Origin of the sequence: Bradyrhizobium sp. CCBAU 45321, assembly GCF_028128975.1 — a bacterium.
Taxonomy (GTDB): domain Bacteria; phylum Pseudomonadota; class Alphaproteobacteria; order Rhizobiales; family Xanthobacteraceae; genus Bradyrhizobium; species Bradyrhizobium yuanmingense.
Map to the genome: position 1 here is coordinate 1 of NZ_LFKZ01000014.1, position 56,456 is coordinate 56,456.

General features: G+C 64.5%; 51 protein-coding genes and 2 pseudogenes. 23 read left to right on the forward strand and 30 right to left on the reverse strand.

Annotated elements, in window-relative coordinates; all coding sequences use genetic code 11:
* Nucleotides 1-345: 345 nt before the first annotated feature.
* The 11 genes from ACM43_RS01675 to fabZ all read left to right on the forward strand — a co-directional run bounded on the left by ACM43_RS01675 (nt 346) and on the right by fabZ (nt 12,194).
* Nucleotides 346-1,341 carry a 30S ribosomal protein S2 gene (locus tag ACM43_RS01675; protein ID WP_157283591.1) on the forward strand — a complete coding sequence of 332 codons (996 nt, stop codon included), beginning with the start codon at nt 346-348 and terminating at the stop codon, nt 1,339-1,341.
* 133 nt (nt 1,342-1,474) lie between these two features.
* Entirely contained in the window at nt 1,475-2,398 is a 924-nt protein-coding gene (gene tsf / locus ACM43_RS01680; RefSeq protein WP_157283592.1) for a translation elongation factor Ts, read from the forward strand.
* 59 nt (nt 2,399-2,457) lie between these two features.
* On the forward strand, nt 2,458-3,174 hold the full coding sequence (gene pyrH / locus ACM43_RS01685; protein ID WP_271537663.1) for a UMP kinase: 717 nt from the start codon (nt 2,458-2,460) through the stop codon (nt 3,172-3,174).
* A 65-nt stretch (nt 3,175-3,239) separates the two neighbouring features.
* Nucleotides 3,240-3,803: a ribosome recycling factor gene (gene frr, locus ACM43_RS01690; RefSeq protein ID WP_025036556.1), complete on the forward strand. Its 564-nt coding sequence runs from the start codon at nt 3,240-3,242 to the stop codon at nt 3,801-3,803.
* A 12-nt stretch (nt 3,804-3,815) separates the two neighbouring features.
* Nucleotides 3,816-4,574, forward strand: a complete 759-nt coding sequence (locus ACM43_RS01695; RefSeq protein WP_036010029.1) for an isoprenyl transferase — start codon at nt 3,816-3,818, stop codon at nt 4,572-4,574.
* Complete coding sequence (locus ACM43_RS01700) at nt 4,571-5,413, forward strand: phosphatidate cytidylyltransferase (protein ID WP_271537667.1); 843 nt, start codon at nt 4,571-4,573, stop codon at nt 5,411-5,413. Before ACM43_RS01695 ends, ACM43_RS01700 begins: the two co-directional genes overlap by 4 nt.
* Before the next feature lie 4 nt (nt 5,414-5,417).
* On the forward strand, nt 5,418-6,641 hold the full coding sequence (gene dxr, locus ACM43_RS01705; protein WP_271537669.1) for a 1-deoxy-D-xylulose-5-phosphate reductoisomerase: 1,224 nt from the start codon (nt 5,418-5,420) through the stop codon (nt 6,639-6,641).
* Nucleotides 6,642-6,685: 44 nt separating this feature from the next.
* Complete coding sequence (gene rseP / locus ACM43_RS01710) at nt 6,686-7,837, forward strand: RIP metalloprotease RseP (RefSeq protein WP_157283596.1); 1,152 nt, start codon at nt 6,686-6,688, stop codon at nt 7,835-7,837.
* A gap of 176 nt (nt 7,838-8,013) precedes the next feature.
* Nucleotides 8,014-10,542 carry an outer membrane protein assembly factor BamA gene (bamA, locus tag ACM43_RS01715; protein WP_271537672.1) on the forward strand — a complete coding sequence of 843 codons (2,529 nt, stop codon included), beginning with the start codon at nt 8,014-8,016 and terminating at the stop codon, nt 10,540-10,542.
* 126 nt (nt 10,543-10,668) lie between these two features.
* Entirely contained in the window at nt 10,669-11,736 is a 1,068-nt protein-coding gene (gene lpxD / locus ACM43_RS01720; RefSeq protein ID WP_271537674.1) for a UDP-3-O-(3-hydroxymyristoyl)glucosamine N-acyltransferase, read from the forward strand.
* Entirely contained in the window at nt 11,733-12,194 is a 462-nt protein-coding gene (gene fabZ, locus ACM43_RS01725) for a 3-hydroxyacyl-ACP dehydratase FabZ (RefSeq protein ID WP_100230768.1), read from the forward strand. The genes lpxD and fabZ overlap by 4 nt, the downstream gene beginning before the upstream one ends.
* Before the next feature lie 12 nt (nt 12,195-12,206).
* Here fabZ and ACM43_RS01730 read toward each other — a convergent pair whose 3' ends face one another.
* Complete coding sequence (locus ACM43_RS01730) at nt 12,207-12,527, reverse strand: KTSC domain-containing protein (protein WP_225147142.1); 321 nt, start codon at nt 12,525-12,527, stop codon at nt 12,207-12,209.
* Between the two features lie 176 nt (nt 12,528-12,703).
* On the opposite strand from ACM43_RS01730, the gene lpxA reads away from it, so the two are divergent.
* From lpxA to lpxB, 3 genes are read left to right on the forward strand one after another with little or no spacing between them, the layout of a single operon-like run.
* Nucleotides 12,704-13,495 carry an acyl-ACP--UDP-N-acetylglucosamine O-acyltransferase gene (gene lpxA, locus ACM43_RS01735; RefSeq protein ID WP_271537679.1) on the forward strand — a complete coding sequence of 264 codons (792 nt, stop codon included), beginning with the start codon at nt 12,704-12,706 and terminating at the stop codon, nt 13,493-13,495.
* 18 nt (nt 13,496-13,513) lie between these two features.
* On the forward strand, nt 13,514-14,383 hold the full coding sequence (locus ACM43_RS01740) for an LpxI family protein (RefSeq protein WP_157283600.1): 870 nt from the start codon (nt 13,514-13,516) through the stop codon (nt 14,381-14,383).
* Nucleotides 14,383-15,561, forward strand: coding sequence for a lipid-A-disaccharide synthase (lpxB, locus tag ACM43_RS01745; RefSeq protein WP_271537682.1), 1,179 nt, complete (start codon nt 14,383-14,385; stop codon nt 15,559-15,561). The genes ACM43_RS01740 and lpxB overlap by 1 nt, the downstream gene beginning before the upstream one ends.
* A 114-nt stretch (nt 15,562-15,675) precedes the next feature.
* Here lpxB and ACM43_RS01750 read toward each other — a convergent pair whose 3' ends face one another.
* The 6 genes from ACM43_RS01750 to ACM43_RS01775 form a co-directional block, all read right to left on the reverse strand.
* Nucleotides 15,676-16,893 carry a PAS domain-containing sensor histidine kinase gene (locus tag ACM43_RS01750; RefSeq protein WP_271537684.1) on the reverse strand — a complete coding sequence of 406 codons (1,218 nt, stop codon included), beginning with the start codon at nt 16,891-16,893 and terminating at the stop codon, nt 15,676-15,678.
* A complete protein-coding gene (locus ACM43_RS01755; RefSeq protein ID WP_271537686.1) occupies nt 16,841-17,206 on the reverse strand; it encodes a hypothetical protein in 366 nt (121 codons plus the stop codon). Before ACM43_RS01755 ends, ACM43_RS01750 begins: the two co-directional genes overlap by 53 nt.
* Nucleotides 17,207-17,537: 331 nt before the next feature.
* On the reverse strand, nt 17,538-17,864 hold the full coding sequence (locus ACM43_RS01760; protein ID WP_271537688.1) for a GcrA family cell cycle regulator: 327 nt from the start codon (nt 17,862-17,864) through the stop codon (nt 17,538-17,540).
* Between the two features lie 39 nt (nt 17,865-17,903).
* Nucleotides 17,904-18,074: a hypothetical protein gene (locus tag ACM43_RS01765; RefSeq protein ID WP_193760664.1), complete on the reverse strand. Its 171-nt coding sequence runs from the start codon at nt 18,072-18,074 to the stop codon at nt 17,904-17,906.
* A gap of 150 nt (nt 18,075-18,224) precedes the next feature.
* Nucleotides 18,225-18,536: a hypothetical protein gene (locus ACM43_RS01770; RefSeq protein WP_036009997.1), complete on the reverse strand. Its 312-nt coding sequence runs from the start codon at nt 18,534-18,536 to the stop codon at nt 18,225-18,227.
* Nucleotides 18,537-18,692: 156 nt separating this feature from the next.
* Nucleotides 18,693-18,908 carry a dodecin family protein gene (locus ACM43_RS01775; RefSeq protein WP_036010047.1) on the reverse strand — a complete coding sequence of 72 codons (216 nt, stop codon included), beginning with the start codon at nt 18,906-18,908 and terminating at the stop codon, nt 18,693-18,695.
* A 249-nt stretch (nt 18,909-19,157) separates the two neighbouring features.
* Between ACM43_RS01775 and ACM43_RS01780 the strand changes: the two genes are divergently transcribed.
* Nucleotides 19,158-19,820, forward strand: coding sequence for a phytochelatin synthase family protein (locus ACM43_RS01780; RefSeq protein WP_271537693.1), 663 nt, complete (start codon nt 19,158-19,160; stop codon nt 19,818-19,820).
* Nucleotides 19,821-20,118: 298 nt separating this feature from the next.
* Here the strand turns inward: ACM43_RS01780 and ACM43_RS01785 are convergent, their stop codons facing one another.
* Together ACM43_RS01785 and ACM43_RS01790 are read right to left on the reverse strand one after the other, a co-directional pair.
* Nucleotides 20,119-20,436 carry a hypothetical protein gene (locus ACM43_RS01785; RefSeq protein WP_157785238.1) on the reverse strand — a complete coding sequence of 106 codons (318 nt, stop codon included), beginning with the start codon at nt 20,434-20,436 and terminating at the stop codon, nt 20,119-20,121.
* 131 nt (nt 20,437-20,567) lie between these two features.
* A pseudogene (locus tag ACM43_RS01790) lies at nt 20,568-21,074 on the reverse strand (SDR family NAD(P)-dependent oxidoreductase); the annotation flags it as partial.
* Between the two features lie 184 nt (nt 21,075-21,258).
* Between ACM43_RS01790 and ACM43_RS01795 the strand changes: the two are divergent.
* The 3 genes from ACM43_RS01795 to ACM43_RS01805 are packed head-to-tail and all read left to right on the forward strand — an operon-like array spanning nt 21,259 to nt 24,806.
* Nucleotides 21,259-22,437, forward strand: a complete 1,179-nt coding sequence (locus tag ACM43_RS01795) for a cell surface protein (protein ID WP_157283605.1) — start codon at nt 21,259-21,261, stop codon at nt 22,435-22,437.
* Nucleotides 22,430-23,410 (forward strand): DUF6384 family protein, encoded by a 981-nt coding sequence (locus tag ACM43_RS01800; RefSeq protein WP_271537696.1) that lies wholly within the window; start codon nt 22,430-22,432, stop codon nt 23,408-23,410. The genes ACM43_RS01795 and ACM43_RS01800 overlap by 8 nt, the downstream gene beginning before the upstream one ends.
* 4 nt (nt 23,411-23,414) lie before the next feature.
* On the forward strand, nt 23,415-24,806 hold the full coding sequence (locus ACM43_RS01805) for a hypothetical protein (RefSeq protein ID WP_271537698.1): 1,392 nt from the start codon (nt 23,415-23,417) through the stop codon (nt 24,804-24,806).
* 30 nt (nt 24,807-24,836) lie between these two features.
* Here the strand turns inward: ACM43_RS01805 and ACM43_RS01810 are convergent, their stop codons facing one another.
* The 10 genes from ACM43_RS01810 to gltX form a co-directional block, all read right to left on the reverse strand.
* Nucleotides 24,837-25,604 carry an SDR family NAD(P)-dependent oxidoreductase gene (locus tag ACM43_RS01810; RefSeq protein ID WP_271537700.1) on the reverse strand — a complete coding sequence of 256 codons (768 nt, stop codon included), beginning with the start codon at nt 25,602-25,604 and terminating at the stop codon, nt 24,837-24,839.
* A complete protein-coding gene (locus ACM43_RS01815; protein ID WP_271537702.1) occupies nt 25,601-26,710 on the reverse strand; it encodes an ABC transporter ATP-binding protein in 1,110 nt (369 codons plus the stop codon). The genes ACM43_RS01810 and ACM43_RS01815 overlap by 4 nt, the downstream gene beginning before the upstream one ends.
* Nucleotides 26,711-26,720: 10 nt before the next feature.
* The gene (locus ACM43_RS01820; protein WP_198399728.1) at nt 26,721-27,578 is read right to left on the reverse strand and encodes a carbohydrate ABC transporter permease; all 858 of its coding nucleotides are present in this window, start codon (nt 27,576-27,578) and stop codon (nt 26,721-26,723) included.
* Nucleotides 27,571-28,491, reverse strand: coding sequence for a carbohydrate ABC transporter permease (locus tag ACM43_RS01825; RefSeq protein WP_271537704.1), 921 nt, complete (start codon nt 28,489-28,491; stop codon nt 27,571-27,573). Before ACM43_RS01825 ends, ACM43_RS01820 begins: the two co-directional genes overlap by 8 nt.
* On the reverse strand, nt 28,488-29,774 hold the full coding sequence (locus ACM43_RS01830; protein ID WP_157283611.1) for an ABC transporter substrate-binding protein: 1,287 nt from the start codon (nt 29,772-29,774) through the stop codon (nt 28,488-28,490). The genes ACM43_RS01825 and ACM43_RS01830 overlap by 4 nt, the downstream gene beginning before the upstream one ends.
* Before the next feature lie 59 nt (nt 29,775-29,833).
* The gene (locus ACM43_RS01835) at nt 29,834-31,012 is read right to left on the reverse strand and encodes an ROK family transcriptional regulator (RefSeq protein ID WP_271537986.1); all 1,179 of its coding nucleotides are present in this window, start codon (nt 31,010-31,012) and stop codon (nt 29,834-29,836) included.
* A gap of 211 nt (nt 31,013-31,223) precedes the next feature.
* Nucleotides 31,224-32,405 carry an esterase/lipase family protein gene (locus tag ACM43_RS01840; RefSeq protein ID WP_271537707.1) on the reverse strand — a complete coding sequence of 394 codons (1,182 nt, stop codon included), beginning with the start codon at nt 32,403-32,405 and terminating at the stop codon, nt 31,224-31,226.
* A 207-nt stretch (nt 32,406-32,612) separates the two neighbouring features.
* Nucleotides 32,613-35,087, reverse strand: a complete 2,475-nt coding sequence (locus ACM43_RS01845) for a CHAT domain-containing protein (protein WP_271537708.1) — start codon at nt 35,085-35,087, stop codon at nt 32,613-32,615.
* Nucleotides 35,088-35,239: 152 nt separating this feature from the next.
* Nucleotides 35,240-36,544 (reverse strand): citrate synthase, encoded by a 1,305-nt coding sequence (gene gltA, locus ACM43_RS01850; protein ID WP_271537710.1) that lies wholly within the window; start codon nt 36,542-36,544, stop codon nt 35,240-35,242.
* A gap of 144 nt (nt 36,545-36,688) precedes the next feature.
* Complete coding sequence (gene gltX, locus ACM43_RS01855; RefSeq protein WP_271537712.1) at nt 36,689-38,116, reverse strand: glutamate--tRNA ligase; 1,428 nt, start codon at nt 38,114-38,116, stop codon at nt 36,689-36,691.
* 155 nt (nt 38,117-38,271) lie between these two features.
* Between gltX and ACM43_RS01860 the strand changes: the two genes are divergently transcribed.
* From ACM43_RS01860 to ACM43_RS01875, 4 genes and pseudogenes are all read left to right on the forward strand, one after another.
* Nucleotides 38,272-39,948, forward strand: a complete 1,677-nt coding sequence (locus ACM43_RS01860; protein ID WP_271537714.1) for a glutamine--tRNA ligase/YqeY domain fusion protein — start codon at nt 38,272-38,274, stop codon at nt 39,946-39,948.
* Nucleotides 39,949-39,965: 17 nt separating this feature from the next.
* Complete coding sequence (locus ACM43_RS01865; protein ID WP_157283616.1) at nt 39,966-40,352, forward strand: nuclear transport factor 2 family protein; 387 nt, start codon at nt 39,966-39,968, stop codon at nt 40,350-40,352.
* Nucleotides 40,353-40,510: 158 nt separating this feature from the next.
* Nucleotides 40,511-40,630: pseudogene (locus ACM43_RS01870) on the forward strand (DUF2171 domain-containing protein); the annotation flags it as partial.
* A gap of 95 nt (nt 40,631-40,725) precedes the next feature.
* Complete coding sequence (locus tag ACM43_RS01875) at nt 40,726-43,005, forward strand: ComEC/Rec2 family competence protein (RefSeq protein WP_271537719.1); 2,280 nt, start codon at nt 40,726-40,728, stop codon at nt 43,003-43,005.
* Between the two features lie 6 nt (nt 43,006-43,011).
* Here ACM43_RS01875 and ACM43_RS01880 read toward each other — a convergent pair whose 3' ends face one another.
* The 7 genes from ACM43_RS01880 to ACM43_RS01910 all read right to left on the reverse strand — a co-directional run bounded on the left by ACM43_RS01880 (nt 43,012) and on the right by ACM43_RS01910 (nt 49,442).
* A complete protein-coding gene (locus ACM43_RS01880; RefSeq protein WP_271537721.1) occupies nt 43,012-43,953 on the reverse strand; it encodes a GAF domain-containing protein in 942 nt (313 codons plus the stop codon).
* 217 nt (nt 43,954-44,170) lie between these two features.
* Nucleotides 44,171-44,605, reverse strand: a complete 435-nt coding sequence (locus ACM43_RS01885; protein WP_271537723.1) for a hypothetical protein — start codon at nt 44,603-44,605, stop codon at nt 44,171-44,173.
* 385 nt (nt 44,606-44,990) lie between these two features.
* Nucleotides 44,991-45,692, reverse strand: a complete 702-nt coding sequence (gene lexA / locus ACM43_RS01890) for a transcriptional repressor LexA (RefSeq protein WP_036009965.1) — start codon at nt 45,690-45,692, stop codon at nt 44,991-44,993.
* A gap of 176 nt (nt 45,693-45,868) precedes the next feature.
* Nucleotides 45,869-47,077 (reverse strand): molybdopterin molybdotransferase MoeA, encoded by a 1,209-nt coding sequence (locus tag ACM43_RS01895; RefSeq protein WP_271537726.1) that lies wholly within the window; start codon nt 47,075-47,077, stop codon nt 45,869-45,871.
* Between the two features lie 219 nt (nt 47,078-47,296).
* Nucleotides 47,297-47,500: a hypothetical protein gene (locus ACM43_RS01900; protein ID WP_128265692.1), complete on the reverse strand. Its 204-nt coding sequence runs from the start codon at nt 47,498-47,500 to the stop codon at nt 47,297-47,299.
* A gap of 158 nt (nt 47,501-47,658) precedes the next feature.
* Entirely contained in the window at nt 47,659-48,282 is a 624-nt protein-coding gene (locus ACM43_RS01905) for an HAD family hydrolase (RefSeq protein WP_036025208.1), read from the reverse strand.
* Between the two features lie 26 nt (nt 48,283-48,308).
* Complete coding sequence (locus tag ACM43_RS01910; protein WP_271537729.1) at nt 48,309-49,442, reverse strand: alpha-hydroxy acid oxidase; 1,134 nt, start codon at nt 49,440-49,442, stop codon at nt 48,309-48,311.
* A 302-nt stretch (nt 49,443-49,744) separates the two neighbouring features.
* Here ACM43_RS01910 and ACM43_RS01915 point away from each other — a divergent pair, with 302 nt between their 5' ends.
* Nucleotides 49,745-51,079, forward strand: a complete 1,335-nt coding sequence (locus ACM43_RS01915) for a S41 family peptidase (protein WP_271537732.1) — start codon at nt 49,745-49,747, stop codon at nt 51,077-51,079.
* 81 nt (nt 51,080-51,160) lie between these two features.
* Here the strand turns inward: ACM43_RS01915 and ACM43_RS01920 are convergent, their stop codons facing one another.
* The 4 genes from ACM43_RS01920 to trpD all read right to left on the reverse strand — a co-directional run bounded on the left by ACM43_RS01920 (nt 51,161) and on the right by trpD (nt 56,446).
* The gene (locus ACM43_RS01920; RefSeq protein ID WP_271537734.1) at nt 51,161-53,893 is read right to left on the reverse strand and encodes a bifunctional diguanylate cyclase/phosphodiesterase; all 2,733 of its coding nucleotides are present in this window, start codon (nt 53,891-53,893) and stop codon (nt 51,161-51,163) included.
* A gap of 177 nt (nt 53,894-54,070) precedes the next feature.
* Nucleotides 54,071-54,601 carry a cyclic pyranopterin monophosphate synthase MoaC gene (moaC, locus tag ACM43_RS01925; RefSeq protein ID WP_271537736.1) on the reverse strand — a complete coding sequence of 177 codons (531 nt, stop codon included), beginning with the start codon at nt 54,599-54,601 and terminating at the stop codon, nt 54,071-54,073.
* Between the two features lies 1 nt (nt 54,602).
* Nucleotides 54,603-55,424, reverse strand: a complete 822-nt coding sequence (gene trpC, locus ACM43_RS01930) for an indole-3-glycerol phosphate synthase TrpC (RefSeq protein ID WP_271537738.1) — start codon at nt 55,422-55,424, stop codon at nt 54,603-54,605.
* A gap of 8 nt (nt 55,425-55,432) precedes the next feature.
* Nucleotides 55,433-56,446 (reverse strand): anthranilate phosphoribosyltransferase, encoded by a 1,014-nt coding sequence (gene trpD, locus ACM43_RS01935; protein ID WP_271537740.1) that lies wholly within the window; start codon nt 56,444-56,446, stop codon nt 55,433-55,435.
* Between the last annotated feature and the right edge of the window lie 10 nt (nt 56,447-56,456).

Below are 56,456 nucleotides of genomic sequence, written 5' to 3' on the forward strand. Positions count from 1 at the left end.
GCCGCCGCCACCACCTCCGGTCGCCCGACCGGCGCCGCCGCCGATGGCCGCCGCGCCGCATCCGGCGCCGCATGCTCCTCCGCGGCCGGCCGGCCCGCCACCGAAGAGCTGCCCCCCGGGCCAGCCCAGGTGTTAGGAGGCGCAAGGGGCAGGGATGCGGGATGCGACAGCAGCCTAGAGGCGTCCCCGAAGGCCGTTATTTCCTTGCTTCTGGCCGAAATGGCGCTATATAGCGCGCCATCTCACACGGAAACATGGCTCACAAGGCCGTCCGGTGGCAACCGGGGCGAGAACGCTCCGTTTTGCTCACACGTTTCCGGAGGAACCAACCGGAGAATTAGAACCATGGCACTGCCCGATTTCACTATGCGTCAGCTGCTCGAAGCTGGCGTGCACTTTGGTCACCAGTCTCACCGCTGGAATCCGAAAATGGCTCCGTTCATTTTCGGCACCCGCAACAACATCCACATCGTCGACCTCGCCCAGACCGTGCCGATGCTGCACCAGGCCCTCCAGGCCGTCAGCGACACGGTGGCCAAGGGCGGCCGCATCCTGTTCGTCGGCACCAAGCGCCAGGCGCAGGACGGCGTTGCCGACGCGGCCAAGCGCTGCGCGCAGTATTTCGTCAATTCGCGCTGGCTCGGCGGCACGCTGACCAACTGGAAGACGATCTCGGCCTCGATCAAGCGCCTGCGTCACCTCGACGACGTGCTCTCGGGCGGCGAAGCCAATTCCTACACGAAGAAGGAGCGCCTGACGCTGCAGCGCGAGCGCGACAAGCTCGACCGCTCGCTCGGCGGCATCAAGGACATGGGCGGTCTGCCCGACCTGATCTTCGTGATCGACACCAACAAGGAAGACATCGCGATCCAGGAAGCCCAGCGGCTCAACATCCCGGTCGCTGCGATCGTCGACACCAATTCGGACCCGAAGGGCATCACCTATGTGGTGCCGGGCAATGACGACGCCGGCCGCGCCATCTCGCTGTACTGCGATCTCGTCGCGCGTGCGGCGATCGACGGCATCTCGCGCGCGCAGGGCGATTCGGGCATCGACATCGGCGCCTCGGCCCAGCCGGTCGCCGAAGAGCTGCCGGCGGCGTCCTCGAGCGGCTTCCAGGGCCTTGCGGGTCCTCGCGGCACTGCCGACGACCTCAAGAAGCTCCCGGGCGTGTCGGGTGCGATCGAGAAGAAGTTCAACGATCTCGGCATCTTCCACTATTGGCAGCTCGCCGAGCTCGACCACGACACCGCGCACACGATCGGCGAGGAAGTCGGTCTGCCGAGCCGCGCGGATGCCTGGGTGGCCAAGGCCAAGGCGCTGACCGCGGAAGCGGAATAGTCAAAAAGAGCGATGGGTTGGCCGGATAGGGTCCGGCCACCATTTCAGTTGACGCGAATTCCTGAGATGGACCGCGGCGGGGCGATTCGATGCCGCGCCGCGGCAAACCGGCAGGCACAAAGGATTTTCAACGATGGCAACGATCACAGCTGCGATGGTCAAGGACCTGCGCGAATCGACCGGCGCGGGCATGATGGACTGCAAGGCCGCGCTCACCGAAAACGACGGCAACATGGAAGCGGCGCAGGACTGGCTGCGCAAGAAGGGCCTGTCCAAGGCCGCCAAGAAGTCGGGCCGCGTCGCGGCCGAGGGTCTGATCGGCGCGCTCACCAAGGGCACCAAGGGCGTCGTGGTCGAGGTCAACTCCGAGACCGACTTCGTTGCGCGCAACGGCCAGTTCCAGGGCCTCGTCAAGATGATCGCCCAGGTCGCGTTCGACGTCGGTGCCGACGTCGAGAAGATCAAGGCCGCCAAGGTCGGCGACGTCACGATCGAAACCGCCATCAATGATGCGATCGCCACCATCGGCGAGAACATGACGCTGCGCCGCGCCGCCCAGCTCGAGGTGAGCCAGGGCGTAGTCTCGCACTACGTCCACGGTGCCGTCATTGACGGCGCCGGCAAGATGGGCGTGATCGTGGCGCTGGAATCGCCGGGCAAGGCCGATGAGCTCGCAGCGCTCGGCCGTCAGATCGCGATGCACGTTGCGGCCGCCAACCCGCTGGCGCTCGATCCGTCCGGCCTCGATCCGGCCGTGGTCAAGCGCGAGAAGGACGTGCTGGCCGACAAGTACCGTCAGCAGGGCAAGCCCGAGAACGTGATCGAGAAGATCGTCGAGTCCGGCCTCAAGACCTACTACAAGGAAGTCTGCCTGCTCGAGCAGGCCTTCATCCACGACAGCGGCAAGTCGGTGGCGCAGGCGGTGAAGGAGGCCGAGGGCAAGGTCGGCGGCGCTGTGAAAATCGCGGGCTTTGTGCGCTATGCTCTCGGCGAGGGAATCGAGAAGCAGGAAAGCGACTTCGCGGCCGAGGTCGCCGCGGCCAGCGGCAAGAAGTAAGCGCCGGAAGTTCCTTCCGGCGTGCCGCCGGAAGCGGCGCCCGGACAAGGAAAGTGCTCATGACTGATCCGGTCTATCGTCGCGTCGTGATCAAGCTGTCCGGCGAGTATCTCGCGGGACAGCAAGGCTTTGGCATCGATCAGCCGACCATCGACCGGGTTGCGGACGATCTGATCGCCGCCCGCAAGCTCGGTACCGAGGTCGCGGTCGTGATCGGCGGCGGCAACATGGTCCGCGGCGTCGAGGTCTCCTCCCGCGGGGTGTCGCGCACCACCGGCGACACCATGGGCATGCTCGCCACCATGATGAATTGCCTCGCGCTGGAAGCGGCGATCGAGCGCAAGGGAACGCCGGCCCGGACGCTGTCGGCCTTCGTCATGCCCGAGATTTCCGAGCTGTTCACCCGCACCGCGGCACACAAATACCTGGCCGAAGGCCGGATCGTGCTGCTCGGCGGCGGGACCGGCAACCCGTTCTTCACCACCGACACGACCGCGGTGCTGCGGGCCGCCGAGATCGGCGCGCAGGCGGTCCTGAAGGCGACGAATGTCGACGGGGTCTACTCGGCCGATCCGAAGAAGGATCCGTCCGCGACGCGGTTCGACCGCCTGACGCATTCGCAGGCGATCGAGGGCGGTTACAAGGTGATGGATGCGACCGCCTTCGCGCTTGCCCGCGAGACGTCGCTGCCTATCATCGTATTCTCGATCGCGGAGCCGGGCTCGATCGGCGCGATTCTGCGTGGCGTCGGCCACGGAACCATCGTCGCCGGCTGACGGCTCAGCTGACGCGCCGAAAGGACGGTGCGGAGCGGTCGCCGGGATTTTGAAGGAGAAACGTGATGGCCACGGGTAATTTCGATCTCAACGAAGTGAAGCGCCGCATGCAGGGCGCCGTCGCCTCGCTCAAGCACGAGCTCGGCGGCCTGCGCACGGGACGCGCCTCCGCCTCGATGCTCGATCCGGTGCAGGTCGAGGCTTATGGCAGTCACATGCCGCTCAATCAGCTCGCCACCGTCAGCGTGCCGGAGCCGCGGCTGATCTCGGTGCAGGTCTGGGACAAGTCGATGGTCAAGGCCGTCGAGAAGGCGATCGTCGATTCCAATCTCGGCCTGTCGCCCGCGACCGAGGGCCAGGTGCTGCGCCTGCGCATTCCCGAGCTCAACGAGGAGCGCCGCAAGGAGCTGGTGAAGGTCGCGCACAAATATGCCGAAGCCGCCAAGGTCGCCGCGCGCCATGTCCGCCGCGACGGGCTCGACGTGCTCAAGAAGCTCGAGAAGAATCACGAGATGTCGGAGGACGACCAGAAGCGTCACGCCGACGAGGTGCAGAAGGCGACCGACGGCACCATCGCCGAGATCGACCAGTTGCTGGCCGCCAAGGAAAAAGAAATCCTCACCGTTTAAGGCACCGCCTTCATGTCCAACGCCGCCGCGCCCGCAACGGAAGGACCCGACAGGTCCGAGGCGCCTGCACATGTCGCCATCATCATGGACGGCAACGGGCGTTGGGCGGCCGCGCGCGGTCTGCCGCGTGCGGAAGGGCATCGCCGCGGCGTCGACGCGCTGCGCCGCGTGGTACGTGCCTCGCACGAGCTCGGCATCCGCTATCTCACCATCTTCTCGTTCTCTTCGGAGAACTGGTCGCGCCCGGCGAGCGAGATCGGCGACCTGTTCGGCTTGCTGCGGCGCTTCATCCGCAACGACCTGGCGAGCCTGCATCGCGACGGCGTCAAGGTCCGCATCATCGGCGAGCGCGAGGGGCTTGAGAGCGACATCTGCGCCTTGCTGAACGAGGCCGAGGAGCTGACGCGCGACAACACGCGCCTGACGCTGGTCGTCGCCTTCAACTACGGTTCGCGGCAGGAGATCGCGAAGGCGGCGCAGAAGCTGGCCCGCGAGGTCGCGGAGGGCAGGCGGGATCCTGCCACGATCGACGCCGAGACGCTTGGCGCGCATCTCGACGCGCCCGACATTCCGGACCCCGATCTCATCATCCGCACCAGCGGCGAGCAGCGCCTGTCCAACTTTCTGATGTGGCAGGCCGCCTATAGCGAGCTCGTGTTCGTGCCGATCCATTGGCCCGACTTCGACAAGGCGGCGTTGGAAAGCGCGATCGCCGAATTTGCCAGGCGCGAGCGTCGTTTCGGCGGCCTGGTTGCGAAGACCGCCTCGTGAACGAACCCGATCCTGCATCGGCGGGCGCCAAGCCTGCCCCGAGCAATCTGGTGATGCGGGTCCTCGCAGCGCTGGTGCTGGCGCCGCTGGCCATCGCGATCGCCTATGCCGGCGGCTGGTTGTGGGCGCTTCTCGTCACCCTGGTCTCGATCGGGCTGTTCGCGGAATGGCTGATGGTCGTGGGCGCAGCATCGGCCGCGCTGACCGGGGCAGGGACGGTCGTGATCGCCATGATGGGAGCCTCCGTCGCTTTCGGCGCGCTCAAGACCTCCGTCGTCACCGGCCTCATCGGCGGTGCCATCGTGACGCTGATCGCCCGGGGCAAGTTCTTGTGGGCGGCGAGCGGGTTTGCCTATGCGGCGGCGGCGCTACTGGCCTCGATCCTGGTGCGCAAGGATCTCGTCAACGGCTTCTCCGCGCTGATGTTCGTGCTGCTCGTGGTGTGGGCGACCGACATCGGCGGCTATTTCGCCGGACGCAGCATCGGCGGCCCGAAATTATGGCCGCGTGTGAGCCCGAAAAAGACCTGGGCCGGCGCGCTCGGCGGCTTTGCGGCGAGCCTTGCGGTCGCGGCCGGCTTCGCCGCCTGCGGGATCGGAAAGCTGGTTCCGCTGCTGCTCGTCAGCGCCGTCCTGTCGGTGGTGTCGCAGCTCGGCGATCTCTTCGAATCCGCCGTGAAGCGGCGCTTCGGTGTCAAGGATTCCAGTCACTTAATTCCCGGCCATGGCGGGCTTATGGACCGCCTGGACGGTTTTGTCGCCGCCATCCTGGCGGCCTGGTTTATCGGCTTTTTCCGCCATGGTGTGCATAGCGCCGGAAGCGGTCTTATGGTTTGGTGAGGATATGAGCGCCGTTCCCTTGCGTAACAACAGGCTTGCTGCGTCCGACATTCGCAGCGTCACGGTCCTCGGTGCCACCGGCTCGATCGGCGACAGCACGATGGATCTCTTGCGCGCCTCGCCCGAGCGCTACCGTGTCGAGGCGCTGACGGCGAACGGCAATGTCGCAGCGCTCGCCAAGCTCGCCAGGGAATTCAACGCACGCTATGTCGCGATCGCCGACACCTCCAAGCTCGCCGAGCTCAAGGCTGCGCTCGCGGGCACCAGCACCGAATGCGGCGCCGGCGAAAGCGCGGTGATCGAAGCCGGCGCGCGTCCGGCCGACTGGGTGATGGCGGCGGTGAGCGGCGCTGCCGGGCTGAAGCCGGCGCTGGCCGCGGTCGATCGCGGCGCGCATGTCGCGCTCGCCAACAAAGAGTGCCTGGTCTGCGCCGGCGACTTCTTCATGCAGCGCGCGGCAAAAGCCGGCGCCTGCATCCTGCCGGCCGATTCCGAGCACAACGCGCTGTTTCAGGCGCTGAGCTCAGGCAATCGCGACGAGCTCGTCCGCGTCATCATCACCGCCTCCGGCGGCCCGTTCCGGACCTGGAAGCCCTCAGACATCGAGCAGGCGACGCTCGAGCAGGCCCTGAAGCATCCGAACTGGAGCATGGGCCAGAAGATCACGATCGATTCAGCCTCGATGATGAACAAGGGGCTCGAGGTGATCGAGGCGTCCTATCTGTTCGCGCTCTCGCCGGACGAGATCGACGTGCTGGTTCATCCGCAGTCGATCATCCACGGCATGGTCGAGTTTTCCGACCGCTCGGTGGTGGCCCAGCTCGGTGCGCCCGACATGAGGACGCCGATCGCCCATTGCCTCGGCTGGCCCGATCGAATCAAGGGCCCGGCGGCGAAGCTCGACCTTGCCAAGATCGGCCAGCTGACCTTCGAAGCGCCGGACTTCGAGCGCTTCCCCGGACTGCGGCTGGCCTACGAATCGCTCCGGACCGGGAAGGGCGCGACCACGGTCTACAATGCCGCCAACGAGGTCGCCGTCGCCGCCTTCATCGGCGGCAAGATCCGGTTCGGTGCGATTGCCCGGCTGGTCGAGGCGACCCTCGAGGATTGGATCAAAGGCGGCAACCAGGCGCCCCTGACCTCCGCAGACGATGCAATCTCTGTTGACCATGTTGCGCGAAATAGGGCTGCCGCCCTATTGCCTCAAATTGCCTTAAAGGCATCCTAGTTGGTTCGGGACCAGGGCCTTGCGGCGCTGGGTGAGGGAATTCGATGATCGACTTTTTCGTCCATAGTTTCAATACGTTGAGCCATGGGCTCCTCGGCTACGCGGTTCCCTTCCTGTTCGTCCTGACCATTGTCGTGTTCTTCCACGAGCTCGGCCATTTCCTGGTCGCGCGCTGGGCGGGCGTACGCGTGTTAACCTTTTCGCTCGGCTTCGGCCCCGAGCTGGTCGGCTTCAACGACCGCCGTGGCACCCGCTGGAAGATCTCGGCGATCCCGCTCGGCGGCTACGTCAAGTTCTTCGGCGACGAGAGCGAGGCCTCGACCCCGTCGGCCCAGACGCTGGCGGCTATGTCGGCCGAGGAGCGCGCCGGCAGCTTCCACCACAAGAAGGTCGGTCCCCGGGCGGCGATCGTCGCGGCCGGACCAATCGCCAATTTCATCCTGGGCGCGCTGATCTTCGCCGGAATGGCGCTCTATTACGGCAAGCCGAGCACGATCGCCCGGGTCGACGGCGTCGTCGCCAACGGCGCGGCCGCTGCCGCCGGCTTCAAGGTGGGCGACGTCGTCATCCAGATCGACGGCAAGCCGATCGAGAGCTTTGCCGACATGCAGCGAATCGTTGCGATGAACGCCGGTTCGGCTCTTACCTTCCAAGTGAAGCGCGACGGCGCCGTCGTCTCACTGACCGCGACCCCGGCGCTGCTGGAGCGCAAGGACCCCTTCGGCAACAGCCACCGTCTCGGCGTTCTCGGCATCGAGCACAAGTCGCAGGCCGGGGAGGCCTCGACCACCCCGGTCGGCGTCGGTGAAGCGCTCAAGATCGGCGTCGAGCAGGTCTGGTTCATCATCACCAGCACCTTCAAGTTCCTGGGCTCGCTGTTCGCCGGCCAGGGCAATCCGAACGAGGTCAGCGGCGTCCTGGGAATCGCGAAAATGTCGGGGCAGGCGGCCAGCGCCGGGTTCCAGTTCGTGATCAATCTCTGCGCGGTGCTGTCGGTGTCGATCGGCCTTTTGAACCTGTTCCCGATCCCGCTGCTCGATGGCGGCCACCTGATGTTCTATGCGGCCGAGGTGGTCCGGGGCCGGCCTTTGTCCGAGCGGACCCAGGAAATGGGGTTCCGAATCGGGCTTGGCCTAGTGCTGATGTTGATGGTGTTTGCGACCTACAACGACATCCTGCGGATGGCAGCTTCCTGATAGGGGCTTTTTTGTGGCGTTGCTGTTGAGCAACGTCTTGGAATGAAATTGAAATTACGGCGCTTTCGGCCGTTTGCGGCGTCGGCGAAATTGGCTACAAGCGGCCTGAACTTGGGGAATCTCCGGACCGGCGTTGGGGTTGGGTCTGGCAGGGAATGATAAGGGCGCGTTGCGCGATGAAGTTTGGACTGCGACTCCGGGGGGGCTTGCTCGCGACCCTGATCTTGTTCGGCGCGCCGGTGGTTGCCCCGGTTGGGGCTGTTTTCGTGTCTTCGTCTGCGCTCGCTCAGACCGTTCAGTCGATTTCCGTCGAAGGGAATCGCCGCGTCGAGGTGGAAACGATCCGCTCCTATTTCAAGCCGGGTCCCGGCGGCCGGCTGGATCAGGCCGCCATCGACGACGGCCTCAAGGCGTTGATCGAGACCGGCCTGTTCCAGGACGTCAGGATCAACCGCGGTTCCGGCGGCCAGCTCATCGTCTCCGTGGTGGAAAACCCGGTGATCGGCCGCATCGCCTTCGAGGGCAACAAGAAGATCAAGGACGAGCAGCTCACCGCTGAAGTCCAGTCCAAGGCCCGCGGCACCTTCTCCCGCGCCATGGTGCAGTCGGACACGCTCCGTATCGCCGAAATTTATCGCCGCTCCGGCCGCTACGACGTGCGCGTCACGCCCGAGATCATCGAGCAGCCCAACAACCGCGTCGACCTCATCTTCACGGTCGAGGAGGGCGTCAAGACCGGCGTCCGGTCGATCGAGTTCGTCGGCAACAATGCCTTCTCGTCCTACCGCCTCCGCGACGTGATCAAGACGCGCGAGACGAATCTGCTGAGCTTCCTCGGCAGCGGTGACGTCTACGATCCCGACCGCGTCGAAGCCGATCGCGACCTGATCCGCCGATTCTACCTCAAGAACGGCTTCGCCGACGTGCAGGTCGTCGCGGCGCTCACCGAGTACGATCCGGAGAAGAAGGGCTTCAACGTCACCTTCAAGATCGAGGAAGGTCAGCAATACCGTGTCGGCGCGGTGGATTTCCGCAGCAGCATTCCGAACTTCGATCCGAGCTCGATGCGCGCCTATTCGCGTCTCAATGTCGGCTCGCTCTACAACGTCGAATTGGTCGAGAAGTCGGTCGAGGAGATGCAGATCGAAGCCTCTCGCCGCGGCTATGCCTTCGCCGTGGTCCGGCCCGGCGGCGACCGCAACTTCGAAGCGCACACCGTGTCCGTCGTGTTCAACATCGACGAGGGCCCGCGCACCTATATCGAGCGCATCAACCTGCGCGGCAACACCCGCACGCGCGACTACGTGATCCGCCGCGAGTTCGACATCTCGGAAGGCGACGCCTACAACCGCGCGCTGGTCGACCGTGCCGAGCGGCGCCTGAAGAACCTCGACTATTTCAAGAGCGTGAAGATCACGACCGAGCCGGGCTCGTCGAGCGACCGCGTCATCCTGATCGTCGACATGGAAGAAAAGTCGACCGGCGACTTCTCGGTCTCGGGCGGTTACTCCACCACCGACGGCGCGCTGGCCGAAGTCTCGATCTCCGAGCGCAACCTGCTCGGTCGCGGCCTGTTCGCCAAGGCTGCGGTGACCTATGGCCAGTATGCGCGCGGCTACTCGCTGTCGTTCGTCGAGCCGTACCTGCTCGACTACCGCGTCGCGCTCGGCCTCGACCTCTATCAGCGTGAGCAGAAGTCCAACAGCTACATCTCCTACGGCACCAAGACGCTCGGCTTCTCGCCGCGCCTCGGCTTCTCCTTGCGTGAAGATCTCTCGCTGCAGGTGCGCTACTCGATCTATCAGCAGGAAATCACCCTGCCGTCGTATCTGGCGAACTGTAACAACGTCCTTGGTTCGTCTGCCTTCAACCCCAGCCCAGCCTTCGCCGCGTCTCAGACGCCGCCGATTGATCTGTCATCGACCAATGGCCTCGGCTGCTACAACGATGGCGAAGCCTCGCTGCCGGTGCGCAAGGAGCTCGCCGGCGGCAAGACGCTGACCTCGGCGCTCGGCTACACGCTGACCTACAACACGCTGGACAACAACAAGAACCCGACCGACGGTCTGCTCGTCGACTTCCGGCAGGACTTCGCCGGCGTCGGCGGCGACGTCTCCTACCTGAAGTCGGTCGTCGACGCGAAGTACTACACTCCGCTGGTGTCCGACATCGTCGGCCTCGTCCGCCTGCAAGGCGGCATGCTGAACAAGATCGGCACCGATTTGCGCATGCTCGACCACTTCCAGATGGGCCCGAACCTCGTCCGCGGCTTTTCCCCGAACGGCATCGGTCCGCGCGACTTGAATCCGTTCGGTACGCAGGATGCGCTCGGCGGCACCAAGTATTGGGGTGCTTCGTTCGAATTGCAGATGCCGTTCTGGTTCCTGCCGAAGGAAGTGGGTCTGAAGGGCGCGGTCTATGCCGACGCCGGGGGCCTCTACGACTACAGGGGGCCGACGAGCTGGACCACCACCAACGAAGTCAACGCGCCGGGCTGTATCCCGTCGACCATCAATCCCTCGAGCACGGGGACCTGCACCGGTCTCGTCTATGACGACAGCAAGGTCGTCCGCTCGTCGGTCGGTGTCGGCGTGATCTGGCAGTCGCCGTTCGGACCGCTGCGCTTCGACTACGCTGTGCCGCTCAGCAAGGGCAGGTATGACCGCACGCAGGAATTCCGGTTCGGCGGCGGCACCACGTTCTAATTCGATCAGCACGGCACGATCCGGATCACCCGGAGCCGGTTTCCGAAAGGGATCGTGCCGATCCAAGACATGAGGCATGATGCGGCCTGACCGCTTCATGCCGAAGCCGGACCGCGACGGGGTGGAATGGCGCAGCCGACCTTCTTCACAAAGCCGCCTGCCGCAGCGTTGGCCGACATTGCCACGCTGACCAAGGCGCAGCTGGTCGATCCCGCGAGGGGCGGCCACGTCATCACGGGCCTTGCTTCGCTCGACGAAGCGGGCCCGATGCATCTGGCGTTCTTCGACAACCTCAAATACGCCGATCAGCTCAGGGCGACCAAGGCGGGGGCCTGTCTAGTCAGTCCGCGCTTCGAGGCCGAGGTGCCCGAACATGTGGCCGTGCTGCGGGTGGCGCAGCCATTCCGCGCCTTCGTCCGGATCGCGCGGGAATGGCACCCCGACGCGCTGCGGCCGCAATCCTGGGTCGGCAACGACGGTATCGCGCCATCGGCCATCATCGATCCCACGGCCCGGCTCGAGGACGGTGTGGTCGTCGACCCTCTGGCTGTGATCGGCCCGGACGTCGAGATCGGCAGCGGCACCGTGATCGGCGTCGGGGCGGTGATCGGTCCCGGCGTCAAGATCGGCCGGGATTGCAATGTCGGCGCCCGGACCGCGATCCAGTGCGCCCTGATCGGCAACAACGTGCTGATCCATCCCGGCTGCTCGATCGGCCAGGACGGCTACGGCTTCATCTTCTTCGGCCCGGAGGGCCATCTGAAGGTGCCGCAGACCGGGCGTGTGCTGATCCAGAACGACGTCGAGGTCGGGGCCAACACCACGATCGACCGGGGGTCCTTGCGTGACACCGTGATCGGCGAGGGGACCAAAATCGACAATCAGGTCCAGATCGGCCACAATGTGACGATCGGCCGGCACTGCCTGCTCGCGGCGCAGATCGGCCTCGCCGGCAGCCTGACCATCGGCGACAACGTGGCGCTCGGAGCGAAGGTTGGCATCAACAATCACCTCAAGATCGGCGACGGGGCGCAGGTGACGGCGATGAGCGCGGTCAAGGACGACATCCCGCCGGGCGGCCGCTGGGGCGGGCACTTCGCCAAGCCGACCAAGCAATGGTTCAAGGAGATCATCGCAGTGGAGCGGCTGGTACGCGACAGCAAGGCCGATCCGAAGGACGAGGGACGGGAATGACGGCGGAATCACCTGTTAAGTTCGAGCTGGTGGACATCAACGCGATCCTCCAGACGCTGCCGCACCGCTTTCCGATGCTGCTGATCGACCGCGTGATCAACATCCGCGCCGATTACAGCGGCATCGGCATCAAGAACGTCACCTTCAACGAGCCGGCGTTCCAGGGGCATTTCCCCGAGCGTCCGGTCTATCCCGGCGTCATGATGATCGAGGCGATGGCGCAGACCGCGGGCGTGATCGGCATCAAGTCGGTCGAGGGCACCGAGAAGCCGCGGGCGGTCTATTTCCTCACCATCGACAAGTGCAAGTTTCGCAAGCCGGTGCTGCCGGGCGATACGATCGAGTATCACATGCGCTCGCTCGGCCGCCGCAAGTCTATGTGGTGGTTTCACGGCGATGCAAAGGTCAACGGTCAGGTCGTCGCCGAAGCCGACGTCGGCGCCATGCTGACCGATTGAGCGGCACTGGGCTCAGGTGCAATCGTAGCGGCTGCCGGCCGCCTCCCGCCTGATAGTCCGGTTGAAGAACTGGCCCATGGAGGGCGCGCCGAGGAGGCGCTCGACGGTGTCGGCCGTCACGCCGCAATAGCGGTGATAGGCGCCGTTGCTCGCGACGATCAGGTCCTGCTGCGCGCGATCGTAACAGACCCGCTGAAGCACCGTGCTGCGGGTGATGTCCCGGCACTCGAATGTCCGGAGATCGACCAGGCGGTGTTCGCCGGTCTCGACCGCCTCCGACACGATCGGAGTATCCGCGAGCTGCGCCAGCAGAAGGATCAGGGCCCTGACCACGATCGTTGAAGCTCCACATGAACCTGACGACGGGACGGGAAGGCCGCCTCATCCGGCACTTGAAACACGGCGAGATGATACGTCACTGGACAGATCGGGCATAGTCGCGCTAACCAGCCGAAAACCGAGCGACTTCAATACATAACCCGACCTTCTTGACGAGTAAGATTGGCTTGATGAGCAAGATTGATCCCACCGCGCGGATCGCGGACGGCGCCGTGATCGGCGAGGGCACCGAGATCGGACCCTATTGCATCATCGGCCCGAACGTCGTCATCGGCGTGAACTGCAAGCTGATCGGGCACGTGCACATCACGGCGCAAACCACGATCGGCGATGGCTGCACCATCTATCCGTTCGCTTCGCTGGGCACGCCGCCGCAATCGCTCAGCTATCGTGGCGAGCTGACACAGCTCAGGATCGGCTCGGGCTGCACCATCCGCGAATCCGTCACCATGAACGCGGGTACCGTCGCTGGCGGGGGCGTCACCTCGGTTGGCGACCGCGGCTATTTCATGAACTGCAGCCACGTCGGCCACGACTGCCATGTCGGCAACGACGTGATCTTCGCGACCTCGGCAACGCTCGGCGGCCATTGTGAGATCGGCGACTTCGTCTTCATCGGCGGGCTGTCCGCCGTGCATCAGTTCACCCGCATCGGACCGCAGGTCATGGTCGGCGGCGTGTGTGGCGTGCGCGACGACATCATTCCGTTCGGTCTCGTCAACGGCCAATATGCCGTGCTCGAAGGCCTCAACCTGATCGGCATGAAGCGTCGCAAGTTCACCAAGCAGCGGCTTGCCATCGTGCGTGCGTTCTACCAGAAGCTATTCCATGGCGCCGGCACCTTCGCCGAGCGGCTGGAGGCGGCGCGGCCGCTCGCGGGCGAGGACCCCGCGATCGCCGAAATCCTCGACTTCATCGGCAAGGGCAAGCGCCCGCTCTGTCTTCCCGCCATCGCGAAGTGATCTTGGAGTGACCTTGGGATGGCCGCGGGCACGACATCGGCGGCTTTGCAGGTTTCGTCACCGGTCGGCATCGTCGCCGGCGGCGGCGCCATGCCGTTCGCGGTCGCCGAGTCGCTCGCCGCGCACGGCATCACGCCGGTGCTGTTTCCGCTGCGCGGGGCCTGCGATCCCCAGCGGGTGGAGAAGTACCGGCATCGCTGGATCTCGGTCGGCCAGCTCGGACGCGCGATGCGGCTGTTCCGCGAGGAGGGCTGCCGCGACCTGATCTTCATCGGCACGTTGGTGCGGCCTTCGCTGTCCGAGATCCGGTTCGACTTCACGACGCTGCGCCTGCTCGGCAACGTCATTCGCGCCTTCCGCGGCGGCGACGATCATCTGCTGTCGGGTGTCGGCCGCATCCTCGAGCAGGACGGCTTCCGGATGGTCGGCATCAAGGACGTCGCGCCGGATCTCTTGATGCCGGAGGGCTGCATCAGCCGCGCCTGGCCGAGCGATGCCAGCAAGGCCGACATCGCGCGCGGCCGGGCCGTGCTGACCGCACTCGGCCCGTTCGACATCGGCCAGGCCGTGGTCGTGATCGATGGCCACGTGGTGGCGGTCGAGGATATCGAGGGCACCGACGCGCTGCTCGCCCGCGTCGCGCGGCTGCGCGAGGAGGGCCGCATCCGCGCCGCTACCGGACGCGGCGTGCTGGTGAAGGCGCCGAAGAGCGGCCAGGACCTGCGCTTCGACCTGCCGACGATCGGCCCGCGTACCATCGAGGGCGTCGCGGCCGCCGGCCTTGCCGGCATCGCCGTCATCGCGGGCAACACCATCGCCGCCGAGCCGCAGGCGATGATCGCGCTTGCCGATGCCAAATATCTCTTCGTCATCGGCCTGCCCGCGTGATGTCGCGTGATCCCAAGCGCAAGATCTTCCTGATCGCGACGGAGGAATCCGGCGACAGGCTCGGCAGCGCCTTGATGAAGGTGCTGCGCCAGCGCCTCGGCGACGGCGTGCAGTTCGTTGGCGTCGGCGGCCGCACCATGGCGCGCGAGGGCCTGGAATCGCTGTTTCCGATCGAGGAGCTCTCGATCGTCGGGTTTGCCGCGGTGGTGCAGCAATTGCCGAAGATCCTGCGGCTGATCCGGCAGACCGCCGACGCAGTGACCGAGGCCGCGCCCGACGTGCTCGTCATCATCGACAGCCCCGACTTCACCCACCGCGTCGCCCGCCGCGTTCGCGCGCGCAATCCCGCGATCCCGATCGTCGATTACGTCTCGCCGCAGCTCTGGGCATGGCGGCCGGGACGGGCGCGGACCATGCTCGGTTATGTCGACCACGTGCTCGGCCTGCTGCCGTTCGAGCCCGAGGAATACCGCAAGCTCGGCGGGCCGCCCTGCAGCTATGTCGGCCATCCCCTGATCGAGCAATTGGGCTCGCTGCGGCCGAGTGCGGAGGAGCAGACGCGCCGCGACAGTGAGCCGCCGGTGCTGCTGGTGCTGCCCGGCAGCCGCCGCAGCGAGGTCAGGCATCATCTCGACGTGTTCGGCGCAACGCTCGGTCGCTTAAGGGGTGAGGGCTGTGCGTTCGAACTGATGCTGCCGACCATGCCGCATCTCGAAGCCACCATCCGCGAAGGCATCGCGAGCTGGCCGGTCAAGCCTCAGATCGTGATCGGCGAGAACGAGCGGCGTGCGGCTTTCCGCATCGCTCACGCCGCGCTGGCGAAATCCGGCACGGTGACGCTCGAGCTCGCTCTGGCGGGCATTCCGATGGTGACGGCCTATCGCGTCGGCGCGATCGAGGCGTTCATCCTGCGACGCGCGATCCGTGTCTCCTCGGTGATCCTTGCCAATCTCGTGATCGGCAAGGATGTCATTCCCGAGTATTTGCAGGAGGAATGCACGCCGGGGAAGCTGGCGCCGGCGCTTCGGGACGTGCTGACGGAGTCTCCGCTGCGCCGGCAGCAGGTCGAGGCCTTCGCCAGGCTCGATCAGATCATGTCGACCGGCAACAAATCGCCGAGCGTGCTCGCCGCCGACATCGTGCTCGCAACGATGCGCCAGGGCCGGCGAACGAGCTAGGGTGTTTCATAAAAGTCTGCTTGAGCCGCCCCGTCCAAAGCGTGAGCGGCCCTTCAAAGACCGACGCCAGGAAACGCAACGGCGAAGGCGTGAGTTACGCTAAAGCGACGTGGATCACCCCTGTTGCGAAGGCAGACTAAAGTGAAACACGGCCCCCCGTGGTTCATTCGCACCAGTCCAAAGTCGTCCTCCGTGCGCCTCGATGATCGATTGGCAAATCGACAAGCCCATGCCGGTCCCGTCCGGCTTGGTGGTGTAGAAGGGCTCGAACAGGCGGTCAACGATTGCGACGTCAAGCCCAGGTCCGGTATCCCGTACGGCGACAACAACGCGATTTGAAGCATCTGCAGCCGTGCTGATCCGCAGCTCTCGTCCGCCAAGGTCGACACAGTTCATTGCGTCGATCGCATTGAGGATCAAATTGAGAACCACCTGTTGCAGCTGAACGCGATAGCCCTTCACGAGCGGCAAGCCCGGAGCGAGATCGGTCTGGATCGAGACATCATGTTTGAGCAGCTCGCTACGGGCTATGGTGATCACGTCCAGGATTGCACCATTGACATCGACGCTCTCCTTCGGCGCCGGAGCTTTCTTGATCAAGGAACGGATCCAACTGATGATCTCGCCGCCTCGCTTGGCTTCTGCGACAATGGATGCGAGCGCCTGCTGTGCCTTTTCGAAATTCGGAGATTGTGTTCCTAGCCAGTTCAGTGCGGCCTCTGCGTTGCAGAGCACCGCGGTGATTGGTTGGCTTAATTCGTGTGTCACCGACGCCGTGACCTGGCCCATTGCCGCCGCGCGATTGGCGTGTGTTAGTTCAGCCTGCATCTCTCGGAACGTCTCGGCGGTTCGCTTGCGTTCGGTGATGTCGCGGCTCAGACAAATGATTCGTGACTGGCCGTGTTCGCAGAATTCCCGCATACGAACTTCGACGGGAAACACAGTGCCATCCTTTCGGCAATAGCGCCTCTCGAGCGTAGCGATGCCGCCGGCCTTGAGACGCTCGCGGTTGCGACGCCAAGTCGCCTCATCCATCTCCAGATCGAACAAGGCCGCAGTTGCCCCAACCAGTTCGGTCCGGCTGTAGCCGAGACTTTCGCAGGCATTCCGATTCACATCGAGAACGCGACCATCTTCACTGTGCAGCATGAACGTATCGGTCGCGTGGTCCACGAAGGTACGGAAGCGGGCCTCGCTCTCGATCAGCGCCTGTTCGGCGCGCTTGCGCTCCGTGATGTGGCGCCCCACACCTCGGTAACCTACGAAGTTCCCTGTCTTGTCAAAGATGGGCAGCCCAGAGACGGAAATATAGCGCTTGCCGCCGTCGGGCATCGGCCGCGCGAGCTCGAAATCGCGAAACGGGAGGTGAGCGTCGAGTATCTCCCGGTGCTTGCGCCAGAGGCTCTAGATACGGGACCTCCCATCGAGTCCTGCCGATCTCGGAGACCGGCGGCTCGAGAAGCGTCTCGGCGAACTCCTGGCGGATGAAGCGATGCTCCGCGTCCGTTTCCCAGTACACGTCGAAGGAGAATTGCACCAGCGTGCGAAAGCGCTCCTCGCTCTCGCGCAGCGCCTCCTCGGGGCGCTTGCATTCATTCGAGTCGAGCGCGACCGAGGGCACTTCAATCGCATGTTGCATGATCATCTCTTGCTTACGCGTGATGGATCAATCGACAGATTTCTCGTGCCGGATCGCATCCCCCCGGAGTCGGTCAAGATCGATCGGGAATATGCCTTTGGCGACTATACTTCCGTATACAGGGCTTCTCTATAGCGACGTGGCTGTGACGACCCCGAGCCGAAACAACGCGAGCTAAAACCCGGTTCCCTCAACGCATGCGTGTGAGGTGGGCCCTGTTTTCTTGTCTCGCGGGCGGAAGAGCGGGCGAACGAGCTAAGGCGCGTACTCATGAACCTCCGAACCGTCGAGGCGGGCCTGACATGGACGGGAGGGCAAGGAGGTTCGTGGCGAGCTCTTAACCAGTGTTTCTGACCGCCTCAGCCAGAATGGCGTAAAGCTGCTGCCGGCTGAATTCCTTTGGCAGCTCCCTCTCTGCTGTACTCGGCGACACCCTCCGCGCGATGGGACGGGCGCAGGAGGCCGACGACGGCCTCAGCTTCGGGGCCGGCCTTATCTGGGGCTGCGCTGTGGGCGGCTTGTGGCCGCGCTTCAGGCCCAGACGGTTCAGCATACCGCATACCGCGTTACGACTGCAGCCGAGATGGCGCGCAATCTGCGCCGCGCTCTGTCCCGCGGACCAGAGCCTTTTGAGAAGCGCTATGTCTTTCGCATCCCAGCCCATGAGAGATAGTATAACGCCGCCTGCCAGACACCGGCTAGTCTAGTCTTCGTCCGGCTCGCGCACGACCGCCGGTTCGTCGGCATCATCTTCCTCATCCTCGTCTTCGTCCTCCTCGTCTTCATCGGGATCCCTGGGTGGCATCACGATGCGCATCCGTATGAGCAGTTTCCTGGCTGTGGTGGAAAATGCTTCGGAGGTGTGTTGCTTCATGGCATTGTGCTCCTCGAAAAATGGGCGCAGTCGCCAGATTCTTGGCCGGCATATGCCGGTGCCGGGGCGCGACCGCCGCAAACGCGATGCGGGTTGGGTAGACTGCATGATCAGCGGGCGGCAGGCCCCTGCAACAGGCAGCACTCTAGACTACTTGATCCCCGAGGATCCATTAGGCTCTATGTTTACCAAAACCTCGCCGGCAGCGATTTCAGGAACTCCAAGTTCGAGGTCGGGTAGACTGGCTTGAACAAATGCCAGTATCTTGGCGTTCGCTGCGTTGGCGCTTTCGCGGTCGTCAAATATCATCACCGCGATACCGACACCGTCGCCCGCATCCAGCACATGGTAAGATTTGAATCCCTGCGATTGTCTTAGGATCTCACCAACGCCGCTCTTGGCGCGACGAGCGGCGTCCGCGACCGAACGAACCTTGCTGTACTTGCGAATGACCATGTACATGGGGGCACCACGCGCCATACGCTCCTGCGCATCAAAGCACTTCGGTCCCGCTCGGACTAGTGCCAACTTCCGGGATGGGCCACAGCGTCCGGCTGGCGGACCGCAACGCGCCTGTCCAATGAGCCGTCCTCGCCCGAAGGGGCGAGGTGCTGAGGCTCAGGAGCCCTCGAACTTGAACGATACGTTGAGCTTGGCGCGATAGGCCTCAACTTTTCCCTGGTCATCCAGTTGCATGTCGAGCTTGACGACCTCTGCAATGCGAAGATCTCGGAGAGATTTAGCAGCTTGCTCGACTGCGTTAGCGGCCGCCTTCTCCCACGAGTCGCTGCTGGTACCGACCAGTTCAATGACCTTGTAGACGCTATCGGGCATGTTCGTCCTCCTAATCGGTAGGAGCAGGAAGTCTAGCACTGGGATCTCGACGCTGATACGTCTCGGGGGTGCCGCGGAAAGGGTCCGATTGGCTGTCGCTTTTCTCTTCGATCCAAAGAAGAACTCGGGTCGTCCTGTCGGAGATTACGCTCGCATTTTCAGCCCGGACGAACGCGGACCTTCGCGCTCTCCGGCTTCCCAGTATAATTTTGCGCGCCTAAGTCGTCATTGCCGCCAAGGTTCCGATCCATGAAGCGATGGCACCGCGTAAGCATCAGCAGCTTGGTGATTGCCCTGAGTCTGGTGTGTGCCGGGGCCCTGGTGGTCAATCAATCGCACGTGCCATCAGAGGCCATAGCGTCATCGGTCACACGTACTCCGGAGCTTATTGAGCGTGCGTGGCACCTGCCCGTGGCAGCAACATTTGAACGACACGTTGATTGGCAGTCAAATGGCTCTCGCTGCGGACCCGCCGCTGTTGCAAATGCGTATCGGTCCCTTGGCGAGGCGGCAAGGACGGAAGGCAAGGTGCTGGCCGGGACGTGGAGTTGCTGGACAGGCGTATGCATCATGGGGCTCACGCTTGATGAACTGGCCAACGTCGCCCAGTCCAACACCAGCCGGAAAGTTACGGTCTTGCGCGATCTCAGCGAAAACCAGTTTCTGGAGCATCTCCGTCGCTCCAACGATCCGCGACGACGCTACATCGTGAATTTCGATCGCGCGCATATTTTTGGTGCTGGTAGTGGACACCATTCCCCAATCGGGGGCTATTTCGAAGCCGAAGACCTCGTTTTCGTGCTCGATGTCAATTTCGATTTCCAGCCGTGGCTAGTCGAACGGAAGCGGCTGTTCGACGCTGTAAATACGTTTGACGGCGGTAAGAAGAGGGGACTGCTGTTCATAGAGTAACATCCCGCTCCATGTCGCCTCGTGACCCTTAGCCCGATCATTTGAGGCAGTTGGGATGTCGTCTATCGGCGGTGGACAGAACGCGGGGGACCGTCTTGGCCTCAACCGGCGCTTGTGTGCCCTATGACGGCCGCCACTTGCCGCCGGGGTCTCGCTGAGCGCGACATACTGACCCCGGGAGGACATTTGGGCGGCAACCAAGCGGACGACACGCTAACCCAGGACCGCATGCGGCCCGTGAACTGGCCACTTCCGGTGTCCGCGCAACTCGCCGTAGACGCAGCGAACGCCGAGTGTTCTATTTCGGAGTTCCGGTCTGGCCACCCGAACCGGTGGTCTGCTCACTTCCCGGCCGGCCCGGAGGATGCGCCGAAGCGGCCGGCTTGTCTTGATCGGCCACGTATCCGGACTCTCCGGAGTTGCGGGTCTTGATCCCTTTGTCCGCATCGCGCTGCATCTGCTCGTTGGGCTGGCCGGCCTTGAGCTCCCGGTCCACGTCGCGCTTCATCTCCTCCTTGGTTTGCTCACTGGGTGCGGCCTTTTGCTGTTGGGCCGTTGCTTGGAAGGTCATTGCGCTTCCGGCAACTACAATCAATGCGAGAATTGCTGTTCGCATGCTTCTCCTCCACGGCTTGCTCCGGCCCCTAAACGCGCGAACCTCCCAAGGTTTCCTAGTTCCAACCACTATTGTCGAACGTCACGTAGGACTAAGCAAAGGGCACTCGAACGGTCTTATGCGCACCAAGCCTAGGCGAGTCCGCCATCGACCCTGAAACACTGGCTGGTGATGCGCTGGCTTTCGTCGGAGGCGAGGAACAGTGCCATATTGGCAATGTCTTCGGGCGTTACCGCATCGGGCACCGCCTGGCGCGAGCGTATCTCGGCGATGACCCGATCGTCCGGATACCATAGCCGGCGCTGGCGCTCGGTGATGACCATGCCCGGCGCGATCGCGTTGACGCGAATGCGGTCGGGACCGACCGACCGCGCCAGCGAGTTGGTGAAGCCGACGATCGCCACGTTCGCCGCGGCGTAGACCGGCAGCGCCGGCGCGCCGCGCATCCAGGCGATCGACGACATGTTGATGATCGAGCCGCCGCCGTGCGCCTGCATCTGCGGCACCACCGCTTGCGCCGCGAAGAAGACGTGCTTGAGATTGACGCCGATCATCCAGTCGAACTCGGCCGGCGTCACCTCGGCGAGAACCTGACGCTGATCGTTGGCGGCGTTGTTGACGAGTGAGCCACGAGAGCCTTCGTGGGGCGCGGCGAACGCATCGTTCCACGATGGCGCCACAGCTGTCAGGCGGCCCATTGGAACCAAGACGACCGGCACGCAATTGGGATGCAATTCTTCAGGGAGGCGCTTTCCGTGCCGTAAGCGTCGATTCCAGGAGAGCGTTCAGGAACCCTATCAAAGAACTCCAAGCGAGGCGCCAATGTCTGACGTCGTAGCAACGTCGCCCATGCAGTACCTTGACAGAGCGACCCGGGCTTTGCAGGCAATCGGAATTGCGCCGCCCCAGGCCATAGAGGCTCCAATTGCCGGGTTGCTGGAGAAAATTACCACTCTCGATGAGGATCGGATCGTCATCATCGCTCGCACTCTGGGCCAGACCAGCGTCTTCAACGAGGTCGTCCGCGAGCAGGTTCAGGCGATGGAGATCGGCGAACGTTACCGTCAGATCACCGAATCCTTCAACTCCATTCGCGACGACACCAAGAAAATGGTCGACCAGCTGGAAGACCAGAAGATCGATCTTTTCGAACGCATCAACAACGTCTGGATGAAGCTGTCTCGCGGAGATGTGGCCGATCGCTTCGATGAGATCAGGCAAGTTTATCTGGACGTCACACGCTCAACGAAGGACCAGATCCAGCGCGAGCAAGTCATCCTCGACGCCTACCGCGACTTCCGCGGCGCGCTCAAACATGCCGAGGTCATGGCGTTGGAGGTGCTCAAGATCGCCGAGCAGAGACTGGAGGGCGCTCAAGCCGAGTTGCAGAAGGCGTCCGATGCCGTGGCCAACTTCACAGGACAGGAGGTCTCTGAACGCGCGCGGCTCGAACTTGCCCGGGACGAGCAACTTCGGCGCACCCAGGACGAGGAGAAACGCTACCAGATCGCCAAGGACCTCTCGGACAACCTGACGATTGGCTACAACACCTCTGAGGTCGTCATGGCGCGGCTGATGCAGATGACCAACGCCAAGGAGCGCGTCTACGCGCAAGCCGTAACCTTCTTCTCGACCAACGATTCCGTCTTCACGGCTCTGAAAGCCTCGTTCACGGGCATGTTCGGCCTCAATGAGTCGACACAGACCCTGAATGAAATGAAGGAGGGCGTGTCCCGCAGTCTCGAAGTGCTCGCCGAAATTGGCGATCAGGTCGGAGAAGCGGCGATCAGGGCGGGCTATGGCCCGACGATCCGCGCAGATGCGGTCAAGAAGCTCGTCGACTCCGTGATCACATTTCAGGAGCGCTCCCAGGAAATCATTGGGGAAATGCGACAACTTGCGACCCGGAACTCGGCTGAGATCCGTGACGCTGTCGAGGAGGGCAAGCGCCGCATCGCTCGTCTCGTAGCGGAAGGACAGGCATTGCCGGCCAATGGCTGATCAAGCTGCATCGATCGGGCAGGAGCCATCGAAGGCTCCGTCGAGCCTCAATGACGTGATGCTCGCGATGGACGTCGTCGACACGCTGCGCCACCAGGAGAATCTCGTCAGTCGAGAGCTGGGCGAAGAGCAGCGGGACGCCCAGCTCCTTAAGCGATTGCGCGAGATCTATCGCGGACAAGGTATCGAAGTGCCTGACCGGATCCTGGTCGAGGGGGTGCAGGCCCTCAAGGAACAGCGCTTCGTCTACACTCCGCCTCCTGCCAGCTTCGCCCGCACGATCGCGCACGCCTGGGTCAATCGTGGTAGCATCGGTCGCCGTGTACTGTCTTTGCTGGCGCTGCTGGCGTTCGGCTGGGGCGCCTACCATTTCGGCGTAGTCGAGCCCGCACAACGACGGGCAGCGCAGGAGCAGGCCCAAGCGGAGCGGACCAGGGTCGATCTGGCCGAGAAGCTGCCGGCGGCCTTGGAGCAGAAGTATGAGGACCTTCTGCGGGAGGCGAAGGTGCCAGCAGCGCGGGAGAGGGCCGATAGCCTTCTTGCGGACGGAAAGGCCGCCATTGCCCGCGGCGATGCCGACGGCGCACGGCAGGCTGTCAACGATCTCGACGTGCTGCGCACGGAGCTGCGCCGCGAATATGTTCTGCGCATCGTTTCACGACCAGGCGAGGCGACTGGTGTCTGGCGCATCCCGCAACGCAATCCGACCAGCCGCAACTATTATTTGATCGTTGAACCGGTCACGCCCGACGGGCGTGTTCTGAAGCTGCCCGTGACGAGCGAAGAGGACGGCCGCACCGTAGAGGTCTCGAAATGGGGCGTGCGTGTGAGCGAGGCGACGGCCATGCAAGTGCAGCGAGACAAGAACGACGACGGGATCGTGCAGCAAAGCAGTCTCGGCGAGAAGCACCGCGGCCAGCTCGAGGTGGATTACAAGTTGCCGGTTCTTGGCGGGGCGATCACGCAATGGTAAGGCCATGATATCCGGAAGACAGGCGCTTGCCGAGATCGAACGGTTCATTCAGAAGGCTCGCCAGCAGGAGGCGCAGGTTGAGCGAGCCTATACGAAGGCCACTGAAGAAGTGGGCCGCCTCCGCCTGCAACGCACGGAAGCGTTCCGCGAGCTCGCACGGCTGAAGCTCGACGCAATCAGACAGAACCAAGTCGTCGGCGAACTGGATAGCGCGGAGCGCGAGGCCATCAGCCTGCTACAAAGCCGTCAGCAAGCCTTGCAGCAATTGACCGAGCGGCGGCACGAAGCCGAGCAACAGGTGCGGCAAGCGGAGGCCGAGCGGCAAGCCGCCTTGGATGATCTGCAACGGGCCTTGGCTGACGCGGAGACGATTCGTAAGAGCGTCGAGGCCAAGATCAGCACCAACGCCGAGTGGATTTCTGTGCGGGCGCGAGTTGACGAGATCGCCGGACAAGCCCAGCAAGCCGAGAAGAAGGCCATACAGGCGGAAGCCGACCGCGAGGAGAAGCGCCGTCCCTACGAAGCCGATCCTCTGTTCATGTACCTGTGGCGTCGGAAGTTCGGGACCGCCGCCTACCGAGCGAACCCGTTCACCCGCTACATGGACCGGCTGGTGAGCGGCGTAGTCCGGTTTGACCAGGCTCGGGCCAATTACGCCCTTCTCAACGAAATCCCTGAGCGGCTGCGGGACCACTCCAGGACGATTATCGCGAAGCTGCAGGAGGAACGATCCAACCTGAAGGTCTTGGAACGCAAGGCGCTCGTGGAGGCAGGTTCCGAGGCCGCTGAAGCTGAAGTCGCAAAGGCACGCGATGTCGTCACGCACCGCGAAGCCCAGCTCGCCAAGGCGCGCGAGGCTCTCGCTGCTCAGGACCGAACTTATGACGCATCGATCCTCGAGGGGGACGCCCCCTACCGTGATGCGGTCGAGCTGCTGGCAGCCGCCGACCAGCGCGAAGACCTGCACAGACTCTACGAGGAGGCTACTCGCACGCCTACCCTCAAGGACGAGGAGATCGTGCGCCGCATTCAGTCTACAGATAAGTTGATGAATTCAGCGCTTCGCCAGGCAGTCGAGACTCACAAGAAGCTCAAGGAGCTTGCTCAGCGCCGCGCGACAGTCGAACAACAATGGGAGCAACTAAGGCATCAAGGCTACGACACGCCTTACGGGACGTTCGGCAATGAGGCATCGCTCGGAAACGTGCTTGGAGGTATCCTGACCGGCGCTGTTGGAGGTGCGATACTGGGGCAGGTTTTACGTGATGGCTTCCACCATGGGCCCAGCCCATGGGACTCGGGCTTTGGCGGAGGGTTGCCGATCCCGCCCCCGGATGGTTTCGGGACCGGAGGGTCGTTTGGGGACGGCGACTTCAGGACGGGCGGATCATTCTGATCATCTTTCAAGGCGCGAAACGGGCACCTCTTAGCCGAGTCCCGCGTCAACCCGAAAACACTGGCTGGTGATGCGCTGGCTTTCGTCCGATGCGAGGAACAGTGCCATATTGGCAATGTCTTCGGGCGTTACCGCATCGGGCACCGCCTGGCGCGAACGTATCTCGGCGATGACCCGATCGTCCGGATACCACAGCCTGCGCTGGCGCTCGGTGATCACCATGCCCGGCGCGATCGCGTTGACGCGAATGCGGTCGGGGCCGACGGAGCGCGCCAGCGAGTTGGTGAAGCCGACGATCGCCGCTTTCGCCGCGGCGTAGACCGGCAGTGCCGGCGCGCCGCGCATCCAGGCGATCGACGACATGTTGATGATCGAGCCGCCGCCGCGCGCCTGCATCTGCGGAACCACCGCTTGCGCCGCGAAGAAGACGTGCTTGAGATTGACGCCGATCATCCAGTCGAACTCGGCCGGCGTGACCTCGGCGAGAGCCTGGCGCTGATCGTTGGCGGCGTTGTTGACGAGAACGGCGGCGTCGCCAAGCGAGCGGCGGGCCTCTGCCATCGCGCTGCGCAGGGCATCGATGTCGAGGAGATCGCAGGGCACGAACAGCGGCGCGGGCCCGGACGGGGCCGCGATCTCCCGCACCAGGGCTTCGCCGGCGTCCTTATCGATGTCGAAGAAGGCGACCCGCGCGCCTTGGCCCGCGAAGGCCCGGACGAAGGCGGCGCCGATGCCGCTGGCGCCTCCGGTGATCAGCACCACGCGGCCGGCAAGGCTGGAATAGGTCGTCTTCGTCATGCGATTAGGCGCTCCGTCTCGGGGTCGAACAGGCAAATGCGGCGAGTGTCGAGCGCGAAGGCGGCGGACGTGCCGGGCGCGGGGCGGATATCCGGCGAGACTCGCGCCATCGCGGGCTCGCCGCCGAGCCGCAGGAGCACCATGGTCTCGGCACCGGTCGGCTCGACCAGCTCCACCGGCGCCTCGACGAGGACAGGCGCTTCGCTGGAAAACGTGCGGCTGCCCTCGGCAATGCATTCCGGCCTGATTCCGAACAGCACCTTGCGCCCGACAAAGGGTGCTGCGGCGTCATATCCCCTGAGGCGCAGACGAAGCTCGTCGGGCCGTCCTGCGCCGATCACGACGACCGGCCCGTCATTTTCGGCCTCGAGCCGCGCCGGCATGGTGTTCATCGGCGGCGAGCCCATGAAGCGTGCGACGAACAGATTGGCGGGATAGCGGTACACGGTGTCGGGATCGGCGAATTGCTGCACGCTGCCCTGATGCATCACGGCGATCCGCGTCGCCATCGTCATCGCCTCGATCTGGTCGTGGGTGACATAGACGATGGTGGCGCCGATGCGCTGATGCAGGCGCTTGATCTCCATCCGCATCTCGACTCGCAGCTTGGCATCGAGATTGGAGAGCGGCTCGTCGAACAGGAAGAGCAGGGGATTGCGCACCAGCGCGCGCCCCATCGCCACCCGCTGGCGCTGGCCGCCGGACAATTGCGAGGGCTTGCGGCCGAGCAGCGGCTCGATCTGGAGCAGTTTTGCGACATTGGCGACCGCAGCGTCCTGCTCGGTCTTGGGAATGTGGCGGCATTCCATGCCGAAGGTGATGTTCTGGCGCACGGTCATCGAGGGATAGAGCGCGTAGGATTGGAACACCATGGCGATGTCGCGGTCCTTCGGCGCGACGTCGTTGACGACGCGGCCGCCGATTTCGATCGTTCCCGCGCTCGGGCGGTCCAGCCCGGCGACGATGTTGAGCAGCGTGGATTTGCCGCAGCCGGACGGTCCGACCAGCACGGTGAACTCGCCGCTCTCGATGTCGAGCGCGATGTCCTTCAGCACCTCCAGATTGGCGTAGCGCTTGGACAGGGCGCGAATGCTCAGTGCTGCCATGACAACTCCATCATTTCACGGCCCCGGCAGTCAGGCCGCGGACGAAGTACTTGCCGCCGAGAAGGTAGATCAACAGCGTGGGCAGCGCGGCGATGATCACCGCTGCGCTCTGCACGCCATGCTGCGGGATATCGGCGATTGCGGCGGACAGCGCGATGAGAGCTGCGGTGACGGGTTGCTGCTGGCCGGTGGTGAACGTCACGCCATAGAGGAACTCGTTCCAGATGTGGGTGAATTGCCAGATCACCGTGACGATCAGGATCGGCCCGGAGAGCGGCAGGATGATGCGCCAGAAGATGCGGAAGAAGCCGGCGCCGTCGATCCGCGCGGCCCTGATCAATTCATGGGGAACGGCGACGTAATAGTTGCGGCAGAACAGCGTGGTGAAGGAGAGCCCCTGAATGGTGTGAATCAGCACGAGGCCGGTCAGCGTGTTGATGAGGCCGACGTCCCGCAGCACGATGGTCCAGGGCAACAGACGCATCTGCTGGGGGAGGAACAGGCCAAGCGTCACGATGCCATAGATCCAGTTGTCGCCGCGAAAACGCCAGAGCGACACGGCGTAACCGGCGATTGCGCCGAGCAGGGTCGAGATGATCGTCGCCGGTATCGTGACGAGCGCGGAATTCAGCATGTAGGGCCGGATGCCGGCGCAGGTTTCGGCGACGCAGAAACCGCTCCAGGCCCTCGCGTAGTTGCTCCAGGCCCATTGTTGCGGCCAGCCGATCATCGAGGCCTGCGCGATCTCCTCGTTGCTGCGGAGCGAGTTCAGGACGACCACAACCAATGGCGCGAGATAGGCGGCCGCGACCAGCGACACGACGAGATAGATCAGAAGCCGGCTCGGCGCGAAGGTTCGCTCACGCATGGGTGGCCCGCCGTCGACGGAGATAACGCCAGGCTGCATAGGGCAGCAGCACCGCGAGCAGAATGAGCAGCATGAGCACCGCCGCTGCCGCGCCGCGGCCGAGCTGGCTGCGTTGGAACATGAGGTCGTAGACGACGAGCGCCGGCAGCTGGGTCGCGATTCCAGGCCCGCCATTGGTCAGCGCGCGGACGAGATCGAAGGCCGAGATCGCAAATTGCAGCTGGACTACGACCACGGTGATCGTGATCGGCCAGAGTGTGGGCAAGACGACGCGACGGTAGATTCGGATCGGCCCGGCGCCGTCGATCTGCGCCGCCTTGATGATGTCGGCGTCGAGGGATCTGAGACCGGCGAGAAAGAGCGCCATGGCGAAGCCGGAGGATTGCCAGATCGCGGCGATGACGATGGTCCAGATCGCCATGTCGCGGTCGACCAGCCAGTCGAACCTGAAGGATGTCCAGCCGAGGTCGTGAACGAGCTTCTGGATGCCGATGCCGGGATTGAGCAGCCAGCTCCAGACCGTGCCGGTGACCACGAAGGACACGGCCAGGGGGTAGAGGAAGATGGAGCGCAGCACGTTCTCGCCGCGAATGCGCTGATCGAGCAGGATCGCGAGCAGGAGACCGGTCACCAGGCTCAGCAGCACGAAAGCACTGCCGAACAGCAGCAGATTGTCGAAGGCGATCTGCCAGTTCCGGCTCGCCAGGACCGCCGAGTAGTTGCGCAGACCCACCCAGCCAGTGACAGGAACCAGGGTGGAGGGGGTGAACGAGATCCAGATCGTCCAGAGCGAAAACGTCACCAGATGCGCCGCGGACAGGAGCAGCGGCACCCAGATCATCAGATATTCGGGCAGCCGGCGCACCCAGTCGGGCGTCGCCGGCCGCGCTGCTGTTGCGACCACGTCGGTCAACGCGCACCCTCGACGGCATCGGCAAGACGAGTGACCGCCTGCTCCGGCTTGATCGTCTTGTTCTTCACGTACTCGGTGAGCACGTCGATCATCGCGGCGGTCAGGCCGTTTTGCTGCGCCATGTTGTGGGCAAGGCTGAGGACGGCCTGATTGTTGGCGACCGCGTCCTTCAGCGCGGCTGCGGTCCGCCGTTGGCCGTCCGACCAGCCTTCGCCGGAGAGGTCGACATCGGTGCGCACCGGAATCGATCCGGTGATCTGCGAATACATGGTCTGGATCGCCGGATCCATGACGAGCTGGGCCATCAGCATCTGGCCGGCCTGCAAGTCAGGCTCCTTGCGCTGCCAGAAGATGAAGGCATCGGCATTCAAGAGGAAGACCGGCTTGCCGTTGTCGCTGGGCCCGGGCGCGATGATGAAATCGTCGAACTTGAACCCGGCGTTGCGCAACACGCCCTGGGCCCATCCGCCCTGGATCATCATGCCCATGTCGCCATCGATGAAGCGCTTCAGATTGGTGGCATAGGGCTGTGCGCCAACATTGGGGTCGCACCAGTCGGCGATCTTGCGGGTTTGTGCGAAGGCAGCCTTGATCTCGGGCCCCTCCAGCGCCTTCTTGTCGAGGTTCATGATCGCCGCGCGATATGCGGTCGGGCTGATGCCGGCGAAGGAGGCCTCGAATTTTTGCCCGTCATCGGGACGGGTGCCGCCATTGGCGAGTGGGTAGTTCATTCCGGCCGACTTCATCTTGTCGGCAAGTTCGTTGAAGTCAGCCCAGGTGACGGGGATCTTGTCGGCCTTAGCCTTGTCCATCCCGCGCTTGGAGAGGAACAGCATGTTGGTGCTGTAGATCTGGAGCGGCAGGGCGATCCACTTGCCTCCCGGCTTGTGCAATTTCGCAAGGTCCGGCGCGACCACCTTCTCATAGCCGGCGGCGGCGACAATGCTGTCGAGATCCACGGTCGGAGCAATCTTCGACCAAGCCGCGATCTCGGGCCCCTTGAGCTGCGAACAGGCCGGCGGATCGCCGGCAATGATCTGGGCCCGCAGCTTGTTCATCATCTCCGTGGTGAAGCCTGGGACGGGCGAGTGCTGCCAGACGCCCCCTTTCTCCTCGAATTTCTTACCGAGCGCCGTAATGGCGGCCCCATCGCTGCCCGCCGACCATTGCGAGATTGCGGTCAGTCGCGGCTTGGCCGCGCCTTGCGCGCGGGCAAGGTGCGGAAATGCGAGCGCGGCAGCAGATCCAGCGAGCAGACGACGCCTTGTTGTTGTGATCGGCATGGCAGTTCCTCCCGGTGTGAAATCTTTCGCCCTTGCGGGCCGTTCAGGCTCAGCGCATGTCAGGCCGCCTCCGTCGATGCCGCGGGCATGCCGCCACGGCTGGCGAGACAGAAGGCGGCAAAGGCGAGCGCAGCCTGCGGGTCGTTGCCCGTCGACGGCGGCACGAAGGCGAGGGAGACCTGTGCCAATTTGCGTCCGCCCAGCAGGCAGGCGTCGATGCCATCGACCAGTGCTTTCCGATCCTCTTCAGCGAGAAGCGACGGCCAGCCGCTGATCGCAACGCCGCCGCACGGCTTGACGTTCAGCGTATTGCCGATCGCAAGGCCGAGCCGGAACAGCCGCCGGCGCAACTCCTGCCGCACGCGCGCTGAGATCGGGACCGTGTTGACCCATTCGTTGCCGAGCTGGAGCAGCTCGGTCTCGGAAACGCCGAGAAGCGCGGCCAGCGCGGGAATCGACGTATAGGCCTCGACGCAGCCGTGATGTCCGCAGCGGCAGCGCGGTCCGTCAGGCCCGAACACCATGTGGCCGAGCTCGATCGGCTGCAGAGCATCGGCCTCGGCCGGATCATCCATCCAGGCGCCGGCGACGCCGTGGCTGACGAGCACGAACAGATGCGTGTCGTTGAACGGGTAGTTTTCCGTGCGGCAGCGGTGAAAGGTGGCATGCGCGACGACCGAATTGGTGAATTCGAGCGGCACGCCCGCGAACATCGCGCCGAACATGTCGCTGATGCGAGCGACGTCGCAGGGAATGATCGGATTGGCCGATATGCTGAGACGGCCGAGGCCGGGAATCGAGACGCCGATCTGCGAGAGGGTGATCCGGCGGCGTCGCGTCCAGTCGCGCAACAACGTCATCGCTTCGCGAAATGCCCGGCCGACGGTCTCGACGTCAGGCGTCTTCGGGAGCGGCACGCGCTCGGTGTAGTGCAGTTCACCCGACAGGCCGCCGACCCCGACGCTGAGCCGCTGCGCCGTCAGCTCGAAGGCTGCCAGCGCCACCGCGCCGTCGAGCGACACGAGACCGGTCGGGCCGCCGACATAAGGGGCAGGGCGCCGCACTTCCTCGATCAGGCCCTCGGCCTTCAGGTCAAGCAGGATGCGCGACAGGCTCGCTTCCGATAGACGCACGGCCTTGGCCAGCGGCGGACGAAACGAGCCGCCCGACTGAAGCAGATGAGTCAAAATGGCAGCGCGCGTCTGCCGCCGACTTCTCGGCTGCTCCGGCATTTCCATCCCTGTCGTCATTCTTACTCAGAGTAAGAATGCGCGCGGAGCATTTCGGCTGTCAAGGCGCTTGCCGCCGTGAGCACGGACTTGTTGTTGTGCGTGGCAGCAAACCGGCCGATGGCGTACCCACCACCGGCGGCTCATTTAGGGGGCGCGGCGAAGCGACGTCAGCAATCGATGAGGATGAGCGCGCAATGATGCGATCTCGTCACGCACCTCAGATCGTGAACGTCTTCGCGATCGCCGCGGCCGTCTCCTTCTGGGCAAAATAGTTGGTGTGGTGCACGTGGGGGTTCGTGCCGAAATCATGGACGATCGTCACCTGGCGCCCGTCCGCGACTTCGGACATCGACGAAGTATCGACGACCAGGTCGTTTTCGGACTCGAAGATGATGTCGGCGCCGAGGTCGCCGAGACGCTGCATCGGCTTGGAGAATATCCTGAGGAAATTCCAACCGATCTCCGTCGGCTCGAAATTCGATTTGATCGCGAAGTACTGGATGGGCTGGGCGCCAAACTCGCCGCTCCCGGTATTCATGCGCAGGCGTCGAATCTCCTCATTGTTGCCGGTGCGTGATTGCGCATCGAGCCCGGGAACGAGAGCCAAGGCGGCATCGAATATCGGTGTCTTGGCGGCGAGATTGGTGACGGTGCTGAACACCCGCAGCAATCCGCTCGCCGCAAGGAAGAAGGGGTTGGCGGCGGCGAGATCCGCGCCCGCCCGCAAGACGTCTGCGATGTTCGTCAAGAGATCGAGCGTGCTGCGGAGACGTGGGGCAGCCGCCAGGCTGGTGCCGCCCAGGGGCGAGCCGACGAAGATCACCCGGCGCTTCAGTGCGGGCTCGCAAAATCCTTCGCACAGCCACCGGGCCACCAGTCCGCCGCGGCTGTGGCAGACGATGTCGAGCTCCTTCGGCGCAGGTCGCAACAATGCAGCCAGATCGAAAGCATTCATCACCGGGCTCACGCTGAGGGTGGGGTGGTCGTAGGCGATCACCAGGTCGTATTTCGCCTCCGCTCCCGTCAGCAGCTGCTGCCCCTCGGGAACTTTCGCCAGTCCGTTCTTGATGAGAGCCGCAGATCCGCTGAACGTCCCGTGGATCAACAGCAATACGCGCTTTCCCGCAACATCGGCGAGGTCGGCCAGTGTCAGCGGCTGGAGTTGGCCCTGTACCAACCGCCTGAGGCCCGTCGACGGTTTGACCGCATAAGACGCATCAGGAGTCAGCGTCCTGTCGAGCTTGAGGAGCGCATCATAGACCTGCGACGTGTCGAGAGTCTCAAAGGCGTACTGCTTTACGATCTGTCCCGTCGGGAGCGCGGCGCGCGATCCGGCGCGACTGGACATCATCGGAATGGCGGCGCCGAGGCGCCATCTCAGGATCCCGCCGTCGCGCACGAGTGAAATGATCTGCTGATCCGGCAGCCGTTCCGTGGGATCCGTCGGCGGGCGCTGGCGCCGATAGGTCGGCCGGTAGGATTGCGGCCGCATGCCGTCCGTGAGCCGATCGAGCGGCCGGACGCCTTCAATTTCCGGCATCGACGCGAGCCAATCGTCGAAAGAAAGGAGCGTAGTCATGCGGGCTCCGTGTTTTGTCGCGGGGCGCTAGCCGAGCCGGTCCAGCAGGGGAAGTGGGGTGACGCTTTCGCCGCGGGCGGATTGAATGTCGATCATTGCGTCGAAGCTGTGCGGATGCAGATTGCTCGCGCCCCGTTCCAGGGCCTGGAAGAAGCCCTTCCGCGCGGTCACGAAGGTACTCTCGAACGGTACGAGCTCGCCTTTCTGCACGTAGCTCAGGAGCTCGGCGAGATTGTCGGTACCGGTGAACATCCAGCTCTCAGTCTGGCCTTTGGTATTGGCCGACTGCCCCGTCGTGAAGCCGTCCTGACTACGGCCGATCTGCCCGGGCATCTGCTGTTCGCTCTGGTCGAATCGAAAGCTTTTCATGCGCCACCAGGCCTTGTTGCTTCTCCAGTAGGCCGGAAACGCGTGTCCCGTAATCAGGAACACCGACGAATAGATGCCCACGAACTCCAGGCACGATGCGAACAGAAGCGCAAGATCGATGCAGGTGGCTGCATTGCCCTTGAATATCTCCGTCGGCGTTCGAAGCCGCTGCGACTGGCTGGTGTAGGACGGCGGCGGATTGATGTAGCTGACGGGCAGATCGTGCTGAAGGGCCGCCCAGATCGCCTGAACCTGAGGATCGACCACGTTGGGAGAATTGGAATCGTCCTCAACCACTTGCTGGTAGCCGTCGAAGCCTGCAGAGCAATCATCGAGCAATGTTTGCAGATAACGCTGGGCACAGGCGACGACCTTCAACACCGTCGGGTCTCGGGGCAGAACGAAGCTGGGCAGCCAGCGATGATCCTCGCCGTCGTCCCGCCACTCGTCTGCCGGAAGCACGGTCACGCGCTCGCTGGACTCGCGCAAGATCCGGTCGCCGCATTGGACCTTGATATAGAGGTTGCTCCTCAAGCTCTCGCTGGTCTGCCGCAGCATGCCCGCGACGAGAGGGAGCCGGATCTTGTCGAGAAGATTGAGTGTGGCGTCTTCCTCCGGCAGTTCCTCTGAGAAGCGGCAGCGGCATGATTCCGTACCGACTTCCAGCACCACTTCGACTTGAAGCAGATCGAGCGGACCTGCCTTGGTTTTGTGGACCGTGAAGATACTGAACGGCGAGCGGTCGTTGTGAAGCAGCGAGTAGTTCAAACTCGCGCTCGAGGTCTTACGCATCCGACCGGGAACGGATTTGTCCTGGACCAAAGTGATGTCCAGCCTGAGGTCCTTGTAGGTTGCCCTGTGCTTCGCGGCTCTTCTCGACTGCGCGGAGCGGGCCGCGATCGTTCCAGCCTGAGAGCTGTCGAGGAGCGAAACTTGGCTCCAGAGTGCTACTCCCGAGCGCTGCTCGTTGTCGCCGCCGGGCTGGGACATCCACTGTTGCCGGGCACGAAGGAAAGCGTCCTTGACGTTCCAATCCTGCGTCAAGGTCCGATAAAAGACGCTGAAGAACAGCATGGCGTCGGCATCGGTGATGGTGTCGACGAAACCGATTGCGTGCCTGGCGCCTTGCGCGGTGGCAAGAGGAGCAAGGCTCTGCGCGCTGTAGCAACTGCTGATTGCCACCAGCAGGGGTTTCTGCGCGCCGGCTGTGACGATCGAGGCCAGGTCGACCGAACCGACGGCGTCGTAGGCTTGAGTGCTTCCTTGGGAGCTTCCCTGCGGGCTTGCGCGGAGGACAAAGCCGTCCTCTTCGTTGGTCGCCTGGTCGATGAGCTTTTGCTCGACCAGAGACATCGGGTCTACGCCCACGAGATGCACGATCGAAGGGGAAAGCGCTTCGATCCTCGCGCGAAGGCCTTGACGGTCTGGATCCCGGATGATTTCGGTCCGGACCTCTTTCAGCGCGCTGCTGACCATCTCGATCTCTCGCGCGAATTCGTAGAGCGCGCGCAGTTTTCCGGGTCCGCTGTCGACCGCGAGCGCCGTCAAGGGTGCCAGCTGGTGATGATATGGCGATCCAACTACCAGATGGCGGACGACCGCAAATTCGCTTGGCTCGCTGCGATAGGGGGCGGTGGCCAACCACAGCGCGCTCTCCCAGGGGAACAGTCTTGCCGACCGCCCGACCTCCTCCGCAATGTAAGGGATTCCGACTTCAACAAGTTTGGCGGCCGCCATATCCTTGATCCGCGAAAGGATCTGGTCTTCGTCGAAATTGCGAGCGTGATCCTTTATCAGCTGCTGAAGCTCCCGGCTGAGATCGTCGCGTGTCGAACGGACGATCCGTCTCCGGTTGGCGATCACGTAGCGCCAGCGCTGGACAGAGGGGTAGAATGCCCGATCGTCAATCGGAATGACGATCTCGTCCATGCCCTTGCTGCCTCCATAGCGGATTCGCACCACGTACTCCCCGGACTGCTCTTCGACCGCGGGCACGGGCGGTAAATCCTGGCCGGTGTCGTTGGCCGTCGCGTCCGTCGTGCGGCGCCGCCGCGCTCGCGCCTTGGCGGCGGGCCTCTTGGCTTTCCGGCGGCCGGCCTTCGCTCGTGGGGACGCTACAGTCTTCGCGGACATGACCGGTCTCCGGGCTTCGCGAGCACGGATGCAGCATGCCAGAAAACTCGCGTAGATTGAAAGGAAATCATGCCGGCCATCCGGACGGCACGCAAAATGAAAACGGCGTCACCGGTGGGGTGACGCCGTTTCGCAGGACGATAAATCCGGACTTACTTGCGATCGCCGATCGGAACGTAATCGCGCTTTGCGACGCCGGTGTAGAGCTGGCGGGGGCGGCCGATCTTCTGCTGGGGATCCTCGATCATCTCGCTCCACTGGCTGATCCAGCCGACGGTGCGGGCGACCGCGAACAGCACGGTGAACATCGAGACCGGGAAGCCCATCGCCTTCAGCGTGATGCCCGAATAGAAATCGACGTTCGGGTAGAGCTTGCGGTCGATGAAGTACTGGTCGCTGAGCGCGATCTTCTCGAGCTCCATCGCCACCTTCAGCATCGGATCGTCGCCATGGCCGGTCTCCTTGAGCACGGCATGACACATCTTCTGCATGATCTTGGCGCGCGGATCGTAGTTCTTGTAGACCCGGTGGCCGAAGCCCATCAGGCGGACTTCGGAGTTCTTGTCCTTCACCTTGGCGATGAACTCGGGGATCTTGTCGACCGTGCCGATCTGATAAAGCATGTTCAGCGCGGCCTCGTTGGCACCGCCATGGGCCGGGCCCCAGAGGCAGGCGATGCCGGCCGCGATGCAGGCGAACGGGTTGGCGCCCGAGGAGCCGGCGATGCGCACCGTCGAGGTCGAGGCGTTCTGCTCGTGATCGGCGTGCAGGATGAAGATCTTCTCCAGCGCGTCGGCGAGCACCGGGCTAACCTTGTAGTCCTCGCAGGGCACCGCGAAGCACATGTTCAGGAAGTTCTCGGCAAAGCCGAGCGAGTTCTTCGGATAAATGAAGGGCTGGCCGACGGTGTACTTGTAGGCCATCGCAGCCAGCGTCGGGATCTTCGCGATCATGCGCATGGAGGCGATCATGCGCTGCTTCGGATCGTTGATGTCGGTGGAGTCGTGATAAAAGGCGGCGAGCGCGCCGACGGCCGCAACCATGATCGCCATCGGATGGGCGTCGCGGCGGAAGCCCTGGAAGAAGCGGGCCATCTGCTCGTGCACCATCGTGTGATGGGTCACGCGGTAGTCGAAATCCTTCTTCTGCGCGGCGGTCGGCAGGTTGCCGTAGAGCAGGAGGTAGCAGGTCTCCAGGAAGTCGCCGTGCTCGGCGAGCTGCTCGATCGGGTAGCCGCGGTATTCCAGCACGCCCGCGTCGCCGTCGATATAGGTGATCTTGGACTGGCAGCTCGCGGTCGAGGTAAAGCCCGGATCGTAGGTGAACAGGCCGGACTGGCCGTAGAGCTTGCCGATATCGATGACGTCAGGCCCGACGCTGCCGCTGAGTATCGGAAGATCGAAATTCTTGTTTCCGACCGTCAGCGTCGCGGTCTTTGGGCTTTCTTTTGCGTCCATCAGAGGTCCCCGATGTGTGGTGAGACGGGCCGGAGCCGGAGACCCCCAGGGCGACCATAGGGGCAGGCCGGATGTTCCAGAATGTGGGGGAGATGGGTATATTATTGCTATGTGCGCTGCAAGATCGCCGCACGCATGGTCGACTTACGTTGTAGCCTGATCCCTAAGCCGGCCGAGGCTTTCCTGGCGCCCCAGCACGTCCAAAACCTCAAATATACCAGGGGACGTCGTCCGTCCGGTGAGCGCCGCCCGAAGCGGCTGGGCGACAGCGCCGAGCTTGAGACTATTTTCCTCGGCGAAGGCGCGCAGCGCGGCCTCGGTGCTGGCGCCGCTCCACGTCTCGACTTTCTCCAGCGCGGAATGTAGCTGGCCGATCAGCTTGCGGTTCTCGGGCGTCAGCAGCGCCTGCGCCTTTGGATCCGGTGCCAGCGGCCGGTCGGCGAAGATGAAATGGGCGCCGTCGATCAGCTCGATCAAGGTCTTGGCGCGCTCCTTGAGGGCCGGCATGGCCTTGAGCAACTGCGCGCGCGTGGTGTCGTTTAACTTGGCCTTGATCTCGTCGCGGCTCGGCACGATGTGGTCGAGCACGTCCTCGAGCATCTTCACGAGCGATTGATCGTCCGCGTGGCGGATGTAGTGGCCGTTGAGGTTTTCCAGCTTGGCGAAATCGAAGCGGGCGGCGGCGCGGCCGACGCTGCCGAGATCGAACGCGTCGATCATCTCCTCGGTCGAGAAGATCTCCTGGTCGCCGTGGCTCCAGCCGAGCCGGACGAGATAGTTGCGCAGCGCAGCCGGCAGGTACCCCATCGCGCGATAGGCATCGACGCCGAGCGCGCCATGCCGCTTGGACAATTTCGAGCCGTCCGGGCCGTGGATCAGCGGGATATGGGACATGCTGGGCAGCGCCCAGCCCATCGCATCGTAGATCTGCTTCTGGCGCGCGGCGTTGATCAGGTGGTCGTCGCCGCGGATCACATGGGTGACGCCCATGTCGTGGTCGTCGACCACCACGGCGAGCATGTAAGTCGGGTTGCCGTCGCCGCGCAGCAGGACGAGATCGTCGAGGTTCTCGTTCTGCCAGACCACGCGGCCCTGCACCTGGTCCTCGATCACGGTCTCCCCGGTCTGCGGCGCGCGCAGGCGGATGGTGGGCTTGACGTCGCTCGGAGCCGTCGCCGGGTCGCGGTCGCGCCACATGCCGTCATAGAGGCGGGTGCGCCCCTCGCTGCGCGCCTTCTCGCGCATGGCGGCAAGCTCCTCGGCGGTGGCGTAGCAGCGATAGGCCTTGCCGTCGGCCAGCAGCTGCTCGGCGACCTCGCGGTGCCGGGCGGCGCGGCCGAACTGGTAGATGACCTCGCCGTCCCAGCCGAGCTCGAGCCACTTCAACCCGTCGAGGATGGCGCCGATCGCCGCCTCCGTGGAGCGTTCCCGGTCGGTGTCCTCGATCCGCAGCAGCATCTTGCCGCCGTGCTTCTTGGCATAGAGCCAGTTGAACAGCGCCGTGCGGGCGCCCCCGATATGGAGGAAGCCGGTCGGCGAGGGAGCGAAGCGCGTGACGACGGAATCGGACATTCTTGGCAGGGCCTATGCATTGGAGGCGGTGGTGTATAGCAGGAACGGGACATAACTAAAGGGCGACTGCGGACCCGGCAGGCCTTGCTTATGCTCTTGGCGCGGCCACGCGAATTTGGCAGAAGGACCGCTGATTTCCCTACAGGATTTTCGTAATGACAGAACCGGTGGCAGCTGAGGTTGGGCGCGATTTCATTCGTGACATCATCCAGGCCGACCTCGATCAGGGCAAATATAAGGAGATCGTGACCCGGTTCCCGCCGGAGCCGAACGGCTACTTGCATATCGGCCACGCCAAGTCGATCGCACTCAACTTCGGCGTCGCCCAGGAGTTTCCGGGCCGCTGCCACCTGCGCTTCGACGACACCAACCCGGTCAAGGAAGAGCAGGAATATATCGATTCAATCCAGGCCGACGTGCGCTGGCTCGGCTTCGACTGGGGCAAGAACTTGTTCTTCGCCTCGGACTATTTCGACCGCCTGTACGAATGGGCGGAGCAGCTGATCCGCGACGGCCTCGCTTATGTCGACGACCAGACCCAGGAGGAGATCCGCCTCTCGCGCGGCACGTTGACCGAGCCCGGCAAGAATTCGCCGTTCCGCGAACGCTCCGTGGAGGAGAACCTCGACCTGTTCCGCCGCATGAAGGCGGGCGAATTCCCCAACGGCGCGCGCGTGCTGCGGGCCAAGATCGACATGGCCGCGGGCAACATCAATCTGCGCGACCCCGTGCTGTACCGCATCCTGCATGCGCACCATCCGCGCACCGGCAACGCATGGTGCATCTATCCGAGCTACGACTATGCCCACGGCCAGTCGGATGCCATCGAAGGCATCACGCATTCGATCTGCACGCTGGAGTTCGAGGACCACCGGCCGCTCTACGACTGGTTCATCGAGAAGCTGCCGGTGCCCTCACAGCCGCATCAGTACGAATTCGCGCGGCTGAACCTGACCTACACGCTATTGTCCAAGCGCGTGCTGACGCAGCTCGTCCGCGACGGCCATGTCGCGGGCTGGGACGATCCGCGCATGCCGACCATGGCGGGCATGCGCCGGCGCGGCGTGCCGCCGGCCGCGCTGCGCGAGTTCGTCAAGCGCATCGGCGTCGCCAAGGCCAACAGCGTCGTCGATGTCGGCATGCTGGAGTTCTGCATCCGCGAGGAGCTGAACCGCACGGCGCAGCGGCGCATGGCGGTCTTGAAGCCGCTCAAGGTGGTGATCGAGAATTATCCGGAAGGGCAGACCGAGGAGCTCGAGGCGATCAATCATCCCGACGATCCCTCGGCAGGCACGCGGAAGATCACGTTCGGCCGCGAGCTCTATATCGAGCAGGACGACTTCATGGAGAACCCGCCGAAGAAGTTCTTCCGCCTGTCGCCTGGCAACGAGGTGCGGCTGCGCTATGCCTATTTCGTCAAGTGCACCGGCGTGATTAAGAACGACAAGGGTGAGGTGGTGGAGCTGCGCTGCACCTATGATCCTGCGACCAAGGGCGGCAATGCGCCGGACGGCCGCAAGGTCAAGGCGACCATGCACTGGCTGCCGGCAGCGGCCTCCAAGCCGGCGGAGATCCGCATCTACAACCAGCTGTTCGCTAATCCGAGCCCGGATGCCTCAAACTTCGCGGCCGATCTCAACCCGAACTCGCTGGAGATCCTCGCCGATGCGCGGGTCGAGGCATCCGTTGCGGAGAGCAATTCGACCGAGCCGATGCAGTTCGAGCGTCAGGGCTATTTCGTGCGCGACAAGGACTCGACGCCCGGCAAGCCGGTGTTCTCGCGCACCATCGGCCTGCGCGACACGTTCGCGAAGGAAGTCGCCAAGGGTTGAGAAGGGCTGAGCAGGACATGAGCAGCGAAGCCGACGCCATCGTTTCCGCCATCATCGCGAAATGGTGCGCCGGCTTCGCGACGCTCGATGCAGCCGCGCTGTCGTCGCTCTATGCGAGGAACGCGTTCTTCTTCGGTTCGAACCCGAAGCTCTATCGCGGCCGAGATGGCGTCGCCGACTATTTCAACGGCCTGCCGCGCTGGGGGAGGCCGAGCGCGACCTTCTCCGACGTGCACGCCGCGCAGGCCGGCCCTGATCTGATCAACATGGCCGCGACCATCACGTTCGATCTCGCGGGCGAGCGGGATGATCTCGTCGTCAAGATGAGCTGGGTCATCATCCGCGAGGACGGCGACTGGAAGATCGTCAATCACCACGCCTCGTCGCAGGCGCCGCTGATCTGAGCAGGACTCTCTTCACCAGTTTGTCATTCCGGGATGGCCCGAAGGGCCAGGCCCGGAATCCATAACCCCAGTTCGTGGTTATGGATTCCGGGCTCGCGCCAAGTGGCGCGCCCCGGAATGACGGAAGGATACGAACCGGAGTTCTCTCCGAGGGTTGAGGTGACTCCAAAGGGCACCATCATTTCATCGACAAGGGCGTTGTTGCCGATGTCGAAGGACACAAGGTGAGGCTGTCTGCCAAGGCGGACGTCGCCGTGACGATGAAAGAGGAAAAGTAAGCCGGTCCACGCCTGTTCCTGATCTGTACCGCTATTCGCGCAGCCGCACGGTCCGGTAGCCTCTGCAGCCGTCGCGTATCGTAAGGTGCAGGGGAATGGCGGAGCCGGGCCGGCCAGGACGGTCCCAGGGAGTTGCCGGGACGTGGCCGGTCGGCCGCGCCGCCCCGGCCGGCGGCTTGGCGCCAGCGGGCCTCGGCATCTGGCCGGCGATCGTCGACACGCTGCGCCAATGGGCGCGGGCCGAGGCCGGGCCTGGCCGGTTGTTGCCGTGGGTGCCGGTCGCCTTCGGCGGCGGCATCGCGCTTTATTTCGCCGCCGATCATGAGCCGGTGCTGTGGGTGGTTGCCGCCACAGCCATCGCGCTGATGCTCGGCGCGTTGCTGCTGCGGCGAAGTCGGCTGTTTGCGCCTGCTATCATGCTCGCGGCGGTCGCGGCTGGTTTTGCCGTGGCGACCTGGAAGACCGCGCGTATCGCGCACACCGTTTTGGCAAAACCGCTCTATTCGGTGTCGCTGTCGGGCTTCGTGGAAGCGCGCGACATCCGCGAGCGCACCGATCGCTTCGTGCTGCGCGTCAGCGCGATAGAGGCGCAGCGCAGCGACGTCAAGCTCGAGCGCGTCCGCCTCTCGGTGCGCAAGGGCACGGCGCCGGAGGTCGGCAGCTTCGTGCAATTGAAGGCGCGGCTGATGCCGCCGATCTCACCGGTGCGCCCCGGCAGCTACGATTTCTCGCGCGACATGTTCTTCCAGGGCATCGGCGCCTCCGGCTTCGTGATGGGCGCGATCACGGCGTCCTCGCCGCCGGATGGCGGCGGCCTGCGGCTGCGCTATGCCGCCTTCATGCAGGGCCTGCGCGACGCGATCGATGCGCGCATCCGCGCAACGCTCGAAGGCGACAACCGCGCGATTGCGACGGCGCTGCTCACGGGGCGGCGCGATGCGATCACCGCGCCCGTGAACGATGCCATGTTCGTCTCGGGACTCGGCCATGTGCTGTCGATCTCCGGCTATCACATGGCGGTCGTCGCCGGCGTCGTCTTCTTCGCGGTGCGCGCGCTGCTGGCCTTGATCCCGGGGCTGGCGGCCGGCTTTGCCATCAAGAAGTGGTCGGCGGCGGCGGCGCTGGTCGCGGCCGCGTTTTACCTTCTGCTGTCGGGCGCGGAGGTCGCGACGCAAAGATCTTTCTTCATGACGGCGGTGGTGCTGATCGCCGTGATGGTCGACCGCCGCGCCATCACCTTCCGCACGCTGGCGGTGGCGGCGCTGATCGTGCTCGCGGTCGCGCCGGAGGCGTTGGTGCATCCGAGCTTCCAGATGTCGTTTGCGGCAACGCTCGGGCTGGTGGCGCTGGTGCAGATCGGCATGCCGAACCTGCTCGCCTCGCCCGATCATTCCGCAACGGCGCGGATCGCGTTGTGGGGCGGCCGCGAGATCGCGATGCTGTTCCTGGCCTCGCTGATCGCGGGGCTCGCGACCACGCCATACGCCGCCTTCCACTTCCATCGCGTGACGCCATACGGCGTGCTCGCCAATCTCGGCGCCATGCCGGTGGTCTCGGCGCTGGTGATGCCGGCCGGGCTGTTGGGGCTGCTCGCGGCGCCCTTCGGGCTCGACGGCGTGTTCTGGTGGTTGATGGGGATCGGCATCGAGTGGATGGTCCTGGTCGCGCGCTGGGTGGCGGCCCTGCCGGGCGCCGTCGGCCGCATTCCCGCCTTCGGGATCGCGCCGCTGATCGCGGCGAGCCTCGGGCTCATCGTGATGGGCCTGTTGCGCACGCCCTTGCGCTGGTCCGGCGCCCTGGTGCTGCTGGCAGCGATCCTCTGGGGACTGTCGGTACGGCAGCCGGATATCCTGATTGCCGGGGACGGCGCGAGCGTCGCGGTCCGGGGCGGGGATGGGCGCTTGCAGGTGATCCGCGCCAGCAAGGACAGCTTCCTGCTGAAGGAGTGGTTGGCTGCCGATGCCGATCCGCGCGATGCCGGTAACGCCTCGATGGCGAGCGGGGTGTCGTGTGACGAGTCCGGCTGCGTGGCGCCGCTCGCGGACGGACGACTGATCGCGTTGGCGACGCGCATCGACGCGCTGGCCGATGATTGCAGCCGCGCCGCGCTGGTGGTGACGGCGCGGCCCGCGCCGTCCGATTGCGCGGCGATGGTGGTCGATCGGGCGCGTCTTGCCAGTCAGGGCGCACTGGCTCTGACGCGAAGCGGAGAGGGTTTTTCGGTGCAGGCGGTGAGAGCGAGAGGGGCAAGCCGTCCCTGGCTGCCTGCCGGCGCCGGCGAGGGGGATTTCGACGGCAGCCTGGTGCCGAAGGCGGCCGTGCCCCGCAGCCGGGACGCAACGCCATCGGAGGCCGACTTGCAGGCCGACGATTGACGCGGATCACAAATACCAGGCCAGCACGGCGTCAAGCCTTCCGTTGCCGATGACCGGCAGGGCCACCATTCGGCTCAGCCCGGCTGCGCAGGCTTCGGAGCCGGCTATCGAGCCGTCACGGGTGAGATCGTCGTTGAGCGCGGGCATGCCGGCGGCCCAGGCGCCGCCGATGCTGCCTTCGCCCCTGGCGATGGACTGCGCCGCATAGCGTGCGGCGAGGTCGGTCTGTGCGCTGCAATCGCCGGCGCGAAAGACCAGCGCCGAACGGTCCTCGTTCGGGACCCAGATCTCGAAGCGTCGTGCAATCGGCGTTGCCTGCGCGGACAGGAATGTCAGAACCCAGGTCTGGTCGGTACCGGTTCCGTAGGGCACGCCGACGCCGAGATTGATCCCGACCTTGGCGGCGTCCTCCCAGCGCAAGAAGCTCTTGGCGTCGTGCAAGTCCTTGATGATCAGTGGCAGGCCCGCCTTCCAGGTGCGTCCGGGCAGGCCGAAGCCGCGCGGAAATCTGGTGTGGCGGGAGTTGAATTCGAACATGTCCGCGGTGCCGTAATAGCCATCGACGAGCCCCATCTCATGCGAGAGATCAGGATCGTTGTGCCAGAGTTCGATCGCGCCGACGTGCGCCTCGTCGTCGCCGCAGAACAGCACCAGCACGGCTTGCAGGAATTCGCCCGCGAACACCGGCACCGCCACGCCGCAGGTGAGGCCGGCCGCAGCGGCCTGATCGGTCCGCTTGAAATAGGAGTTGGCGAATTTCGTGAGGATGACGGGGTGGCCACAGGCCCAGGCCTTGCCTGGAAGTCCCTCGTCATATCCGAAGTGCAGCTCTTCGCTGACGGCCTTGAACGCGGACAGCCCTTCGTCGTAGAGGCCGCCGCCGAATTCCAGCCGCATGCGCGTCCGGTCGGGTACCCAGAGTTCAACGACGCGAATGAAGGTCTTCATCGAGCCTGTCCGCCGCCTCAAGCCACTGCAGCATCGGTCATTTGGCTGCGGAGCGAACGTTCAAAATTCAGGCAGGACGGCCCAAACTTCATGCGGCGACGAGGCGCGGCGGCGGGCTCGCCGATCGAATGTCCTGAAACAAAAACCCACCGGGCTCGCCGGCCTCGGCCGGCGACGGCAATTTCAATCCCGGGCTCGGCCTTTCGGCCGAAGGGCGTCAGCCGATCGGCAGGCGCGTGATCGTGGGCCGCGTGTCGGCGACGGTCTGCGGCTTGTGCTCGCGCTCGGGGGCCGGCTGCGTCACCGGCAATTGCAGCACGGTCGCGCGCTGGCCTTCGACGAGCTGCGTCACCAGCACATATTTGCCGTCGGGAAATTCGATCGCGTCATGATGGCGATCGGGAATGTGCGGGTCGATCTTGCCGAACTTGCCGACGCGAGAGTTCACGGTGCGCGTCCAGATCCAGCGGTTGTCGTAGCGGACGTCGTCGGCGAAAGCGAGCTCCGTTCCCGGCAGCAGACAGACCGCGACGGAGGGATCGGCTTCAGAAGCGAAGCCGCGCGTCGAGGTGCCGCGGAAGGTTGTCGTGACGATCGTCTCGCCGACTACGGCGGGGCGCGTCGCGACGGCATGCAAGCTGTAGTCACACATCGGGTGCTCCTCATGCTGGGATAGCGACCCGCGTCTCTTTCGAGGCGCAGGCCTCTATCAGAGTGGAAGCATACAACGCTCTGCTCGGTTATGGGCAAATCTGCGGCTCGCGTTCGCAGCACGCGATCACATTATCTTTCCCGGATTCGATAGGAACAAACCTCGCGTCCTTGCATTCGGCCGGAGCTATCAGCACTGCCGGCACAACTCTACCGGCGAAGCAGAAATGGCTGCGCGCCTGCGCGGGCGAATGTCGCGCGGGAAGATGGACCGGACAGCCGGCGCAGAACCAGAGAAACCGTCCAGCCGGAGCGGACAAGTATCCGCTCCGATCCTGGATCGCCGATGCCGATCGAAGCGCGCGCGGCGCTTGAGACTTCCGGTATCAGTACTTCCGGTAAAGCCCGATCAACTTGCCCTGGATCTTCACGCGGTTCGGCGGAAGAATGCGGACCTCGTAGGCGGCATTGGCGGGCTCGAGCGCGATCGAGGCGCCGCGGCGGCGGAAGCGCTTGAGCGTGGCCTCCTCGTCGTCGATCAATGCCACCACGATGTCGCCGGTATTTGCGGTCTCGTTGCGCTGGATCAGCGCCATGTCGCCGTCGAGGATGCCGGCCTCGACCATCGAATCGCCGCGCACTTCGAGCGCGTAGTGCTCGCCCGAGCCGAGCATGTCCGGCGGCACGCTGATGGTGTGGCTGCGGGTCTGCAGTGCCTCGATCGGCGTGCCGGCGGCGATGCGGCCCATCACGGGCACCGCGACCGGGCGCTCGCCCTCGTCCGCGGGCGGGCTGGAGCTCGCGCGCACCTTGCCGAGATTGCCCTCGATGACGCTCGGGGTGAAGCCGCGGCGATTGCCGGCGGCGGCCTGGAGCTCGGGCAGCTTGATCACCTCGATGGCACGGGCACGGTTGGGCAGGCGGCGAATGAAGCCGCGCTCCTCGAGCGCAGTGATCAGGCGATGGATGCCTGACTTCGAGCGCAGGTCGAGCGCATCCTTCATCTCGTCGAAGGACGGCGGCACGCCGCTTTCCTTCAGACGCTCGCTGATGAACCGCAGAAGCTCGTATTGTTTGCGCGTCAACATCTCGACCAAAGTCCCCCGGTTGATGTCGTTCGATTCCGAGACGATGAAGTCGGCAATAAGCCGCTACATCCTCGAAACAAATCATGAACGGACACTATATGTTCGATATGTGTTCCGCAACTGCTTAATTTATGGTGAACGCGGCCAAACTCGCGGAATGCGTGTGGCTGGGCGGCTCAGACGGGCAGCCGGAGCACCTCGCAAGGCGTCCCTGCCTCGGCCTTCGGCGCGAACGGTGCACGCACGAGAAGTACCTGTGCCGCAGCGAGATTCGCAAGCAGGGAGGAGTCCTGATGGCTGACGGGAAGGGCGACGCGCGTGCCGTCGTCGCGCACCTCCAGCCGCGCACGCAGATAATCCTCGCGCTGGTCGTTGGCGGCGAGATCGCGGCCCAGCACGGCGCGCTCGCGCTGATGATGAATCGCTGAACGGCCCGACAGGGCGCGAATCAAGGGCACCATGAACAGGAAGGCGCACACGTAGGACGACACGGGATTGCCGGGCAGGCCGATCACGCGCATCGCGCCTAGTCGACCGTGCATCATCGGCTTGCCGGGCCGAATCGCGATCTTCCAGAACGCCATCGCGATGCCTTCGCCCTTGAGCGCCTGCTGGACCAGGTCGTGGTCGCCGACCGACGCACCGCCGGTCGTGATCAGGATGTCGGCGCCGCTCTCGCGCGCGCTGCGGATGCCGGCGGACGTCGCCTCCAGCGTATCGGCGGCAATTCCGAGGTCGATGGTCTCGGCGCCCTCGCTGCGGGCGAGCGCATGCAGGGCATAGCCGTTGGAATAGACGATCTGGCCACGACCAGGCGTGGTGCCTGGCATCACGAGCTCGTCGCCGGTGGCGAGAACGGCAACCCTCGGGCGGCGGATGACGGCGAGATGCGGATGATTCATTCCGGCGGCAAGGGCGAGATCGCGCTCGGTGAGACGGATTCCCTTGCGCAGCAGCACGTCTCCTTCGCGGAAGTCGACGCCTGCAGGGCGGATGTGCCGGCCGAAAATGGCGGCTTCCTTGATCGTGACATGTTTGCCGTCGGCAGCCGTGTCCTCCTGGATCACGACGGCATCGGCGCCGTCGGGAACGACGCCGCCGGTGAAGATCCGCACGGCTTCGCCGGGGCCGACGCTTCCCGCGAACGGCCGGCCCGCCGCGACCTCACCGACGACGGTCAACCTCGAATCGTATGCCGCGTCCGCCGTGCGCACGGCATAGCCGTCCATCGCCGACATCGCCTCCGGCGGCTGCGTGCGCCGCGCCGCGACATCGCGGGCGAGCACACGATGGTAGGCCTCGTCGAGGCAAACCATCTGTTCAGCCAGCGGCTCGACGCCGGCCAACACCGCGGCAAGCGCGTCAGAAACCGGCATCAGGGCCACGGGCGAACTCCTGCTGAGCACATCAGTCAATGGGCGGCGAGAGTTCTAGCCGAGTGCAGGCGTGAGGCAAAGCAGCACGCGGGATGATTTATCCTGCGTGATCGCGGGGTGGAGGAGGTCGGCTCAACTCCGCCGCGGCATGATGCGGAAGGCGAGACAGACCGGAACGAGGATTGCCATGGCAAGGACGAGAATGACGAGCGCCACGGCCAGCATCGGTCAACGCTCCGTCGGATCGCCTGGACTGAAATCCGCGACGTCGGGCGCCTTGGGACCCTGATCTTTGTCGGGCAGCGGATCGGCCTGGGATTTCAGGTCGGCGGCCTTGCTGATCAGCTTGGCGGAGAGGTCAGAATCCGAGGTGGTTCTAGCGAATTCGAGCAGGAGAGAGGCTTGCTTGGTGAGATAGGTCTTGCCCAGCACGTCGATCAGTCCAATGTAGAAGTCCCAACGGACTCATGAGTCCGAAAGGTGGTATTCCGTTCCCGGAACTCTGTATAAAAATGCACAAAGTGATCAGGTTCCACAATTTCAGCAGTTTTTGTTCCGGCAAGTGAGCGCGCTCCGGGCTTTCCCGCGGCTCAGATCCCCAGTGCTTTCAATGCGTTCCCGACATCGCGCGGCGAGGTGACATGCACGGCGGTCAACCCCCGCGCCCGCGCTCCCTCGATGTTCTCGGCGAGGTCGTCGAAGAACACGATGCGCTCGGCCGGCACGCCGATCGCCGCCACGACATGGTCGAAGGCCTCGGCATCCGGTTTGCGCAGGCCGATGCTGGAGGACAGATACAGCTCGCGGAAATGGCCGAGCAGACCGGCATATTCCTTCGAGAAATAGTCGACGTGCGGCCGATTGGTGTTGGAGAAGGCATAGAGCGGCATCTGCTTCGCCGCCCGCGGCAGCAGCTCGGCGATATCAGGCATCTCGCCGGCGAAGATCGCGTTCCAGCCTTCCAGGAATTGCGCATCCGAGATGCCGATCCCGAGCGAGGACCGCAGCGAGGCGAAATAGTCCGCATCGCTGATCTTGCCCATCTCGTGCAACCGGTAGGCCTCGTCGCGCACATAGCGCGCGATGATGGCCTCGGGCTGGCAGCCGGCATGTCCCGCCCAGCAGGCGATCGCCTTGGAGAAGTCGATGTCGAGCACAACGCGCCCGAGGTCGAACAGCAGCGCATCCGCGCTGCCGGGAGAGAGCGATGTCATTGCGTCCTTCACTTCAGTATGGCGCGTCAGTAACGATAGGGCTCGTGATCGAACAGCGGGAACGCGCTGAACACGCTGGGCGCGTTGGTGGCGGTCGCCGGATGCAGGCAGGATTTATCGATCTCGGCGAATGAGGTGGCGCCCAGGAGGCCGAGGCAGCGCAGCACCTCGTCTTCGAGCAGCTCCAGCATCCGTGCGACGCCGGCTTCGCCGGCTGCCGCCAGCGCCCAGCATTGCAGCCGGCCGATGCCGACGAGGTCGGCGCCCGCCGCGATCGCCTTGACGATGTCGGTGCCGCGGCAAAAGCCGCCGTCGACCATGATCCTGGCGCGGCCCTTCACGGCGTCGACGATCTCCGGCAGCACGTGCATGGCGCCGCGGCCGTGGTCGAGCTGGCGTCCGCCATGGTTGGAGACGTAGATCCACTCGACGCCGTGATCGAGCGCGATCTGCGCATCCTCGGCCGTGGCGATACCCTTGAGGATCAGCGGAATTTTGAACGTATCCTTGATCATCTTCACGGTCCGCCACTCCAGGCCCTTCTGGAAATCGCCGCCGGTGGCGCGCAGGCGGCTCTCGCGAACGTAGCGCTTGGCGATGTCACGTTCACGACGGCTGTAATGGGCGGTGTCGACGGTCAGGCAGAAGGCGGCATAGGCGTTCTTCTCGGCCCGGCTGACGACATCGGCGACGAAAGCATCGTCGCCGCGGACATAGAGCTGATAGAGACGCAGTGCATCGGGGGCAGCCTCGGCGGTCGTCTCGAGGCCGGGCTCGGACACCGAGCTCAGCATGTGCGCGGCGCCGAACCTGCCTGCAGCGCGCGCGACGCTCGCCGCGCCATCCGGATCGAAGATCTCGAGTGCGCCGACGGGAGCCAGCACCACCGGCAGACGCAGCTTGCGGCCGAACTGCTCGACGCTGCCATCGATCCTGCGCACGTCGCGCAGCACGCGCGGGCGGAAGGCGATCTCGTCGAGCGCCATGCGATTGCGCCGCATCGTGGTCTCGGTCTCGGCGGCGCCGACGATGTAGTCCCAGGCATTCTGGTTGAGGTTGGCGCGCGCCTTCCGGATGAACTCGTGCAGGTTCTGGAACGGCTCGTCGCTGGCGCCGAGCTCGACGTTCCGTTCCGGCCGGATGCGGGGCGCTTCATTCATTGTTGTCCTCCCGAGAATTTGAAGTCTTGTCGCCATCGCCTATCGCGTCCGGCCCTCCAAAACCATCCTAAAATCGCATAGCTGCGAGGCGTGAGCGGCTCGGACCGGCGTCGTGTTGCTTCGAAACAGTTTCGGAACGTTGCCAAAAGTTTAGGCCAAGGCGAAGAGATTTCTTCGGTGTACCCGCCAGCGCGGCATCCCGGCCTTGAAGAAACCAGAATGGTATTGTGAGAGATGGACTGGATCGCCATTTGCATGGCGTTTCCCAGCCTCAAGAGAAACGCCAAGCAAAAGGCACCTTCATGCGGAAAACCCTGCTGTTCCCCCTGGGCGCGCTCACGGGAGCGTGCCTGACCCTTCTGGTAGCCAGCCCGCAGGGCGGCGTATGGGCAGCGCGGGCGGCAGTGAGTGCGAATGATGCTTATTCCCAGCTCAATCTGTTCGGCGCGGTGTTCGAGCGGGTCAAGGCCAGCTATGTCGAGAAGCCGGACAATGCCAAGCTGATCGAGGGGGCGATCACCGGCATGGTGACCTCGCTCGACCCGCATTCGCGCTACATGAACGCCAAGGCCTGGACCGAGATGCAGGAGACCACCTCCGGCGAGTTCGGCGGGCTCGGCATCGAGGTCACGATGGAGGATGGCCTCGTCAAGGTCGTCTCGCCGATCGACGACACGCCGGCTTCGAAGGCCGGCATCATGTCCGGCGACCTCATCGGCAAGATCGACGGCGAGGCCGTGCAGGGCATGACGCTCGAGCAGGCGGTCAACAAGATGAAGGGACCGGTCGACACCAAGACCAAGCTGACCATCATCCGCAAGGGCGCGGATGCGCCGCTCGAGGTTGCGATCACGCGCGAGATCATCCATGTGCGTCCGGTGCGCTTCCGCGTCGAGAACGGCGACATCGGCTATATCCGCATCACCTCGTTCAACGAGCAGACCGCCGACGGCCTGAAGAAGGCGATCGCCTCGGTCTCCAAGCAGGTCCCGCCGGAGAAGCTCGCCGGCTACGTGGTTGATCTGCGCAACAATCCGGGCGGCCTGCTCGACCAGGCCGTGTCGGTGTCGAGCGCCTTCCTGCAGCGCGGCGAGGTCGTTTCGACCCGCGGCCGCAGTCCGGAAGAAACCCAGCGCTTCACCGCCCATGGCGGCGACCTCACCAAAGGCAAGCCGATCGTGGTGCTGATCAACGGCGGCTCGGCCTCGGCCTCGGAGATCGTTGCCGGTGCACTGCACGACCACAAGCGCGCGACGTTGATCGGCACGCGATCGTTCGGCAAGGGCTCGGTGCAGACCATCATTCCGCTCGGCTCCGGCAATGGCGCGCTGGCGCTGACCACGGCACGCTACTACACGCCGTCGGGCCGCTCGATCCAGGCCCAGGGCATCGCGCCCGACATCGAGATCCTCCAGGACGTGCCGCCCGAGCTGAAGGGGCGGATGGACACCATGGCGGAATCCCAGATGCGCGGGCATCTGTCGGCCGACGGCACCGAGCAGACCGGATCGCAGTCCTACGTTCCGCCGGAAGAGAAGGACGATAAGGCTCTGCACGCAGCCTACGACTTCCTCCACGGCGTTACGGCAAATGCCGTCGCTGCCAAGCCAGCGACGAAGTCTGCAGTGCCGAACTAGATCTTACGACGTTTCGGATCATGTTTCGCCCGGGAGCGGAGGACCGCTTCCGGGCGATTTGGTTTGCAGCGCCGTTTCGGCCTAACCGACCTCGCGGCGGCGGCTCTCGCGGCTTTCGCGCCGGGCGAGCCGGCTGCGGTGCAGCGCGAACAGCTCCAGCATCTTGTCGGCGGGTTTGGCGGCGCTGAACAGATAGCCCTGCATCTCGGAGCATCCGAGCGTGCGCAGCAGACGCTGCTGCTCCTCGGTCTCGACGCCCTCGGCCGTCGTGGTCATGCGACGGGCGGCCGCCAGGTTGACGACGGCTTGAACGATGCTGGCGGAGCCGTCGGGACGGGCGATGTCCTCGACGAAGCAGCGGTCGATCTTGATCTTGTCGAACGGGAAGCGGTGCAGATAGCTCAGCGACGAGTAGCCGGTGCCGAAATCGTCGAGCGCGATGCGCACGCCGATGGCGCGGAGCTGGTGCAGGATGGCAAGCGCGGCATCGTCGTCGCGGATCAGGACCGCCTCGGTGATCTCGAGCTCGAGCCGGCTCGCCGGCAGGTTCGACGCGGCGAGCGCCGCCATGATCTTCAGCGCCAGCGTGCCGCTCTTGAACTGCACCGGCGAGACGTTGACGGCGAGGCGGATGTCGTCGGGCCAGCTTGCCGCGTCCCGGCACGCGGTCGCCAGCACCCATTCGCCGATCTCGTTGATCAGGCCGGTGTCTTCGGCGATCGGGATGAAATCCGCCGGCGAGACCCAGCCGCGCTCGGGATGGCGCCAGCGCACCAACGCCTCGCAGCCGGTGATGCGGTCGTCCTTCAGGCCGAGGCAGGGCTGGTAATACACCTCGAGCCCGCCTTCGCGGCCGCCTTGCGCGATGGCGTGGCGCAGGTCGCCCTCGAGGTCGCGGCGTTCGCGGACCTTGGCGTCCATGGCCGGCTCGAAGAAGCGGTAGGTGTGGCGTCCGGCGGACTTGGCCGCGTACATTGCCATGTCCGCATTCTTCAGGATCTGGTCGAGCGCCGTGCCGTGTTCCGGCGCGAGCGCGATGCCGATGCTGGCGTCGCTGGTGAGATGATGGCCCATGCAGTCGACCGGCGTGCGGATGGTTTCGAAGACACGCGCGACGAGCTCGTTGACCTGATCCAACGACGTCACCGCGCCTTGCACGATGGCGAATTCGTCGCCGCCGAGGCGCGCCACGAAGTCTGCCGGGCCGGCACAGCGGCGGAGGTTCGTCGCGATCGATTTCAACAGCTCGTCGCCGACGAGATGGCCGAGCGCGTCGTTGACGCCCTTGAACTCGTCGATGTCGATGTAATGCACCGCGGTCTGCTCGCCGTGGCGGGCCGCAGCCAGCTCCTGCCGCAGATGCTCGTGAAACATGGCGCGGTTGGGCAGGTCCGTCAGCGCGTCGTAGTGGGCGAGGTGGGTGATGCGCTCCTCGATGCGCCGGCGCTCCGTGATGTCCTCATGGGTCGCCACCCAGCCGCCATCCGCGAGCGGCTCGTTGAGGATGTGGATCGAACGGCCGTCGGCGGTATCGACCACCATGGAGTTGCGGAGATGGATGTCCTTCAGGACGCGCGCGACGTAGGCATCGACGTCGCCGGTAAACGAGCCGGTCGTTTTGCGATGGGCGATGATGTCCCGAAAGCTGCAGGCGGGCTTCACGATCTCGGCCGACAAGCCGTACATCTCGATGTAGCGCTGGTTGCAGACCACGAGCCGCTGCTCGGAATCGAACAGCAACAGGCCCTGCGTCATGTTGTTGACGGCGCGGTCGAGCCGCTGCTTCTCCAGCGTCAGCTGTTCGCGCGAAAGGCGGTGCTGCTCCAGCAGCTTGCGCACGACGGCAATCAGCACGCCTGCGATCGCGAGCGCGGAAGAGGCTGCGATCGAGATCAGAATGCCGATCTGCTCGCGCCAGTCCGCCAGGGCTGCTGCGCGCGTCGTGGTGGCCATCACCAGGATCGGGAAGTGGGGCAGGGCGCGGGAGGAGATCAGCCGGTCCTCGCCGTCGACCGGGCTGTTGAAGCGGCCGGCGAAATGATCGAGCCCGAACACCCTTTGATGCTCGAACGGTCCGGTCTTGAAGTTTCGCCCCATCAATTCGCCGGACTGCGGATAGCGGGCGAGCAGTGTGCCGTCGCGATGCAGCATCGAGATCGTCGCGCCTTCGCCGAGCACCACGGAGGCGAAGAACTTCTCGAAGTTGGCGGGCTCGATTCCGCGTCCGACCACACCGAGGAACTCGCCGCGTGGCCCGACGACCCTCCGGGCCACCAGAATGGTCCACGCACCGGAGACGCGGCTGTGCAGCGGCTCGATCAGGACATCAGGCGCATTGGGATCGTACTTGAAGGTGCGGAAGTAGGCACGATCGGCGACATTCACCTTGGGGGCCGGCCACGCCGTCGACGAATTGATCAGATTGCCTTCGGCATCGATGATGTTGACGCCGCCCATGTAGGGCAGCGCCTCGATCTTCGACCGCAGCCTCCGATGCACGTCCTCGCCCGAGAGGCGCTTGCGATAGTCCTCTCCGGTCGCAATTCCGGTGGTGCGGACGTGATCGACGAAATCCTTCTGGATGACGGCGAAGTCCTGCAATTGCTGGTCGAAATGATGAGCGAGCAGCAGTACGGTGTTTTCCAGCTCGCGGCCGGAATTGCGCAGCGCCCGCTCCCGGAAATTTTGCGCGATCAGGACCGAGCCTATGGCGATGGCCGCGATCAGCAGCGTGCCGCCAACCACCAGCCAGCGGATCGGACCGCTGCGCACGAAGACCTGGTCAAACAGACGATTGCCGAATTTCATCTTCATGCTGGATTCGTTGCCGCGCACACGTCAGGATCAATTCAGGACCCTGAGAACATCCGTTGGTTTACGGTGACGGTGTGGAAGTAAAGTTAGGAAGCGCGGTTAACGAGACGTGAATGCTCGCGCGCAAAAGCAATCCATGCGCGCGGCGCGAAACCGGCGTGCTTGCGCAAACCCGCGTCAGGCGCGGTAATGGCCGGATTTGCCGCCGAGCTTCTCGACCAGATGGATGCCCTCGATGCGCACGCCGCGCTCGACGGCCTTGATCATGTCGTAGATGGTGAGGCAGGCGACCGACACCGCCGTGAGCGCCTCCATCTCGACGCCGGTCGGTCCCGTCACCTTCACGCTGGCCCGTACCACGCAGCCCGGCAGCTTGGCGTCAGGCTCGATATCGACGATGACCTTTGACAGCGCGAGCGGATGACAGAGCGGGATCAGCTCCGAGGTGCGCTTGGCGGCCATGATGCCGGCGATGCGCGCGGTGCCGAGTACGTCGCCTTTCTTGGCGTTGCCGGACACGATCAGATCGAGCGTCGTCTTGGTCATGACGACGCGTCCCTCGGCGACCGCAAGCCGCTCCGTCGCGGGCTTGTCCGAGACGTCGACCATCCGCGCTTCGCCGGAGGCGCCGATATGGGTGAGGGCCGGGCCCGCCTCGGCTTTGGCCTGCTTCGCTTTGGCCAACCTCTTCGCTGGCTGGCGCGCCATGTCAGCGCGTGCCCGCCGCGCGCGCCGTCGCCTGGCGCGCGAGCAGCGAGCGCGTCGCCGCCGTGACGTCGGCCTGCCGCATCAGGCTCTCGCCGACCAGGAACGTCGCCATGCCGACGCGCTCCAGCCGGGCGAGGTCCTCGGGCGTGAAGATGCCGCTCTCGCCGACCATCAGCCGGTCCGAAGGGATCAGCGGCGCCAAGGCCTCGCTGGTCGCGAGTGTGGTTTCGAAGGTCCGAAGATTACGGTTGTTGACCCCGATCATCGGCGAGCGAAGTCTCAGCGCCCGGTCGAGCTCGGCGCGGTCATGGATCTCGATCAAGACGTCCATGCCGTAGGCGAGGGCGGCGTCTTCGAGGTCTCTTGCGGCGGCGTCATCGAGCGCCGCCATGATGATCAGGATGCAGTCGGCGCCGTGCGCGCGGGCCTCGACCACCTGATAGGGATCGAACAAGAAATCCTTGCGCAGAACGGGAAGCGAGGTTGCTTCGCGCGCGGCTATCATGAAGTCGAGATGGCCCTGGAACGAGGGCGTGTCGGTCAGCACCGACAGGCAGGCGGCGCCGCCGGCCTCATAGGCCCTGGCGAGTGCCGGCGGGTCGAAATCGGCGCGAATGAGTCCCTTGGAGGGCGAGGCCTTCTTGATCTCGGCAATCAGCGCGTAGCCGCCCTTGGCGTGCTTTGCCTTGATCGCGCGCAGGAAGCCGCGCGGCGCGGAGGCGGCCTTGGCCTGCGCCTCGACGGTGGAGAGCGGACGCGCTCGCTTCGCCGCCGCGATCTCCTCGCGCTTGTAGGTCTCGATCTTGGTCAGGATGTCGGACATGCGGGAGTTCAGCTCTTGGAGACCGTGACCAGGTGCTTCAGCTTCGCGTTGGCTGCGCCGCTGTCGATCGAGCGGACGCCGATCGCGACGCCCTCCTTGAGGTCCTTGGCACGGCCGGCCACGACCAGCGCGGCGGCGGCGTTGAGCAGCGCCACGTCGCGAAAGGGGCTCGGCTTGCCGTCGAGCACGCTCTGCAGCGCGATCGCGTTGGCATCGGCGTCGCCGCCTTTGAGCGCACCGGCCTCGCAACGCGAAAGGCCGGCTTCCTCCGGCGTCACCTCGAAATTCCGGATCTCGCCGTTGTGAAGCGCGGAGACGAAGGTCGGGCCGGTGAGTGTGATCTCGTCGAGGCCGTCGGAGCCGTGCACCACCCAGACGGAGTCGGAGCCGAGATTCTTCAGCACCTGCGCCAGCGGCTGCACCCATTGCCTGGAGAACACGCCGACCATCTGCCGCTTCACGCCGGCCGGATTCGACAGGGGACCGAGCAGATTGAAGATCGTGCGCGTGGCGAGCTCGACCCGGGTGGGGCCGACGTTCTTCATGGCGGGATGGTGGGCGGGGGCAAACATGAAGCCGATGCCGCATTCGCGCACGCAGCGGCCGACCTGCTCCGGCTTGAGATCGATCCTCACCCCGAGCGAGGCCAGCACGTCGGCAGCGCCCGAGCGCGACGACAGCGCGCGGTTGCCGTGCTTGGCTACGGGCACGCCGGCGCCCGCGACGATGAAGGACGCGCAAGTCGAGACGTTGACCGAGCCGGAGCCGTCGCCGCCGGTGCCGACGATGTCGACCGCCTCCGGCGGCGCCTGCACGGTCAGCATCTTCGCGCGCATCGCCGCGACCGCGCCGGTGATCTCGTCCACGGTCTCGCCGCGCACCCGCAGCGCCATCAAGAGCCCACCCATCTGCGAGGGCGTGGCCTCGCCGCTCATCATGGCATCGAAGGCGGAAGCGGCTTCGTCACGCGACAGGCTGGCGCCGGTCGCCACTTTTCCAATGATCGATTTCAGGTCGTCCATCGCGTGCTTT

What these genes read in the sequence shown, in the direction of transcription:
- bamA (WP_271537672.1), top strand. Translation starts at nt 8,014, where the DNA reads ATGAAGTTTGGACTGCGACTCCGGGGGGGCTTGCTCGCGACCCTGATC.
- ACM43_RS01865 (WP_157283616.1), top strand. Translation starts at nt 39,966, where the DNA reads ATGAGCAGCGAAGCCGACGCCATCGTTTCCGCCATCATCGCGAAATGG.
- ACM43_RS01835 (WP_271537986.1), bottom strand. Translation starts at nt 31,012, where the DNA reads ATGGAAATGCCGGAGCAGCCGAGAAGTCGGCGGCAGACGCGCGCTGCC.
- trpD (WP_271537740.1), bottom strand. Translation starts at nt 56,446, where the DNA reads ATGGACGACCTGAAATCGATCATTGGAAAAGTGGCGACCGGCGCCAGC.
- ACM43_RS01785 (WP_157785238.1), bottom strand. Translation starts at nt 20,436, where the DNA reads ATGCGAACAGCAATTCTCGCATTGATTGTAGTTGCCGGAAGCGCAATG.
- ACM43_RS01760 (WP_271537688.1), bottom strand. Translation starts at nt 17,864, where the DNA reads ATGGGCTGGGATGCGAAAGACATAGCGCTTCTCAAAAGGCTCTGGTCC.
- ACM43_RS01905 (WP_036025208.1), bottom strand. Translation starts at nt 48,282, where the DNA reads ATGACATCGCTCTCTCCCGGCAGCGCGGATGCGCTGCTGTTCGACCTC.
- ACM43_RS01675 (WP_157283591.1), top strand. Translation starts at nt 346, where the DNA reads ATGGCACTGCCCGATTTCACTATGCGTCAGCTGCTCGAAGCTGGCGTG.
- ACM43_RS01780 (WP_271537693.1), top strand. Translation starts at nt 19,158, where the DNA reads ATGAAGCGATGGCACCGCGTAAGCATCAGCAGCTTGGTGATTGCCCTG.
- ACM43_RS01910 (WP_271537729.1), bottom strand. Translation starts at nt 49,442, where the DNA reads ATGAATGAAGCGCCCCGCATCCGGCCGGAACGGAACGTCGAGCTCGGC.
- lpxA (WP_271537679.1), top strand. Translation starts at nt 12,704, where the DNA reads ATGAGCAAGATTGATCCCACCGCGCGGATCGCGGACGGCGCCGTGATC.
- ACM43_RS01755 (WP_271537686.1), bottom strand. Translation starts at nt 17,206, where the DNA reads ATGATCATGCAACATGCGATTGAAGTGCCCTCGGTCGCGCTCGACTCG.
- ACM43_RS01810 (WP_271537700.1), bottom strand. Translation starts at nt 25,604, where the DNA reads ATGACGAAGACGACCTATTCCAGCCTTGCCGGCCGCGTGGTGCTGATC.
- ACM43_RS01845 (WP_271537708.1), bottom strand. Translation starts at nt 35,087, where the DNA reads ATGTCCGCGAAGACTGTAGCGTCCCCACGAGCGAAGGCCGGCCGCCGG.
- ACM43_RS01800 (WP_271537696.1), top strand. Translation starts at nt 22,430, where the DNA reads ATGGCTGATCAAGCTGCATCGATCGGGCAGGAGCCATCGAAGGCTCCG.
- frr (WP_025036556.1), top strand. Translation starts at nt 3,240, where the DNA reads ATGGCCACGGGTAATTTCGATCTCAACGAAGTGAAGCGCCGCATGCAG.
- ACM43_RS01830 (WP_157283611.1), bottom strand. Translation starts at nt 29,774, where the DNA reads ATGCCGATCACAACAACAAGGCGTCGTCTGCTCGCTGGATCTGCTGCC.
- gltX (WP_271537712.1), bottom strand. Translation starts at nt 38,116, where the DNA reads ATGTCCGATTCCGTCGTCACGCGCTTCGCTCCCTCGCCGACCGGCTTC.
- lexA (WP_036009965.1), bottom strand. Translation starts at nt 45,692, where the DNA reads ATGTTGACGCGCAAACAATACGAGCTTCTGCGGTTCATCAGCGAGCGT.
- ACM43_RS01765 (WP_193760664.1), bottom strand. Translation starts at nt 18,074, where the DNA reads ATGAAGCAACACACCTCCGAAGCATTTTCCACCACAGCCAGGAAACTG.
- tsf (WP_157283592.1), top strand. Translation starts at nt 1,475, where the DNA reads ATGGCAACGATCACAGCTGCGATGGTCAAGGACCTGCGCGAATCGACC.
- ACM43_RS01815 (WP_271537702.1), bottom strand. Translation starts at nt 26,710, where the DNA reads ATGGCAGCACTGAGCATTCGCGCCCTGTCCAAGCGCTACGCCAATCTG.
- dxr (WP_271537669.1), top strand. Translation starts at nt 5,418, where the DNA reads ATGAGCGCCGTTCCCTTGCGTAACAACAGGCTTGCTGCGTCCGACATT.
- ACM43_RS01885 (WP_271537723.1), bottom strand. Translation starts at nt 44,605, where the DNA reads ATGTGTGACTACAGCTTGCATGCCGTCGCGACGCGCCCCGCCGTAGTC.
- ACM43_RS01875 (WP_271537719.1), top strand. Translation starts at nt 40,726, where the DNA reads ATGGCGGAGCCGGGCCGGCCAGGACGGTCCCAGGGAGTTGCCGGGACG.
- gltA (WP_271537710.1), bottom strand. Translation starts at nt 36,544, where the DNA reads ATGGACGCAAAAGAAAGCCCAAAGACCGCGACGCTGACGGTCGGAAAC.
- ACM43_RS01820 (WP_198399728.1), bottom strand. Translation starts at nt 27,578, where the DNA reads ATGCGTGAGCGAACCTTCGCGCCGAGCCGGCTTCTGATCTATCTCGTC.
- fabZ (WP_100230768.1), top strand. Translation starts at nt 11,733, where the DNA reads ATGACGGCGGAATCACCTGTTAAGTTCGAGCTGGTGGACATCAACGCG.
- trpC (WP_271537738.1), bottom strand. Translation starts at nt 55,424, where the DNA reads ATGTCCGACATCCTGACCAAGATCGAGACCTACAAGCGCGAGGAGATC.
- ACM43_RS01920 (WP_271537734.1), bottom strand. Translation starts at nt 53,893, where the DNA reads ATGAAGATGAAATTCGGCAATCGTCTGTTTGACCAGGTCTTCGTGCGC.
- ACM43_RS01915 (WP_271537732.1), top strand. Translation starts at nt 49,745, where the DNA reads ATGCGGAAAACCCTGCTGTTCCCCCTGGGCGCGCTCACGGGAGCGTGC.
- ACM43_RS01795 (WP_157283605.1), top strand. Translation starts at nt 21,259, where the DNA reads ATGTCTGACGTCGTAGCAACGTCGCCCATGCAGTACCTTGACAGAGCG.
- ACM43_RS01880 (WP_271537721.1), bottom strand. Translation starts at nt 43,953, where the DNA reads ATGAAGACCTTCATTCGCGTCGTTGAACTCTGGGTACCCGACCGGACG.
- ACM43_RS01805 (WP_271537698.1), top strand. Translation starts at nt 23,415, where the DNA reads ATGATATCCGGAAGACAGGCGCTTGCCGAGATCGAACGGTTCATTCAG.
- ACM43_RS01740 (WP_157283600.1), top strand. Translation starts at nt 13,514, where the DNA reads ATGGCCGCGGGCACGACATCGGCGGCTTTGCAGGTTTCGTCACCGGTC.
- lpxB (WP_271537682.1), top strand. Translation starts at nt 14,383, where the DNA reads ATGTCGCGTGATCCCAAGCGCAAGATCTTCCTGATCGCGACGGAGGAA.
- ACM43_RS01860 (WP_271537714.1), top strand. Translation starts at nt 38,272, where the DNA reads ATGACAGAACCGGTGGCAGCTGAGGTTGGGCGCGATTTCATTCGTGAC.
- ACM43_RS01695 (WP_036010029.1), top strand. Translation starts at nt 3,816, where the DNA reads ATGTCCAACGCCGCCGCGCCCGCAACGGAAGGACCCGACAGGTCCGAG.
- pyrH (WP_271537663.1), top strand. Translation starts at nt 2,458, where the DNA reads ATGACTGATCCGGTCTATCGTCGCGTCGTGATCAAGCTGTCCGGCGAG.
- lpxD (WP_271537674.1), top strand. Translation starts at nt 10,669, where the DNA reads ATGGCGCAGCCGACCTTCTTCACAAAGCCGCCTGCCGCAGCGTTGGCC.
- moaC (WP_271537736.1), bottom strand. Translation starts at nt 54,601, where the DNA reads ATGGCGCGCCAGCCAGCGAAGAGGTTGGCCAAAGCGAAGCAGGCCAAA.
- rseP (WP_157283596.1), top strand. Translation starts at nt 6,686, where the DNA reads ATGATCGACTTTTTCGTCCATAGTTTCAATACGTTGAGCCATGGGCTC.
- ACM43_RS01750 (WP_271537684.1), bottom strand. Translation starts at nt 16,893, where the DNA reads ATGCCCGACGGCGGCAAGCGCTATATTTCCGTCTCTGGGCTGCCCATC.
- ACM43_RS01775 (WP_036010047.1), bottom strand. Translation starts at nt 18,908, where the DNA reads ATGCCCGATAGCGTCTACAAGGTCATTGAACTGGTCGGTACCAGCAGC.
- ACM43_RS01770 (WP_036009997.1), bottom strand. Translation starts at nt 18,536, where the DNA reads ATGTACATGGTCATTCGCAAGTACAGCAAGGTTCGTTCGGTCGCGGAC.